The organism is Vibrio sp. SALL6 (genome assembly GCF_002002385.1).
GTDB lineage: Bacteria > Pseudomonadota > Gammaproteobacteria > Enterobacterales > Vibrionaceae > Vibrio > Vibrio parahaemolyticus.
In genome coordinates this window covers 1-57,491 of record NZ_MQVK01000040.1, presented here as the reverse complement: position 1 = coordinate 57,491, position 57,491 = coordinate 1, and the positions used below count along the sequence as shown (strand labels likewise).

At 44.8% G+C, this 57,491-nt stretch carries 55 protein-coding genes and 3 pseudogenes (1 of these 58 running past the window's edge); 41 read left to right on the top strand and 17 right to left on the bottom strand.

What is annotated here, in order from left to right; genetic code table 11:
• The 4 genes from BIW15_RS22025 to BIW15_RS22010 form a co-directional block, all read left to right on the top strand.
• On the top strand, positions 1–656 hold the 3' portion of the coding sequence (locus BIW15_RS22025) for an EAL domain-containing protein (RefSeq protein WP_005454249.1). It extends 511 nt beyond the left edge of the window; the window shows 656 of its 1,167 coding nt (coding positions 512–1,167); its start codon lies beyond the left edge, outside the window; its stop codon occupies positions 654–656.
• Complete coding sequence (locus tag BIW15_RS22020) at positions 649–1,245, top strand: response regulator transcription factor (RefSeq protein ID WP_005481323.1); 597 nt, start codon at positions 649–651, stop codon at positions 1,243–1,245. Before BIW15_RS22025 ends, BIW15_RS22020 begins: the two co-directional genes overlap by 8 nt.
• Before the next feature lie 9 nt (positions 1,246–1,254).
• Positions 1,255–2,625 (top strand): GGDEF domain-containing protein, encoded by a 1,371-nt coding sequence (locus BIW15_RS22015; RefSeq protein ID WP_005486479.1) that lies wholly within the window; start codon positions 1,255–1,257, stop codon positions 2,623–2,625.
• Between the two features lie 159 nt (positions 2,626–2,784).
• Complete coding sequence (locus tag BIW15_RS22010) at positions 2,785–3,672, top strand: LysR family transcriptional regulator (RefSeq protein WP_005486496.1); 888 nt, start codon at positions 2,785–2,787, stop codon at positions 3,670–3,672.
• A gap of 10 nt (positions 3,673–3,682) precedes the next feature.
• Here the strand turns inward: BIW15_RS22010 and BIW15_RS22005 are convergent, their stop codons facing one another.
• The 4 genes from BIW15_RS22005 to BIW15_RS21990 form a co-directional block, all read right to left on the bottom strand.
• The gene (locus BIW15_RS22005) at positions 3,683–4,291 is read right to left on the bottom strand and encodes a response regulator transcription factor (RefSeq protein ID WP_005454317.1); all 609 of its coding nucleotides are present in this window, start codon (positions 4,289–4,291) and stop codon (positions 3,683–3,685) included.
• Positions 4,284–4,448, bottom strand: a complete 165-nt coding sequence (locus BIW15_RS22000; RefSeq protein WP_005454149.1) for a hypothetical protein — start codon at positions 4,446–4,448, stop codon at positions 4,284–4,286. The genes BIW15_RS22005 and BIW15_RS22000 overlap by 8 nt, the downstream gene beginning before the upstream one ends.
• A 73-nt stretch (positions 4,449–4,521) precedes the next feature.
• Complete coding sequence (locus BIW15_RS21995; protein ID WP_077281617.1) at positions 4,522–6,153, bottom strand: response regulator; 1,632 nt, start codon at positions 6,151–6,153, stop codon at positions 4,522–4,524.
• Between the two features lie 96 nt (positions 6,154–6,249).
• Positions 6,250–6,585, bottom strand: coding sequence for an Hpt domain-containing protein (locus BIW15_RS21990; protein WP_225868831.1), 336 nt, complete (start codon positions 6,583–6,585; stop codon positions 6,250–6,252).
• Positions 6,586–7,133: 548 nt separating this feature from the next.
• Between BIW15_RS21990 and BIW15_RS21985 the strand changes: the two genes are divergently transcribed.
• Positions 7,134–8,108: a chemotaxis protein CheV gene (locus BIW15_RS21985; protein ID WP_005481272.1), complete on the top strand. Its 975-nt coding sequence runs from the start codon at positions 7,134–7,136 to the stop codon at positions 8,106–8,108.
• A gap of 66 nt (positions 8,109–8,174) precedes the next feature.
• Here BIW15_RS21985 and BIW15_RS21980 read toward each other — a convergent pair.
• Positions 8,175–8,702 (bottom strand): annotated as a pseudogene (locus tag BIW15_RS21980) (type II secretion system protein).
• Between the two features lie 377 nt (positions 8,703–9,079).
• On the opposite strand from BIW15_RS21980, the gene BIW15_RS21975 reads away from it, so the two are divergent.
• The 4 genes from BIW15_RS21975 (at position 9,080) to BIW15_RS21960 (ending at position 12,316) form a co-directional block, all read left to right on the top strand.
• Complete coding sequence (locus tag BIW15_RS21975) at positions 9,080–9,802, top strand: sulfite exporter TauE/SafE family protein (RefSeq protein ID WP_005486597.1); 723 nt, start codon at positions 9,080–9,082, stop codon at positions 9,800–9,802.
• Positions 9,803–9,890: 88 nt separating this feature from the next.
• On the top strand, positions 9,891–10,796 hold the full coding sequence (rarD, locus tag BIW15_RS21970) for an EamA family transporter RarD (protein WP_005454324.1): 906 nt from the start codon (positions 9,891–9,893) through the stop codon (positions 10,794–10,796).
• A 206-nt stretch (positions 10,797–11,002) separates the two neighbouring features.
• Entirely contained in the window at positions 11,003–11,389 is a 387-nt protein-coding gene (locus tag BIW15_RS21965; RefSeq protein WP_005454090.1) for an MAPEG family protein, read from the top strand.
• 387 nt (positions 11,390–11,776) lie between these two features.
• Positions 11,777–12,316 carry a phosphatase PAP2 family protein gene (locus BIW15_RS21960; protein ID WP_025628663.1) on the top strand — a complete coding sequence of 180 codons (540 nt, stop codon included), beginning with the start codon at positions 11,777–11,779 and terminating at the stop codon, positions 12,314–12,316.
• A gap of 75 nt (positions 12,317–12,391) precedes the next feature.
• Here BIW15_RS21960 and BIW15_RS21955 read toward each other — a convergent pair whose 3' ends face one another.
• On the bottom strand, positions 12,392–13,759 hold the full coding sequence (locus BIW15_RS21955; RefSeq protein WP_025518808.1) for an endonuclease/exonuclease/phosphatase family protein: 1,368 nt from the start codon (positions 13,757–13,759) through the stop codon (positions 12,392–12,394).
• Positions 13,760–14,109: 350 nt separating this feature from the next.
• On the opposite strand from BIW15_RS21955, the gene BIW15_RS21950 reads away from it, so the two are divergent.
• Together BIW15_RS21950 and BIW15_RS21945 are read left to right on the top strand one after the other, a co-directional pair.
• Entirely contained in the window at positions 14,110–16,215 is a 2,106-nt protein-coding gene (locus BIW15_RS21950) for a M4 family metallopeptidase (RefSeq protein WP_077281613.1), read from the top strand.
• Positions 16,216–16,369: 154 nt separating this feature from the next.
• The gene (locus BIW15_RS21945; RefSeq protein WP_005498670.1) at positions 16,370–16,684 is read left to right on the top strand and encodes a multidrug efflux SMR transporter; all 315 of its coding nucleotides are present in this window, start codon (positions 16,370–16,372) and stop codon (positions 16,682–16,684) included.
• Between the two features lie 83 nt (positions 16,685–16,767).
• On the opposite strand, the gene BIW15_RS21940 is transcribed toward BIW15_RS21945, so the two are convergent.
• Positions 16,768–17,673 (bottom strand): DMT family transporter, encoded by a 906-nt coding sequence (locus BIW15_RS21940; protein ID WP_029805084.1) that lies wholly within the window; start codon positions 17,671–17,673, stop codon positions 16,768–16,770.
• Between the two features lie 183 nt (positions 17,674–17,856).
• On the opposite strand from BIW15_RS21940, the gene BIW15_RS21935 reads away from it, so the two are divergent.
• From BIW15_RS21935 to BIW15_RS21920, 4 genes are all read left to right on the top strand, one after another.
• A complete protein-coding gene (locus BIW15_RS21935) occupies positions 17,857–18,315 on the top strand; it encodes an NUDIX pyrophosphatase (protein WP_015313152.1) in 459 nt (152 codons plus the stop codon).
• A gap of 17 nt (positions 18,316–18,332) precedes the next feature.
• The gene (locus BIW15_RS21930; protein ID WP_005454093.1) at positions 18,333–18,818 is read left to right on the top strand and encodes a GNAT family N-acetyltransferase; all 486 of its coding nucleotides are present in this window, start codon (positions 18,333–18,335) and stop codon (positions 18,816–18,818) included.
• A 5-nt stretch (positions 18,819–18,823) separates the two neighbouring features.
• Positions 18,824–19,396 (top strand): GNAT family N-acetyltransferase, encoded by a 573-nt coding sequence (locus BIW15_RS21925; RefSeq protein ID WP_015313154.1) that lies wholly within the window; start codon positions 18,824–18,826, stop codon positions 19,394–19,396.
• Between the two features lie 125 nt (positions 19,397–19,521).
• Positions 19,522–20,934: a coniferyl aldehyde dehydrogenase gene (locus tag BIW15_RS21920; protein ID WP_077281612.1), complete on the top strand. Its 1,413-nt coding sequence runs from the start codon at positions 19,522–19,524 to the stop codon at positions 20,932–20,934.
• A 67-nt stretch (positions 20,935–21,001) separates the two neighbouring features.
• On the opposite strand, the gene BIW15_RS21915 is transcribed toward BIW15_RS21920, so the two are convergent.
• Complete coding sequence (locus BIW15_RS21915) at positions 21,002–22,405, bottom strand: anion permease (protein WP_077281611.1); 1,404 nt, start codon at positions 22,403–22,405, stop codon at positions 21,002–21,004.
• Positions 22,406–22,678: 273 nt separating this feature from the next.
• Between BIW15_RS21915 and BIW15_RS21910 the strand changes: the two genes are divergently transcribed.
• Together BIW15_RS21910 and BIW15_RS21905 are read left to right on the top strand one after the other, a co-directional pair.
• Positions 22,679–24,253 (top strand): sensor histidine kinase, encoded by a 1,575-nt coding sequence (locus BIW15_RS21910; protein WP_077281610.1) that lies wholly within the window; start codon positions 22,679–22,681, stop codon positions 24,251–24,253.
• Entirely contained in the window at positions 24,250–24,927 is a 678-nt protein-coding gene (locus BIW15_RS21905) for a response regulator (RefSeq protein ID WP_005395226.1), read from the top strand. Before BIW15_RS21910 ends, BIW15_RS21905 begins: the two co-directional genes overlap by 4 nt.
• A gap of 77 nt (positions 24,928–25,004) precedes the next feature.
• Here the strand turns inward: BIW15_RS21905 and BIW15_RS21900 are convergent, their stop codons facing one another.
• Positions 25,005–25,484, bottom strand: coding sequence for an aminoacyl-tRNA deacylase (locus tag BIW15_RS21900; protein ID WP_020842041.1), 480 nt, complete (start codon positions 25,482–25,484; stop codon positions 25,005–25,007).
• A 157-nt stretch (positions 25,485–25,641) separates the two neighbouring features.
• Here BIW15_RS21900 and BIW15_RS21895 point away from each other — a divergent pair, with 157 nt between their 5' ends.
• The 4 genes from BIW15_RS21895 (at position 25,642) to BIW15_RS21875 (ending at position 30,638) form a co-directional block, all read left to right on the top strand.
• A complete protein-coding gene (locus tag BIW15_RS21895; RefSeq protein ID WP_025498840.1) occupies positions 25,642–27,183 on the top strand; it encodes a glutamate synthase-related protein in 1,542 nt (513 codons plus the stop codon).
• Positions 27,184–27,376: 193 nt separating this feature from the next.
• Positions 27,377–29,551: a catalase/peroxidase HPI gene (gene katG, locus BIW15_RS21885; RefSeq protein ID WP_024701306.1), complete on the top strand. Its 2,175-nt coding sequence runs from the start codon at positions 27,377–27,379 to the stop codon at positions 29,549–29,551.
• A gap of 162 nt (positions 29,552–29,713) precedes the next feature.
• A complete protein-coding gene (locus BIW15_RS21880; protein ID WP_077281608.1) occupies positions 29,714–30,166 on the top strand; it encodes an antitoxin Xre/MbcA/ParS toxin-binding domain-containing protein in 453 nt (150 codons plus the stop codon).
• 1 nt (position 30,167) lies between these two features.
• The gene (locus BIW15_RS21875; RefSeq protein ID WP_005376497.1) at positions 30,168–30,638 is read left to right on the top strand and encodes an RES family NAD+ phosphorylase; all 471 of its coding nucleotides are present in this window, start codon (positions 30,168–30,170) and stop codon (positions 30,636–30,638) included.
• Between the two features lie 79 nt (positions 30,639–30,717).
• On the opposite strand, the gene BIW15_RS21870 is transcribed toward BIW15_RS21875, so the two are convergent.
• Positions 30,718–32,568, bottom strand: coding sequence for an acyltransferase family protein (locus BIW15_RS21870; RefSeq protein WP_077281607.1), 1,851 nt, complete (start codon positions 32,566–32,568; stop codon positions 30,718–30,720).
• Positions 32,569–32,809: 241 nt separating this feature from the next.
• Between BIW15_RS21870 and BIW15_RS21865 the strand changes: the two genes are divergently transcribed.
• Positions 32,810–33,085: a nitrogenase-stabilizing/protective protein NifW gene (locus BIW15_RS21865; RefSeq protein WP_021448454.1), complete on the top strand. Its 276-nt coding sequence runs from the start codon at positions 32,810–32,812 to the stop codon at positions 33,083–33,085.
• Between the two features lie 119 nt (positions 33,086–33,204).
• Here the strand turns inward: BIW15_RS21865 and BIW15_RS21860 are convergent, their stop codons facing one another.
• Positions 33,205–34,305 carry an alkene reductase gene (locus BIW15_RS21860; protein WP_077281606.1) on the bottom strand — a complete coding sequence of 367 codons (1,101 nt, stop codon included), beginning with the start codon at positions 34,303–34,305 and terminating at the stop codon, positions 33,205–33,207.
• An 11-nt stretch (positions 34,306–34,316) separates the two neighbouring features.
• Positions 34,317–34,703, bottom strand: coding sequence for a lactoylglutathione lyase (gene gloA, locus BIW15_RS21855; RefSeq protein WP_077281605.1), 387 nt, complete (start codon positions 34,701–34,703; stop codon positions 34,317–34,319).
• A 210-nt stretch (positions 34,704–34,913) separates the two neighbouring features.
• Here gloA and BIW15_RS21845 point away from each other — a divergent pair, with 210 nt between their 5' ends.
• Together BIW15_RS21845 and BIW15_RS21840 are read left to right on the top strand one after the other, a co-directional pair.
• Positions 34,914–35,342: a PaaI family thioesterase gene (locus tag BIW15_RS21845; RefSeq protein WP_029799265.1), complete on the top strand. Its 429-nt coding sequence runs from the start codon at positions 34,914–34,916 to the stop codon at positions 35,340–35,342.
• 26 nt (positions 35,343–35,368) lie between these two features.
• Complete coding sequence (locus tag BIW15_RS21840; RefSeq protein ID WP_005395204.1) at positions 35,369–35,758, top strand: MazG nucleotide pyrophosphohydrolase domain-containing protein; 390 nt, start codon at positions 35,369–35,371, stop codon at positions 35,756–35,758.
• Positions 35,759–35,803: 45 nt separating this feature from the next.
• Here the strand turns inward: BIW15_RS21840 and BIW15_RS21835 are convergent, their stop codons facing one another.
• Positions 35,804–36,679, bottom strand: coding sequence for a universal stress protein (locus BIW15_RS21835; RefSeq protein WP_005395202.1), 876 nt, complete (start codon positions 36,677–36,679; stop codon positions 35,804–35,806).
• Between the two features lie 212 nt (positions 36,680–36,891).
• On the opposite strand from BIW15_RS21835, the gene BIW15_RS21830 reads away from it, so the two are divergent.
• The 7 genes from BIW15_RS21830 to def all read left to right on the top strand — a co-directional run bounded on the left by BIW15_RS21830 (position 36,892) and on the right by def (position 42,843).
• Entirely contained in the window at positions 36,892–38,238 is a 1,347-nt protein-coding gene (locus tag BIW15_RS21830; protein ID WP_024701301.1) for a magnesium transporter, read from the top strand.
• A 294-nt stretch (positions 38,239–38,532) separates the two neighbouring features.
• Positions 38,533–39,069: an AAA family ATPase gene (locus BIW15_RS21825; protein ID WP_179115327.1), complete on the top strand. Its 537-nt coding sequence runs from the start codon at positions 38,533–38,535 to the stop codon at positions 39,067–39,069.
• A gap of 113 nt (positions 39,070–39,182) precedes the next feature.
• Positions 39,183–40,628 (top strand): AGE family epimerase/isomerase, encoded by a 1,446-nt coding sequence (locus BIW15_RS21820; RefSeq protein WP_179115326.1) that lies wholly within the window; start codon positions 39,183–39,185, stop codon positions 40,626–40,628.
• Positions 40,629–40,728: 100 nt separating this feature from the next.
• Positions 40,729–40,980 (top strand): DUF2999 family protein, encoded by a 252-nt coding sequence (locus BIW15_RS21815; protein ID WP_005395194.1) that lies wholly within the window; start codon positions 40,729–40,731, stop codon positions 40,978–40,980.
• A gap of 315 nt (positions 40,981–41,295) precedes the next feature.
• Entirely contained in the window at positions 41,296–41,625 is a 330-nt protein-coding gene (locus BIW15_RS21810; RefSeq protein WP_053313711.1) for a YceK/YidQ family lipoprotein, read from the top strand.
• 32 nt (positions 41,626–41,657) lie between these two features.
• On the top strand, positions 41,658–42,116 hold the full coding sequence (locus tag BIW15_RS21805) for an ABZJ_00895 family protein (protein ID WP_053313710.1): 459 nt from the start codon (positions 41,658–41,660) through the stop codon (positions 42,114–42,116).
• 220 nt (positions 42,117–42,336) lie between these two features.
• Entirely contained in the window at positions 42,337–42,843 is a 507-nt protein-coding gene (gene def, locus BIW15_RS21800; protein WP_005395192.1) for a peptide deformylase, read from the top strand.
• A 63-nt stretch (positions 42,844–42,906) separates the two neighbouring features.
• Here the strand turns inward: def and BIW15_RS21795 are convergent, their stop codons facing one another.
• A complete protein-coding gene (locus BIW15_RS21795; protein ID WP_025535241.1) occupies positions 42,907–43,314 on the bottom strand; it encodes a helix-turn-helix domain-containing protein in 408 nt (135 codons plus the stop codon).
• Between the two features lie 84 nt (positions 43,315–43,398).
• Here BIW15_RS21795 and BIW15_RS21790 point away from each other — a divergent pair, with 84 nt between their 5' ends.
• The 4 genes from BIW15_RS21790 (at position 43,399) to BIW15_RS21770 (ending at position 47,056) form a co-directional block, all read left to right on the top strand.
• Positions 43,399–43,902 carry a DUF2938 domain-containing protein gene (locus BIW15_RS21790; protein ID WP_069501917.1) on the top strand — a complete coding sequence of 168 codons (504 nt, stop codon included), beginning with the start codon at positions 43,399–43,401 and terminating at the stop codon, positions 43,900–43,902.
• 234 nt (positions 43,903–44,136) lie between these two features.
• Complete coding sequence (locus BIW15_RS21780; RefSeq protein WP_179115325.1) at positions 44,137–45,165, top strand: phospholipase A; 1,029 nt, start codon at positions 44,137–44,139, stop codon at positions 45,163–45,165.
• A 94-nt stretch (positions 45,166–45,259) separates the two neighbouring features.
• Positions 45,260–45,727 carry a hypothetical protein gene (locus BIW15_RS21775; protein ID WP_047707498.1) on the top strand — a complete coding sequence of 156 codons (468 nt, stop codon included), beginning with the start codon at positions 45,260–45,262 and terminating at the stop codon, positions 45,725–45,727.
• Positions 45,728–46,051: 324 nt separating this feature from the next.
• The gene (locus tag BIW15_RS21770) at positions 46,052–47,056 is read left to right on the top strand and encodes a metal-dependent hydrolase (protein WP_077281602.1); all 1,005 of its coding nucleotides are present in this window, start codon (positions 46,052–46,054) and stop codon (positions 47,054–47,056) included.
• Between the two features lie 39 nt (positions 47,057–47,095).
• Here BIW15_RS21770 and BIW15_RS21765 read toward each other — a convergent pair whose 3' ends face one another.
• Together BIW15_RS21765 and BIW15_RS21760 are read right to left on the bottom strand one after the other, a co-directional pair.
• The gene (locus tag BIW15_RS21765) at positions 47,096–47,488 is read right to left on the bottom strand and encodes a hypothetical protein (protein WP_077281601.1); all 393 of its coding nucleotides are present in this window, start codon (positions 47,486–47,488) and stop codon (positions 47,096–47,098) included.
• Positions 47,489–47,781: 293 nt separating this feature from the next.
• Positions 47,782–49,542, bottom strand: a complete 1,761-nt coding sequence (locus BIW15_RS21760; RefSeq protein ID WP_077281600.1) for an ABC transporter ATP-binding protein/permease — start codon at positions 49,540–49,542, stop codon at positions 47,782–47,784.
• 309 nt (positions 49,543–49,851) lie between these two features.
• On the opposite strand from BIW15_RS21760, the gene BIW15_RS21755 reads away from it, so the two are divergent.
• Positions 49,852–52,494 carry a hypothetical protein gene (locus tag BIW15_RS21755; RefSeq protein WP_077281599.1) on the top strand — a complete coding sequence of 881 codons (2,643 nt, stop codon included), beginning with the start codon at positions 49,852–49,854 and terminating at the stop codon, positions 52,492–52,494.
• A 204-nt stretch (positions 52,495–52,698) separates the two neighbouring features.
• Here the strand turns inward: BIW15_RS21755 and BIW15_RS21750 are convergent, their stop codons facing one another.
• Complete coding sequence (locus BIW15_RS21750; protein WP_041170573.1) at positions 52,699–53,604, bottom strand: LysR family transcriptional regulator; 906 nt, start codon at positions 53,602–53,604, stop codon at positions 52,699–52,701.
• A gap of 109 nt (positions 53,605–53,713) precedes the next feature.
• Between BIW15_RS21750 and accD the strand changes: the two genes are divergently transcribed.
• From accD to BIW15_RS21725, 5 genes and pseudogenes are all read left to right on the top strand, one after another.
• Positions 53,714–54,583, top strand: a complete 870-nt coding sequence (gene accD / locus BIW15_RS21745) for an acetyl-CoA carboxylase, carboxyltransferase subunit beta (protein ID WP_053806047.1) — start codon at positions 53,714–53,716, stop codon at positions 54,581–54,583.
• Between the two features lie 240 nt (positions 54,584–54,823).
• A complete protein-coding gene (locus BIW15_RS21740; protein ID WP_077281598.1) occupies positions 54,824–55,684 on the top strand; it encodes an immunity 49 family protein in 861 nt (286 codons plus the stop codon).
• A gap of 9 nt (positions 55,685–55,693) precedes the next feature.
• Positions 55,694–56,053, top strand: a pseudogene (locus BIW15_RS21735) (threonine aldolase); the annotation flags it as partial.
• An 82-nt stretch (positions 56,054–56,135) separates the two neighbouring features.
• A complete protein-coding gene (locus BIW15_RS21730) occupies positions 56,136–56,396 on the top strand; it encodes a DUF5062 family protein (RefSeq protein ID WP_005376453.1) in 261 nt (86 codons plus the stop codon).
• A gap of 223 nt (positions 56,397–56,619) precedes the next feature.
• A pseudogene (locus tag BIW15_RS21725) lies at positions 56,620–57,115 on the top strand (YcxB family protein).
• Positions 57,116–57,491 lie beyond the last annotated feature (376 nt).

Here is a 57,491-nt window from a genome sequence, read left to right as displayed (position 1 = left end):
GGTATGAAGCGCTCGCGCGTTGGAGTCATCCGATTTATGGCGTGTTGTCACCTTACCACTTTCTGCCGATTGTTGAACGTTGTCATCTCTCTGCCGAGTTGTTCCAAGCCGTCTTGAATAACGCGATTTATGACATCAAGCATCGGGGTTTGACGCAAAAAGTATCCATCAATGTTGATCATGAAAACTTGGAAGATCCGGAATTTTCACATCGCTTTTTGCAGCAATGCCTTGAGAACGAGATTGAACCCTCTCAAATCACCATTGAAATTACAGAGCGCGACACGTTCCAAACCAGTGCATCTCTGTACAAGAACTTACTCAAGCTAAGAATGAACGGCGTCACTGTCTCAATTGATGACTTTGGCACTGGCTCATCGACGTTTGAAAAACTGGCTCAACTGCCGTTCAACGAGCTAAAAATAGATCGCTCGTTTGTGCAAGGCGTCGAGTGCGATATGAAAAAACGCAACATCGTTGTCGCCATCTGTGCGCTGGCGAAAAGTTTGAACATACGGCTCGTCGCGGAAGGAATTGAAGATGAAGTCACGCTTCAAGTGATGCGTGAATACGGAATTGATCTTTGCCAAGGTTTCTACATCGACAAACCCATGCCTTTAGAAGCAATAACCATACTGAATGAAAGATATGAATAAAATGAATTGTTTGATCTTTGATGATCACCCTCTAGTTTGCGTTGCAATCAAATCCTTACTGAAAGAGCTGGGGATGACCAATGAAGTGTTTACCGCAACGTCTGCTAAGTCTGCATTTAAGACATTAAAAGAGAGCAACATTGAACTGCTGATTTTGGATGTGAACTTGGCCGATTGCGACGGCTTTGATTTCTACAAACGCATCAAATCCCACGGTTATGAAGGCAAGGTCATTTTCTTCTCGGCGGAAACTAGCCAAATGTACAGTCAAATGGCGTTTCGATCTGGCGCAGATGGTTATGTGTGCAAATCGGAAAATCACGACATTCTGAAAGACGCTATCGAAGCGGTGGTGAAGGGCTATACCTTCTTTAAATTTAAGCAAGTCGCGAACGAAGTAAGAGAAATGCCGCAACTTTCGAGCAGAGAAAGTGCCGTGATGAAGTATTTGCTGCAAGGCAAGTCCAATCGAGATATCGCGTCTGTGTTGTCGATTAGCGATAAAACCGTCAGCACTTATAAACGCCGCGTACTGGATAAATTTAACGTAAAGAACATTGTCGAGCTAACAAGAGTAGCGGGGACCTAAGGAGACACCATGACATTTAAAAGCATCGCGCTGTCTTTCTTTGTGGCGACGTTACTGTTTGCGACTTCAACAATGATGATAGGCGCTGTGTTGATTTCTTATGAAGTAAAGCAGTTCAACACCTACGCAAATAACCTAGCCAAAATAAAGCAAAAAGTCATTTTAATGGGGCTGCTGACGGAAGCGAAGCTCGAACAATACAAAGGCTTGAGCGTGGATGAAGTGGAAGCTCAAACTGAGTTCAGCTTCCAAGACGCGATTTACTCGCTGTCACCGTACGAAAAGCTGAATTACGTTGAAGCCGTCGCGCGCAAATCGCTGCATCAAGCCGAAGCGTATTTATCGAATGCGTTTAATCGACAAAATGCCATTATGTACTTTCGCTCTTATACTGGGAGCAAGTTGATTTTAGAGCGACCAATCAAAGCGTTAGAAGGTGTGAAGGCCACATTCGATGTCGATTGGTGCAAGAGCAACTACTCTTGCGTTCTGGCTGCGTGGAAAGAACAACTGACTGATCGCGTGTTGTTTTCTCTGCCGTTTAAAACCACCTACTCGGATGACATGGCAATAAGCATCATGAGCCCGGTTTATTTCCAAGGTGAGTTAGTCGGCGAGTTTTCGGAACAGCTCTATCTTTCATCACTTTATAACGAAGGGAAAGCCGTCGACGTACAGATCTCCAATGGCAACAAGCAAATGGTGATCTATTTTTCGGGTTATCCGTGGCCATCGTTCGCGTACACCCAATCTTTTGTGGCAGACAACAACAACTTGATTGTCTACATGTACCCGTTCAGTAAAGTGATGGTGGATTACAGCTTTCTGTTTGTTATTTTCTTTTTGGCAACCTTGGCGTATTACAACAAAGCGCATGAATCCAAAGAGAGCAAACTTCGTCTGGCGACGGCACTGACGAATGTGACAAAAGACGATTTAACTGGGTTACTTAACCGCAGGGTCTTTAAAGATAGCGAATTCAAACGCCGCTTGAAAACGGCCCCTTATTCCGTCATTGCCATTGATGGCGACAGGATCAAGCGAATCAATGATCGCTATGGTCATCACGTTGGGGATGAGGTTATCGAGATCATTGCCGATGCGATGCGTAAAGTGTTCAGAACCAGCGATTATCTCGTCCGAACAGGGGGCGATGAGTTTATCGCAATCTTGCCGGGGTGCAGCATCAGTCAGTCTTCGATGTTGGCGAAAAAGTTACGTAGCGTTGTCAAAGACAACCGACTTAAAACGTTAGACATTGAAGTCAGCGTAAGCACTGGCGTTGCGGCAAACGAATCACACGAATCACTGCAAGATGTTATCGTTCGAGCGGATGAAGATCTCTATGAGATGAAAAAACGCAGACAACAATCACAGTAAGTAATAGTTTTATTGATAAAAATGCCAAGTGATTGGACATAACCATGACATAACTGTTTGATTAATTTGACCAAACAGAAAGAGTGGTCTTTTATATTAGAGCAGCCAGCAAACAATGGCTGCTCTAATTATTTTCTGACCTTACATCTGGTGTCGCGTGTGAACAAAGATCTCGACTTAAACCTACTCAAAATTCTTGTCTTATTGGATAAGCATCGCCAACTCAAGCCCGTTGCAAAAGCGATGGGGAAAAGTGAAGCGTCCATCAGTAAATACCTTGCCCGATTACGACTTCAGCTTAACGATGAGCTGTTTATCCGACATCCTCACCACATGGAGCCGACGGACTATTTAAAGCGTCAACTGCCTAAAATTGCCGACGCGTTGGAAAAGCTTGAAACCTGCTTAATTAGTGGCGAGTTTGAGCCAGAAAACTACGAAAAAGACATCACAGTCTGTTTACCGCAAACCGCTCAATACTCATTCGGTCACTTGCTCGCAATGGATTTGATGGAGCTGTTCCCTAAAGCACACATTTCAGTGGCCACCATTACTGAGTACACGGTTGAAGAGATCATCCTAGGCAAGGTGGATGCGCAGCTTCATTACTTTAACGATGACTTACCGAAATCTGTCCATCAGAAATTCATTGGTTATGCACCCGCAGTGGTTGTGGTTCCGGAAGAGTTGGGGATTACAACTCTTGAAGAAGCTGCGCAATTACCATTCATCATGTTAGAAATCATCGGCTGGAAAGAGAAAGAGCAGCTTGCCAAGCGCGCAATGGAGAGTCACGGTATGGTGATCAACCGAATTGCAGCGTTAGATAATGTCAGCAGCGTGTTGAAGCTAATTAAGCAAAAGAGTGCGGCAACGGTGTTACTTGAGTATCAAGCGCCAATAGAAGGGTACAACTTTATACGAGTACCGGAATCTTACTACCCGAATGGTTGGCCCAAGATTGTGGTGCAAATGAAGCAAAGTCACCGGCATGATGCAATGCACCAGCTGTTAACTGGCGCTATTGCAAAATACATGAGTGCTTAATTCTCAGTGCTTAGCGGCAAAACTGAATGTTTTCTGACTGAGGGATAGTATGCAGCAGCTCAATCAATGAGTCTGCGTGGTACTTCTTCAAGATACGTGTTTTGTAAGTACTGATCGTTTTAGCGCTCAGTGAAAGCTGCTCAGAAATCTTCTTATTTGAGTAGCCTTGCGCTAAGTAATGGAACACCATAGCTTCGCGGTTTGATAGCGTCACATCACCCGATGATGGCGTGTGAGTCGACTTAAACATCGAGTAACCGCGAGACACACTCACAATCGCATCGGCGATAGTTTCTCTTGCTTCATTCTTGTTTAAGAAGCCGTTAGCGCCCATTTCGTAAGCGGCTTTAGAAAGGCTAGAGTAGTCACGTGAAGAGACAAACAACAGTCGTCCACGATAGCCCGTCGCTAAAATGTTTTTGGCTAAACGCATACCATCTCGGTCGCCAAGCACTACGTCTAATATAATCAAATCAATCCTTTGACTTCGAACGAGCTCCATTACTTCCGCACTGTCAGTGGTTTGGATTACTTCAGCTGTGTTGATTGCATTTTCAACAAGAGAAGCAAGCGCTTCGCTGTACAATGGCTGGTCGTCGATAATAAGAACGTTATTCAAAGTGAACCTCATCTAATATTTCAACTAGTACGCTGTCAGGCAACAGCTCGATTGGATGAGTAGGATTGTAGGAAAAACCTTGCTGAGAGGAAGGAAAATGACTCTTTCCAAAAATGAAAATCAGTGTCTTATTTTTTGGAATGTTGGCAGCAGCCATTGAAACACTTAACGATGAGAAAATTGTGTAAAAACACGCTCTGACAGAAAACTAACAAACAGAAAACGTTAATTCATCCATTGCTGACCGTGATGTTCTGTTTCGCATATTGATACATGTTGTTGTATTTAATGGATTGTAATTCTCGGTTATCACACAAGTTTCGTATTACGCGGTCACAATGCTCGAGCTTACGATAAATTGCGTATTCGCCGCGATACTCAAATGGGCGAAGTGAGGCTAACCTCACAATCGCTAAACAGATTTTCTTGGAGTGAGGAAGAAGGTCGTGCAGTTGAAAGTAGCGATCAAAGTGCGGCGTGATTGAGGAGGTTGAAATCGACTTCTGAGCGGTAATTTGTCTTCGGATTTGCTCGATTTTGGTCTGCGATTCTTGTAAGCGCACTTCCAGGCTTTTGAGCATGTGCACTTGACTTCGGAAAATACTTGGATGTTGCGCCTCGGCAATGGCTCGGCGAGCACGTGGCAACATCGATTTCATTTCACTTAAAAATGAACAACGTTCGAGCAGTACGCACAGATGGTAAAGATCATAGAAGTGCGACAGTTGATTGCTGGCTAGTACCGCTCTGACTTGAGAAATAGCGGCTTTTAAATCACCACGAATCAGCGAGATGTGCGCGTCAATCAATGCAAATTGGGCTTTGAATTGCGAGTTCTTCTCTATTTCACCAATCAGTGGGTTTAATCCAAACAGAAGGTTTTCAAAGCATTGATTTGAAGGTGCATTGAGCGCTCGGTATAAGTGGCAGCGCACAAAATTCAGTTTGGTGAAGATGCCACCTCGGAAGGTATTTTCGTTCTTTTCGTAGTAGCGCTTAATGTAAGTGACCGCGTCATCGTAAGATTCGCTGGCTAAAGAGAGGTTGGTGATCACCAGTTCACGCTCAGAACCAGCATCCAACAACATGGCCGATTGCTTAAGGTGTTTGATCGCTTTAGGAATGTCTTCACTCAGCACCGCCATGTTAGACATTTCATCGTGATAGTAGGGGTTCTCTTTTTTACTGCTCAAGCTTTCCAGAACTTCTTGTGCTTTCTCTAAGTCATCGGTCTCGATTAGCGTGTTGGCGAGTGCAGTTTTAATCCAGTCAAAATTGTCTTCTTTGAGTAACTTTTCGTATTCGCTACGGGCGCTAGAAAACTGTTTGTTTTGCACCATTGCATGCGCACGGTAACGTCTGATCAGTTTTGAATATTCGGGATGAAAGGGAAGAAGGGTATCGGTGGCTTCAATCACGCCTTCAAAGTTCATCTCACGCAGTTTTTCGTAAATCGGTAGTAGCACGCTTCTGCGCTTCATGGCTGACAGCAGTCGGTTGCGAAAAAATGTGTGATTAAACGGTTTTAGCAAGTAGTCATCAGGGTCGCAGTCCACTATTGAACGTACGATCTTGTGATCATTTTCTCCGGTCAAAAAAACGAAAGTTGTATGTGCAGGCAGAATTTGCGCGTGCTTTAACTCTTCTAACAACTGAAAGCCATTGAGCTGGGTTTGAAAGTTGTAGTCACAAATCACCAAATCAAAATGCATTTGCTTACAAAGATTGATGACCTCAAAAGGTTTATAAGCGTAATAGATGTCACTTAAATCGAGTTGTCGAAGTATCGCGGTCACGCTACTCGTAACCAGTCTGGAATCGTCAGCGACCAGAACTTTACACAGATTACGGTCAAAACTCATGGGTCAATCCTTGTGCAGTCAAAGCGTGTAATAAAATTCAATGCAGCGGAAGCTTAAATGTTTCTCTTGAGGTTTTTTTGAGGGAAGAGAATCGCTTTATGTATGTTGAGTAACCCAATGATGGACGTCATTCACGCTTAGCTCTAGATCGGTGATGAGTTTCTCTAACGCCGTTTGATAAAGGGGGGAATCAGATCGGCCCAATTGTTCGGTCAATAAAGCGGATTGATGAATATGCTCCAAGCCTATTTGTGCGAGCCCGCCTTTAATCTTGTGCACGGTCTGGAGTAAATGTTTTGGTTCGTGTAGATGCGCTTTTAACGCTTCGAGATCTTCTGTCATGGTTTCCAGATACACCTTTGCCATGTGGTGTTGCATATCGGCTGGAAAGTGAGTTAACCATTGAGTATGTAGAGAAGAGTCTGAATTCATATAAGTAGAGCATCGTTTGTTATTGATTAAGAACAGATAAATAGTTATTAATTTTAAGAAACGGGTCAAGTATAGGACTGTTTTTAAACTAATTCTAAATTATTGATATATAATGTTTTGTTGTAGTTGTGAGGCTTTTCCTACATCAAAATAGGAAGCCAATAAGGGAGAGGTTGCTGCACTACACTCGATAGCTACGTTTCAAATTTCTTCATGTTAGAAATGAGTGGCATTTTATTGCTATCTTCTGAGTTGTAACTTCGCTTGTGGCATAAAGCATTCGCTCAAATTATTCCTAAACTTTTCAGTGTTATGGCCGCTATAGAACCTAACGAAGGCGGGAGAGTGTAATCTCTACCGAAGTCTTGTTCAAAATTGAGACATATTTTCACTGTTTGAGATGGAAGTGTGCAGTAATCGTCCTTTTGAAGGTTTACAAACACAGTCGTAAAGACTAAAAAGGACGCTTGGATTTTTTGCCGTAGGAAGAAGTTCTTTACGGTATTGCATCAAGCCTTTTCTTGACGCGTTTTTTGGATATTGGGTCTATGAGTAACGTAACCAGCACCATTTTGACTGAAAGTGGTACCAATGAGCTCGAAATTATTGAGTTTCACCTAGAAAAACAATTGCCAGACGGCAGCACCAAAACCTGTTATTACGGTATTAACGTTGCCAAAGTACGTGAAGTGATTCGCGTGCCAGAGACGACAGATTATCCGAACGCGCAACCTCATATGATTGGTGTGTTCTCATCTCGCGATGTCCTAACGCCTTTAGTCGATTTGGCTGGTTGGTTAGGTGTCCCTACGCGACAAGACCTTGAGCGCAAGTTTGTTATCGTTACCGATTTCAACAAGATGACCAATGGCTTCCTAATCGACAGCATTTCACGTATTCACCGTATTTCATGGAATGATGTGGAATCGCCAAGTCAGTTTTTAGAAGCCGGTGAGCAGGATTGTGTTGTGGCGGTCGTTCGCAAAGATGGCAACCTGATTATGATCCTCGACTTTGAAAAGATCATTGCAGACATTAACCCTGAGCTGAGTATGGAAAAATACGACGTGAAAGTGGATAAATCTGTTGATTTGAACCAGCGCATGGTTGGTAAGCGTAACGCGAAAACCATCATGGTTGTGGACGATTCCGCGTTCATCCGTTCTCTGATTCAAGATACCTTGGCGTCGTCAGGTTACAACGTTATCACCTGTAAAGATGGTGGTGAAGCGCATGAGAAATTGATGAGCTTGATTGAGGTTGCGAAAGAAGAACAGCTACCAGTGCGAGAACTGCTGGATGCGGTTGTGACGGACGTAGAAATGCCTCGAATGGATGGCATGCACTTAGTGAAAAGGTTGCGTGAAACCGAAGCATTCCGCCAAATGCCAATCATCATGTTCTCGTCACTAATGAGTGAAGATAACCGAGCAAAAGCACTGTCGCTTGGCGCTAATGACACCATTACCAAGCCAGAAATTGGTCGTATGGTGAATATGATGGATAAATACGTATTCGCTTAATTTGCGTATCGCTCATCAAGCACAGAGTTAAAAGTAATAAGGCTGCCGATTGGCAGCCTTATTTGGTTATGGGCAAGGAAGAATTTCTAATTTATAGCTTTCGTTTGGTGACATTGGTGGCCCATACAAGATGCCACATTGGGTCAGACTCGCACGGGTTTCATCTGCAGCAGCGATAACCATTTCTCGTGTTGTCGACCCCTCAGGGTGATGAAATGTTTTCTAGTCTGAGCCTTCTTCATTTAACCCTTGTACGAGCAGCTTTAGTGATTCGGAATCTGAATCAGGGTAACCATATAAGAACACACAACGCTTTGAACCACCGATATTACAGCCGTCAAATGGCAAATCTGCCATCAAGCCACTGTCTACGAAGTTTGAAACGTACGACTTGCTCTCTAATCCGGCGATGGCCATTTTTCCATATCCAATCCCCAACGCCGACTCAATGGCACCTTTCATACCTTCTAAGCGGGCTTCGCGAGCATCGTTTTGTAAGTTTAAAAAACGTGGTGCGGCGGTGACAGCAAGAATGCCGAGTATCACAATCACCACTACTAACTCAATTAGAGTAAATCCAGTCTGTTTTTTCATATTATTTTCACAGCAAGTTAAAGGTAAAAAAGTAAATAACTGTACGCTTTTTTGTTGTGGAAATAAGTACAGTATTGATAAAAGGGTCAGCATTATAGAGCGATGCAAAATAAAGCGCTAGAGCTCGACATCAATCATTTTGATGATTTTATCAACGGCATATGTGTTGGTTTGGTGTACAGTGTATTCAGTTTTCTGTAAGAAAAGCCTTACGTTGGTAGTGAGGTTAGCGAAAATGAATGTTGTCTAAAAACAGACAAATAGATTGTCTTTTCATGGTCATTGAGGAATGCTACGCAAGGTGGGGTTAGGCAACTATCTCGAAATGCGATAAGTCTAGCGCCCTTATTGATCATCTGAATATAAGAACAATCTAGATGGAATTTGATTCGGTTAACTTGCTTGCGATGGGACTGATTTTTCTCGGTTCTTTTGTCCAAACTGCGATTGGTTTTGGCTTAGCCATTGTGGCCGCGCCATTGCTCATTCTATGGGCGCCCGAATATGTGCCTGCACCTATCTGTTTGGTCGCGTTGTTTATTTCGATCATGAATGCGCTGAAACACCGCAGTAGCGTCGAAATCGGTGGTTTAAAAATGGCATTGATTGGCCGAGTTCCCGGCTCTATTGCTGGTGGCTTCATGCTGTTCTTTGTCTCCACTCAAGCACTGACGTTGTGGATTGGTTTACTCGTTCTGTTCGCGGTTATCGTCAGTGTGCTTCCGTTTCGTATTGAACCAACACCTCAGCGTATGACGTTAGCTGGATTTTTCTCCGGTTTGTTTGGTACCAGCTCGGCAATCGGTGGCCCTCCGATGGCATTGCTATTGCAGCATCAAGAAGCGAATCAGTTACGCGGTAACTTATCGGCATTTTTCGTATTCAGTTCTATCATCTCTTTGGTGGTTCAAATCCCAGCGGGCTTCTTTACGTTGCATCATCTTGTGATTACGATTCCGTTACTACCAGCTGCCGGGCTTGGGTATTGGCTTGCGATGAAAACGACGCAATCGCTGCCGAAAGAAAAGATTCGTTTTGGTGCGTTACTGCTGTGTTTTGTGAGTGGCTTTACGGCAGTCGTACAAGGGCTGAACCTGTAACAATTAGGCGCGATGATAATCACTTTACAAACGCCTTTTGCGCTATAAAATCGCGTCACTTTTTCTTCATCTCAATGAGCAATAGCCTATGAATCATCGTCACTACGGCAATTTTATGGCTGCGTTATCCTTCGTTATTTGGGGATTACTGCCGGTTTACTACCGTTTTCTTCCTAATGCTGCAATGGATGAGTTGCTGGCATGGCGCATTATTGGCTCGGTACCCGTAGGGATTCTTATCGTCTACGCGGTGACTCGCCATTGGCCAAATTGGTCACAGGTGTGGCGAGATAAAAAGTCTCTTTGGTATACCTTTGTGGCAAGTAGCCTAATGTGTATTTCTTGGAGTGCATTTACGTGGGCGTTGACTCACCATCGAGTGATTGATGCAAGCTTGGGCTTTTTCATCGGGCCACTTGTGTCTGTCGCTTTAGGTGTATTTGTTTTGGGAGACAAGCTTTCTAAGGGGCAATTAATTGCAATATTACTCGCAACTTGTGGCGTGTTATACCAAGTGTTTCAATACGGGCAGCTACCGTTTGTTGCCTTAACAATGGGGCTTTTCTTTGCGCTTTATGGACTCTACAAAAAGAAAATCAACTATGATTGGAGCACAACATTGTTTATTGAAGCGCTTGTTCTTGCGCCTTTTGCGTTGGGATATTTGCTGTTCAAACAATGGACGACAGGCGAGCTTGCTTCTTCCGTTGATACGACAACCTTATTGCTTTACTTCGGCAGCGCGCCAATCACGATTCTGCCTTTGATCTTCTACTCAATCGCGATTCGTATTACAAACTTATCGACGGTTGGTTTGATGCAATACATAGAGCCGAGCTTGCAGTTTATTCTTGCTGTCGTGTTCTTTGGGGAGCTATTCGATGACGTTAAAGCGGTTACGTTTGCCTTTATCTGGGTGGGTTTGTTGCTCACGATCTTCGAAGGCGTTGCGAAAGGAATAAAGCGCAAAAAGTTGGCTAATCATTCGGTGTAGGTTGAATCCGGTTTAAACCAAGTTTGGGCCAAACCACGTTCGTTTTAGTTCATCGTGCATCCAAGTAAAACCAAACATAAAAGCGCTCAGTCGAGCGCTTTTTTTATCACTGAAATTCAAGTTATGAATAGCGATGTTTTTCATTATTCGGCATCTTGAAGTTACTTAGGTATAGTGAATAGGTATCTGAATAGAAAGGACTCAACATGATCACTGCACTTTATGCCAGTATTCTGGCTCTACTTTTAGTTTGGTTAGCGTTTCAAGTCATCAAACAAAGGCGCCTTAACAAGGTTGCGTACGCAGATGGCGGCGTAGAAGCACTGCAAATTGCCCGCAGCGCACAAAGTAACGCAAGCGAATACATACCCATTACGCTAATTCTTATGGCGTTGTTAGAGTTTAACGGCGCAGCACCCATTTGGATTCATCTTACCGGTATTATCTTTGTAATTGGCCGCATCATTCATGCCAGAGGTATCCTACAAGAGAGTTTTAAAGGAAGAGTGAAGGGCATGCAGCTGACGTTTCTCGTGATTGTGTCTCTTGTGGTTTTGAATATGTTCTACTTCCCTTACGGAAAATTGTGGTAAGTCTAATAAGTTCCTACAGCGCGAATCTATTTGCGAATTGCTAAATCGAGTTTGCAAATTGCAATGAAAACTGTGAGCAAATAGTCGCTATTGATGAAGTTTTAATGAAATTGATTAAATATCAGCCTGTTTCTGTGCGCTTTAAAGTTGGCACGCCTCATGCTTTAGTACTATTGACCCTTTCTAAGCCGAGGGTCACCTAGCCAACTGACGTTGTTAGTGAACCCAATTGTTCACAAGTATATACAGCCAATCACACACCTTGTGGTTGGCTTTTTTTTATCTTCAGGTTTCCTATCTCTACACGCTATTAGGGTGTTTGCCTTATCGAATAAAACCAACAAGTGTGATAACTTGCGCGCGGTTTAAATGTAATTGGTTGTATTAATGAAGAAAACAATACGTGTAGTAGGTGTGGCATCTTTACTGTGCTGTCAGTCGGTTAATGCGATGAGCGAAAAAGACTGGGACGTTCTAACGGATATTGGCACTTACGGTTTAGTGGCAACCGCTGCAGCTGTGCCAGCTTATAAAGGCGATTGGGAAGGGTTCTGGCAAGCAGGATTGAGCATTGGCACTGCTTCTGGTGTTGGTTTGATTGGTAAAAAGACCATCGATGCAGAACGCCCAGATAAAAGTGACAACGACAGCTTTCCATCCAACCACACTGCAAACGCATTTGCTTCTGCTACCAACCTTTACTTGCGTTATGGATGGGAAGCCGGACTTCCTGCATACAGCATGGCAGCGTTAGTGGGTGTCGGCCGTGTTGAAGCCAAGAAACACTACTGGCGAGACGTGTTGGCAGGCGCGGCTTTAGGCACGTTGAGTGCTTATATTTTTACTGATGCGTATGACGAAAATGTACTGCTTGTACCTTGGGTGACCAGCGAGGATGCGGGTATCTCTATCACTTATCGTTGGTAAGGATATGAGTTAGATATATGAATCGAATGAAAAAAGCCTCGGAAATGTCCGAGGCTTTGTTGTTTATGAAGTTACTTAGAACTGCGCTTTAATCCAGATCATGCGGTGGTCAGATGAAACATCTTTACCATTACCGTATTTGCCGATGCGCGAATCGTTAAACAGTTTACGACCTTCTTCATAAGATGCAGACCAGTAAACGCCGGAATCAACCACGTTTAAGTTTGCAGAAGGCAAGGCGTAGTCTACACCTAAACCAAATGTTGAAGTTATACGGTTCGGGTATGGGTGAGTTGAGCTCTTTTCAACGGCGTGTTCAGCTGCGCCAAAGCTTGTTGGGTACAGGTTGCCGTTCATCACGTCTTGGTTAACCAGCGGATCACTATGCAGATCTTGCATGACAGAGCTAATACCATCGCCAGCAACTGGATCGAGGTTTTGATCGCCCATCATGACGAATTTAGCACCGCTCGCCAAGCCACCTTGTTTACCTGCATCGTCGTAGAAAAATTCTTTTCCTTGGATGTAATGGTGCCAAAATTCCACTTCCGCTGCGTTTTGCGCTTGGTTTTTACCTGGATCGAAAACTGGTGGTGTAGGGTGCGACATCAGAAGATGAACAACCTCATTACCATTGCTGGTCGGGATGATAATTGGTGCATCTACGTGGTTTTTAGAAGAGAGGCGTACTTGAGCCCATTCCTCTGCAGAGTACCACTCATCGCCACACTTCATGTTGTCTGGAATTTTTTGTGAGCCGTCACAGATAGTAATGGTTGGGATTTTCGCGCCTTCTAAATCTTTCCATTTAAACTCTTGGAAGGTTCGTGTATTTGCCGTATCAATTTTGTACTTAGACATTAGGGCAAAGGCGTATTGGCCGTGGTACATGCCAAAGCCCCATGCATCCCCCGGCATTTGGCCGGCAGTGCCGTTGTTGTCGAGGTCAAAATCGCTCAACAAACCTGTGTTGGTAGAGTAAGACTCTGCATAAGGGTATTCGATAGGTTCGAGGTTTGCTTCTCCGCCCGCGCCATCGAGACTTTGTGCAACAGACAGGTAGTTCTTTTGGAAGCCTTCAAGGGCTGCTTTGTCTTCGCCTGTTCCGTCGTTGTTGTATTCCGCCATCATCAGTACATCAGGGCGATTCTTTTGAATGATCGCAGCAACGTTGCGAATTTGAATGACCTTTTCCGCAGTGGTTTTATCTTCAGCTGCGATGGATCCGTCTAAATAGGCTGTAACCAATGCAGCTTGCTGCGCTGGTTCAATTTGCATTTCATTTACTAAAGCTTCGAAGGTCGCGCGGTCAAAAGAGAGGTTGTAGGTGGCAATCTTTACTTCAGTTGGCTGAACGTTTACGTATTTCGTGTCGTCGTCATTGCAGCCAGTCAGTAAAGCGGCACCGATAAGGAGAGCGAGAGAAGTTTTAATTGTTTTCATGGGTACGTCATACCTTATAATTGATTCGGGCAAATATTAATAACATCAGTAATATTTGTAAGCGATATGAGTCACACAAACGTTTGCATAATTACATATACAATCAATTTTTGTGTGATTTGTGCAATAAATGCGACAGTTTCAACATCAAAAGGTTATATGCAAATTGTTAAAGGCATGTGTCGAAAGCGTTGAATCGCCATAAACTCATCCATAAGGTCTATAAATTCCTATGCTAGACTCAATGAACAGAATAAGATCAATAAGCCTAACGTCCTGTTAAGGGATTATTCGGCGCATAAAATCTGTCAGTTTGGCTTTGCTATTTGTGCAAAATAGGGGACTTACCGATGGATCTAGGATCAAAATATCAGCGCAAGCTCGCAGTTGGCTTGGTGTTGGCGTCACCACTTCTTGTTTCACCTTCTCTCTCTGCCGCTCAGTTGGAGCGATTAGAGCCAAATCATGGACGTGTGGTTTCTCTCGAAAAGCAAAACCTTGCCGCGACCCAAAATGTCGCCAAAGCGCTTGGATTAAAGCCGGGCAATAATGTTCAAAAGCTTAAAGCCAACCAAGACAAAAATGGTGATGTCCACGTTCGGTATCAACAAACCTACAAAGGAATTCCGATCTGGGGGAAACAGATCGTTTTACACCGGGATAAACAAGGGAAAATCAAACGCTTTGGTGGTACGTTAGTTCATGATATCGGGCAAGACATTTCTAACACGACTCCTCAGCTCAACCTTGAAAGAATAAGAAGCAAAGTACAAAAGCCGTATTTGGATGTTGGCTATCACATCGAAGATCAACAACAGGGATTGCGTATTTATATCGATGACAAAGACGTTGCGCATTTAGCCTATGAGATCCAGTTTTTTGCCGATTCTGAACAAGCGGTAAACCCCACTAGACCAACTTATCTCGTGGATGCTAAATCCGGTGAAGTGCTGTTGCAGTATGAAGGATTAGCTCATGCAGAAGCGGATGGCCCGGGAGGCAATCAAAAGATTGGTTTCTATGAGTATGGTAAGGAATACGACCCGCTACTTGTTCAGCAGTCGGGGAGCACTTGTATCATGGATACGCCTAATATCGTCCAAACCATCAACCTAGATGGCCGAACCTCAGGCAGTGTTCACACCTTTAATTGTCCAACGAATACGGTCAAAGAGATTAACGGCGCGTACAGTCCGTTAAACGATGCGCACTACTTTGGCAAAGTGGTATACGACATGTACAAAGATTGGTTGAATACTGCTCCCTTGACGTTTCAGCTGCAAATGCGAGTCCATTACCGCAAGCGATATGAAAATGCCTTCTGGAATGGATCGAGTATGACATTCGGCGACGGAGCGAGTTACTTCTATCCGTTAGTGAGTTTGGATGTCTCCGCGCATGAGGTCAGCCACGGGTTTACAGAGCAAAATTCTAACCTGATTTATTCAGGTCAATCTGGCGGTATTAATGAAGCGTTTTCGGATATGGCTGGCGAAGCAGCGGAGTTCTATTCCCGAGGTTCAAACGATTGGAAAGTCGGATTTGATATTCGTAAGTCTCCAACTGGCGCATTACGTTACATGGACAACCCTCCGTTAGACGGACGCTCGATTGACCACGCGTCTCAATATGTCAGTGGTATGGATGTTCATTACTCTAGTGGTGTGTTTAATAAGGCGTTTTATCTGTTAGCCGTCGATTATGATTGGGGCACCGAAAATACCTTCAAGGCATTTGCCCACGCGAACCAAAACTATTGGACACCAAGTGCGACGTTTGATTCAGCTGCCGCTGGCGTATTGGCGGCGGCGCAAGACTTAAGCTTACCTGCGAGTGATGTGACGGTGGCTTTTGCCCAAGTTGGCGTGTCGACGGATGGTGGTGTCGTTGAACCACCTTCAAGCGCTTGTGATGCTGTGTCGTTGAGTAATGGGACATCAAGCAATATCGAATCTGCTTCGACAGGGCAGTGGCACTGCTTCACTATTGATGTGCCAGCAAACGGTTCAGACTTAACCATCACGACCGCAGGTTCAAATGGGGATGCCGACCTCTACGTTAAGTTGGGCAGTGCGCCAAGTTTGTCAAACTACGATTGTCGCTCTATCAGCTCGAATAGTAACGAAGTGTGCAGTTTTGCTACGCCAAGTGAAGGGACGTGGCATATTGGGGTTTACGCGTATAGCGGTATCAGTAACGTGAGTGTAACCGCGAGTTATACAGAACAAGAAGCCCCACCACCTTCTGGCGGAGTGACAACACAATCCATCAACAATGGCAAAACGTGGACGGCGATTGTCACGGGCTCAGGATTGCTTGGTGGCGTGTGGAACAACAACCCTAGTGATTCATGTGGCAATGATAGCGAGTGTAGCAAATCGGGTATTGATAAAAAAACTGGTTCGGTAAGCTTCACGCTGAGTGATGGGCAAACTTTTGTCATTCTCAAACCATAGCGACAAAGCATATTTCCTAAGGCTCTGAAATTCTCAGAGCCTTATTTTTCTCTTACGAATTTTTGATTATACTCGAGGGCCACACAGAAGTGAGGACGACCTCACCGCTCTATCTTTTCTCGGGGACGACCCCAATCTCGTTGGGAAATATGACATGGCTTGGGGAATTCTCTTCATTGCGGGCTTGTGTGAAATCGCATGGGCTGTCGGTCTTAAATATTCACAAGGGTTTACCAAATTTGGCGCTTCGGCGTTCACCATCGTTTTTATGTTGTTGAGCTTTTGGCTGCTTGGTATCGCGCTAAGAACCTTACCTTTAGGCATCGCTTATGGCGTCTGGGTTGGCATTGGCGCAATAGGCACTGCAATCGTCAGTATTTACTTGTTCAATGAGCCAGCAACGCTAATTAAAGCACTGAGTTTATTGATGATTGTGGCAGGTATTGCAGGGTTAAAAATCTCTGCTTAACGCCGGGTTAAACATAAAAGAAAAGCCAGAGTCCGACTCTGGCTTTTTTGCATTTAAATATCATGCCCGATTGGGATGGGGAGTTAAGCGCTGCGCTTAATAAAAGGCAACCGTAAATGATGGCCGAACACATTGATCAATGCGCCCGCTACAATTAACGCGCCGCCAATGTATGTCCATAGTGATGGAAGCTCGCCAAAGAACACAATACCTAACAGTACCGAAAAGACAATCTGCACGTAAGAGTAGGCTGATGCTTTACCTGCTTGTTGAGTTTGCATCGCCTTAGTCAGCCCAAGTTGACCAATTTGAGTGAACACGCCGACCAATACCAACATACACGTCAGGTAAAGATCTGGCATGACAAAGTTATCCCCCATAAACAGGATGGACGTTGGTAGCGCCACAAGCGGGAAGTAGAAAATGATCACCGAGCTGTCTTCGGTTTGGCTGAGTTTTCTTACAATGACATAAGCGATAGAGCTACCAAAAGCACCTAAAATAGCAATCATCACACTGAACATTGGAAGTGTTTGTGCAGATTCTACGCCGGTTTCTGGCCGAACCATGACGTAGACGCCGAGCAAACATAGCGCAATACAAATGAAGGTTGTGGGCTGAATTCGCTCTTTCAAAAAAATGACAGCGAGCAGCGCCGTAAATACTGGATGAATGTATTGGAAGATGGTTGCCTCTGCCAAAGGTAACGTGGTCACCGAATAGTAAACACACATCAGCGCGAAGGTGCCCACAGCGCCACGCGCTAAAAGTAGTGTTTTGTTGTTGCCCCAAACAGAGATTCGTTTTCGTTTCACATCTAAATAACTGATCACTAAAGAAACGAGTGCTCTTGCTGCAACGATTTCAAAGACAGGGATACCATGAAGACTGACATGCTTTACCGTGGCCGACATTAGCGCGAACCCGAAAGCGGAGAGCACCATAAAGCGCACACCAATGGGAACCATAGTGTTGAGTGAATTAGACATTTTACTGCTCATTTGTTGCGACAGATCGCACTTTAGCATACTCAACAGACAAAATGATCGGCGGCATTCAAACATCTCTGCCGAGAGAAAGAATAAGCGGTAGACTGTGGGTTCTCAATCAACCTATCTTTCTTTCGCGCATGGAGCGCATCTAGGAAATATCTAGATATTTAAGGAGCATACATGATCCCAATACAAGCGACGCATGTCTCTGGCGTTGTCATCTCTCGAATTGATGGCGTAGATAAAATTCTGTTACTCAAACGCGTTAAAGGCGGGTATTGGTGCCATGTGGCTGGTGGTGTAGAGGCTGGTGAAACAGGATGGCAAACCATTCTGAGAGAGCTAAAAGAAGAGACGCAGATTGACGATGTTGAGTTACATAAGGCGGACTTTTTAGAACAGTTCTACGAAGCGAAGGAGAACCGAATCTTGGTCATCCCATGCTTTGTGTTATTTTGTCCGCCAAACCAACCTGTGGTGCTTAATGAAGAACACACGGAATATCGCTGGTGTTCGCTGGAAGAAGCAAAGCAGCTTACGCCGTTTGCCAATCAACATCATCTCTATGATCATGTTTGGCAATACTATGTTGATGTGGAGTCGCTGACACCGTATACATTGATCGAGCAAAACAGCTAGGAAAGGGCTACAAGGACGTGACTCATAAAATTTCTGTGCGAGCAGCACAAAAGCAGGATTCTGCAACCATCTTAAGATTTGTTAAAGAGTTAGCTCGTTACGAGCATTTAGAACATGAAGTTAAAGCCAGCGTCGAAGACGTTGATCGAGCGATTTTCGGCGAAGATTCGACGACACACGCAGTGATTTGTTATGTGAACGAAGAACCGATAGGATTCGCCGTCTACTTTTTTAACTACTCAACATGGCTTGGCAAGAACGGACTCTACTTGGAAGATCTATATGTTTCTTCTGAGTACCGAAATGTTGGTGCTGGGAAAGCGTTGTTAAAGCATTTGGCGAATATTGCCGTTGATCGTGGTTGTGGCCGTTTTGAATGGGCTGTATTGGATTGGAACCAACCCGCGATTGATTTCTATCAGTCAATCGGTGCAGAGCCTCAAGATGAATGGAAGATCTATCGACTGGCGGGAGATGCATTGCAGCGCTTTGCTAAAGGATGATGTGAATGGGAGATTCGATGTATCCACACGACTATCAAGGGAATGGCTCGCAAGTGCGCTTTTCCATCTCGGAAAGGGTCTCAATTGAGCCTCTAACCACCAAACATGCGACGGTTTTACTGGAAGTGGTGAACACGTATCGAAACAGCCTATCTGGCTATTTACCTTGGACGGACTTTGTGACCAACCGCAGAGAAGCAGTGAACTACATTTCTCAGCGCGTGAACAGCAAAGCGTTAGATGCCCACTGGTGCGCGATTTATTTTGATGAGCAGTTTACGGGCGTTATTGGTATCAAGGGTGTGGATTCGCACACACACGTCACTGAGATTGGCTATTGGTTGGCGAACAATGGGCGAGGACACCGAGTGATTGACCAAGTGCTTGCGGTTCTGATTCCTTTTTTAAAGCAGAAAGGGCATGCGCAGTTCATCCAATTCCACTGTATGGAAGATAACATTGCCAGTATCAATATTGCTGAGCGTGCTGGTGCCACATTAAAAGAATACGTTGATCACGAGTTCGAGACGCTTGACCGCTCTCAACGATTAGGCATTTATGAATTGCGTCTGACTTAGCTCCAAACCCACCGATATTTTAATCAGAGTTCGAACTCTAATTTCGCGAGCGCTACAATAGTAACATTGTTGCGCTCGTGTTAATTTGGAGCGTCATTGATCGAAACTAGGCTAGGAGAAGCATCATGAACGCAATCGCAGAGGTTGAAGTGGACAACTCGTTACAACAAAGCCTCGACCGCTTAAAAGCGGCGTATGCCGCCGAACCTTATCCTAGTTTGGATGAACGTAAGCAGCGCCTTATTATGCTAAAACAAGCGCTTATCGCGAACAAACAAACGTTGGTGGAAGCGCTGAGTGATGATTTTGGTTATCGTTCAGAATTTGATACCGCAATGACCGACGTTTTGCCGACGGTCTCGCACATCAATTACACCCTCAAACGGCTCAAAAAATGGTGCAAACCTAGTAAACGTGAATCAGGTCTGTTGCTTGCTCCGTCGAAAGTGACCGTTCAATATCAGCCACTTGGCGTTGTCGGGATCATTTCGCCGTGGAACTTTCCTGTCATTTTGAGCCTGGCGCCTTTAGTGACTGCTTTGGCCGCAGGCAATCGTGTGATGATGAAGCTCAGCGAATTTACGCCCAAAACCAATAAAGTCATCGTCAATATTTGTCACGAGCTGTCGGAATATGTCGAAGTATTTGAAGGTGAAGCGGACGTTGCACAAGCATTCAGTCAACTGCCATTCGATCATCTTTTGTTTACTGGCTCGACAAATGTTGGCCGCGCTGTGGCAAAAGCAGCGGCAGAAAATTTGACTCCAGTGACGTTAGAACTGGGTGGGAAATCTCCGGTGATCATCGCAGAAGATGCAGACATGAAGAAAACCGTTGATGCAATTTTGTTTGGTAAATGCATCAATGCGGGCCAGATTTGTGTGGCGCCTGATTACGCGTTTGTACCGCAAGAACGCGTCGAAGAGTTCATCACGCTGTTCTTAAAACGTTTTGAAAAACTCTATTTGAAATCCAACAAGAATCAAAAGCTGACCCATATTATCAACCAACGACAGTATGAGCGTTTGACTGCGCTGCTTGAGGATGCCAAAACCCAAGGCGCAAGCGTCCATACCGTTGAAGCGTCACCTCAAGAGGAACGGCTTTTGTACCCTCATTTGGTCACAAACGTGTCAACGGATATGCGAATCATGCAAGAGGAAATCTTTGGGCCACTTCTACCCATCAAGCCATACAAAAGCTTAGAAGAAGCGATTGACTACATTAATCAGCACCAGCGACCGCTTGCGCTGTATGTTATGTCGGACGACAAATCGACCATCAAACATATCGTGCGCAACACACACAGTGGCGGCGTCGGCATTAACGACACGATATTACACGTTGGCGCTGAAGATGCGCCTTTCGGTGGCATTGGGCAATCGGGCATTGGTCATTATCACGGAGTGGAAGGATTCAGAACCTTTAGCCATGCGAAAACCGTACTCCACACGCCGAAATGGCTGCCAAGAACGGGGGCTTTAATGCGTCGCAGAGCAATGGCGATAAAAGCGATTCAAAAGATTTTTGTTCGATAGTGATTGGATTGATAAAAAACCGCCCAAACGGGCGGTTTTTTGGTTTCTATGCGTTCTAAATTGCGGATTACCAAAGGCCGAGAAGCTTCCACCACGCACCGCCAATAAAAACAAAGATTGGAATGACGATGAGTGAGAAGATAAACCCGATTTTCCACCAGTTTTGCAGAGTGTGGAAACCAGCACCAAACAAGATTGGCGCAGGGCCAGACGAGTAATGCGTGGTCGACATATACAAGTTGCTGAAAATACCAAGAACAATCGCAGCAAGCATCGGAGGCGCGCCAGCAGAGATCGCAATAGCCAGGAACGCGGAGTACATCGCACTGATGTGTGCCATTGCACTCGCCATCAAATAGTGGCTGTAGTAGTAAACCAAAAGAAGCACGACGATGGTTGTCACCCAGCCGAAGCCGGACAGTGACTCGGCCATAGACTCGCTGAACCAGCTGATGAATCCGAGTTTGTTAAGTTGCGCAGCCATCATTACCAATACAGCGAACCAAGTTATGGTGTGCCATGCTTCTTTTTCGCCAAGAACGGCGTCCCATGTGATGGTGTGAGTGAGAAGCAAGAAAACTAACCCAAGTAAAGCCGTAACCGTTGCATGAATGCCTAATGTTGGGCCCAATACCCAAAGTGAAACCATACCGATAAAAGTGATACAAACCATCAGCTCGTCACGCGTCATTTTGCCCATTTCAGCCAGCTTTTGACGCGCAATTTCACGCATTTCTGGCGTCTTCTTTAGCTCTGGTGGAAACACCATGTACATCACGAGTGGGATGAGGAACAAACACAACAAACCAGGGACGATCGCCGCGGTTGCCCAGCCCGCCCATGTGATTTCAACGCCTTGTTCTTTTGCGAAGTTAGCGGCGAGTGGGTTACCTGCCATAGAGGTTAGGAACATCGCACAAGTAATCGCGTTACATTGGAAGATACATTGCACCAAAAATGCGCCGATTCGGTTCTCAGTACCTTTTTCTGGGTCGGAATCATAAGCACTCGCAACCGAGCGAAATAGCGGAGAAATAATACCGCCACAACGTGCTGTGGTACTTGGGGTTGCAGGTGCAAACAGCAAATCAGTCAACACTAAGCCGTAAGCAAGGCCTAATGAGTTGTGACCAAGTTTAGAGATAAACAAGTATCCGACGCGTCGACCAAAGCCGGTGGTAATAAAACCGCGAGAGATAAAGAACGCAGCTGCAATCATCCAAATCGTTGGGTGCGCGAAGCCAGTCAGTGCGGTTTTGATTGGCAGTACGCCAAGCAGTGTCGCGAGCGTCAAACCCATCAAGGCCATCGCGCCAAGAGGAAGTGGGGCGAGGATCAAGCTTAGTACGGTGGTGACGAAAATCGCCATCATTTGCCAAGCTTGATCGGTGAGTCCTTCCGGGGTTGGGATAAACCATAAGATGCAGCCTATCGCGACCAGTAGGAGCATTTTCATTTGGGAACTATTCATACATCCATCTCCAAGTTATTTTTCTTCATCATAGGGTTTGGAAATGGCAAAAAACTGAGAGAAATCAATTTCATCAACGACGTACTTGAGTGCTTTATCAATTTGCATGTCACGACAAAATCTGTTTGAAAAATAATTGAGAATAAACGCATTAAATTAATAAAAGTCATAAAAATCACCACTGAGATCCGCGTCAAAATTCATGGTGAGAGCCCCTAAGTCGAATAAGGAATTGCGGTAAGCTTAGGGCAAGTCATCTCTTGGAATCCTATCGTGCCGTTTGCTTCCTTTTCTTTTACTAAACAACTGGCCGTATTGCTTAGTGGTGTAATGCTATTGGGCATGTTGAGTTGGTGGAGTTACAGTGCTCATCAGTTGGACGACATCCTCACTCATCAAATCAGCCTGCGTGCTCAAGTTCAGTCGCAGCAGCTCTCGCAATTGTCCAGCCTTATTGCCGCTGTTGGGTCTGGTAGCGCAAGCAAAACGTCAGAAATCATCAATGCGGTTCAGGCGGTGAGTGATGCGGACTTTATCACTGTGAGTGATCGCGCAGGAATTCGGCTGGCACATCCTGTCGCTGAACGCGTTGGTCTGCCTGTATTGGGAGGTGACATTGAAAGAGCGCTGGAAAACGGCGAGTCCTATCTTTCTTATGGCGTGGGATCTTTAGGGCCATCGGTTCGTTACATATCTCCCATTTTTTCCAATGAAGGCGATGTGATTGGCATGATCAAAGTTGGTTATTTGATTGATACTTTGGATCTCTGGACAAGCGAACGGTTGTTGCCTTTGATATCGTTCGGAATCATTGCCGTCGGTATTTGTATTTGGTTGTCTTGGAAGTTTTCTCGCTATGTTCGAACTCAAATGCAAGAGTTAGAACCTTGGCAGCTTAAGCAGGCATTAAAAACGCATCAAGGCGTGCTGCAAGCGACGTATGAAGGATTGGTCGCGATAAACTCCGAGGGAAGTTTGTACCTTATTAATGATTCCGCTCGCGCTATGCTCAACTATCATCAAGAGCTTGGCAACGTATTTACCGACGGGATAGATAACCCTGAAAGTTTTTCGCTGAAAGGTGACGATTACATTAATGGATTGATTCGCGTGAATGGCAAAAACTTGGTGATGAACCGAGTTACGCTTCGTACGTCGACAGGTGAGCCTTATGGCGCAGTGTTTAGCTTGCGTGACCAAAATGAGATGCACGTACTCTCGGAGAAAATCAGTCAGGTGACGCAGTACATGGAGAACATGCGCGTTGCGCGTCACGAGTATCAAAATAAGCTTTCTACTATCTCGGGCCTCTTACAAATGGGGGCTTACGATAAAGCGCTTTCAGTTTGTTTGTCGCAAGCGAAAGCCAGTCAATCACAACTGGATTCGCTACATGCGCTGAATAGCAGACCGGCCTTGTCAGCCTTGATTTTGGCAAAGGCGAGCAAAGCCAACGAACTGGGTGTGGCGCTGAGCATTGACTGCCAAAGTGATTTGAGCGTGCTGTCTCGCCGTTTGTCAGAAGAACAATTGTGTGGGTTGATTGGCAATTTGGCTCAAAACGCTTTGGAAGCGGTGAAAGGACAAGAGAACGGTCACGTACACATCGGTATTTCAGAATCGGCTTGTGAGTACACTATTCAGGTTTCGAACAATGGCCCGCTGATCGAGAGTGAGTTTGATGTGTTGTGCGAATTGGGCTTTACCACTAAGCAAAACAAAGCCGATCATGGAGTAGGCATGTACCTTGTACGTTCCATCGTTGAGCAAGGCAATGGGCATATGGAGTTGGACAGTGACGAGCAAGAAACCGCGTTTACGATCTATTTCCCCAAGGAGTTAGGATGATAAAAGTAGTCATAGTGGAAGATGATCCCAACATTGCAGAGCTTCATCACCATTTCATTGAGCAAGTGGAACAATATCAAGTCGTCGGTATTGCCGGCAGTATTCACATTGCCCAGCAGCTAGTTACGCATACTAAGCCGGATTTGGTCATCGTCGACAACTACTTGCCAGACGGGCAAGGTGTCGAGCTGGTTTATCAATGGTTAGAGAGCGACCAGAAACCAGAATGCATTTTGGTCACGGCGGCCAATGACGCATCTACGGTTCAAAAAGCCCATCGTTTCGGTGCATTTGATTACCTCGTCAAGCCCGTTGATTACTCAAGACTAACCGAAAGCTTGCTTCGTTTCGCAAAGGTTAAAAACCATATGCGTAGCCAAGAGAGTTTTCGACAGTCGCAGCTTGATGATTTGTTCCATCTTGGAAAAGGCACGCCAACGGATTTGGCTGGTTTAGATCCTTTTATGTTCCGTCAAGTGGTGGATCTGTTTACGCATGTGCATGTCGAGCACACCGCATTGAGTGTGTCGGAAAGCTTAACCATCAGTAAGAGCACGGCGCGTCGTTATTTGGATAAAGCCGTTGAACAAGGTGAGTTGGTGGCCTTTTTAGAACACGGGAAAGTAGGGCGACCGACTCGGGTTTATCGCAATAAGTTAGTCTCAGAAAGCTAAGTGTTTGAGATAAAGAATAAAGAAAGGCTCTTGTTGAAAGAGCCTTTTTCACGAAATGTCGACATATTTTGGCAAGTTTAATGCAGAACTTCACTGCTGAATCTCAAGTATTTGCAGTCGTTCATCAAATCTTTAAATGCCTTTCTATCCAGCTTAATCAGAGTTTCATGATCGCCGGCTTCGAGATAGACATGTTCCAAATTTGCTAACCTTTCATCGCAAACTGTCGACATGTGGTAAGGGCTACCAATCGGCGGAATAGCGCCGTGTTCACAATCGGTAAAGAGTCGATAAACCATGCGCTCTTTCACCAAGTGGAAGGTGGCGTTAAATTCGTCGTTTAATCTCGACAAACTGATTTTGTTGTTGGCAGGTAAGACCGCCATTATATGACGCCCTTCATGATCCTCAAGAATCACACCTTTTGCGATATTCATTAAAGGCACACCTGCGGCAACACCACTTTGTAGCGAGCTATGACTGTGGCTGTGATTCACGGTTTGAAAGTGAATGTTATGCTCAGTCAAATATTCATCTAATCGGGTTGCAATTGTCATATAGCCTCCACGTGTATGAGCCCCATAAAGAGTATAGGAGAGGACGGTCGCAATCGCGCATTTTACTCCGCTTGCACTGACGCTCTTTGGCTCCTGTTCTACGCTTATTTGAAAGCCAGCGACAAAGCATGGTGAAAAACAATAACTAGGGGGCAACATGAGCAAGCCAATAATCGCCGATAACAAGCCGATCAAGGTCGAATTGAAGGCCGGGCAAGAATACTATTTTTGCCGTTGCGGGCGATCAAAAAAGCAACCTTATTGTGACGGCTCACATTCTGGAACTGGGATGAAGCCAATGAGCTTTACTGCGGAAAAAGATGAAGATGCTTATCTCTGCCAGTGCAAGCACACCGCCAATGCGCCTTTTTGCGACGGTACGCATAAACGATTTACCGCCGAGCAAGTGGGCAAAGAAGGCCCCGATCAAAAACGAGAGAAAAGTGAAAAGCTCGCCGCTGCTAATACTCAAGAGGAGCCAACTCTAGAGTTTATTCACCAACTTGCCAGAGAAGGGCTCTCTAAGCTCGGTCATCATGGGCCGATGGCTGCAATGGGCGTGCCTAGGCACTTGTTACCACATTGGGATGCAATACAAATCATGGTGGCGCAAATGGCGACACAACCGCTGTTGGAAGACGTTCCCGTGTCTACCGAGTTGATTGTGGGGCCAAACGCACGTAAGCCGCTCAAGCTCGCTATTCCTTTATTGGTGTCGGACATGAGTTTTGGTGCGCTTTCGGAAGAAGCGAAAATCGCGCTGGCAAAAGGTGCGGAGTTAGCCGGAACTGGGATTTGCTCCGGGGAAGGCGGCATGTTGCCAGAAGAGCAAGCTGCTAATTCGCGGTATTTTTATGAGCTAGCCAGTGCGAAGTTTGGCTACGACGAATCCAAGCTCTTAAAGGTTCAAGCCTTTCACTTTAAAGGTGGACAAGGTGCGAAAACAGGGACAGGAGGCCATCTTCCTGCCAACAAAAACATTGGTAAGATCTCTCAGGTGAGGGGCATTCCTGAAGGGCAACCTGCAATATCGCCACCAACCTTTACCGATCTTCATACTACTCACGATTTCAGAAAGTTTGCCGACAGAGTTCGCGGCATTACTGGCGGTATTCCGATTGGCTTTAAATTAAGTGCTAACCATATTGAGCAAGACATCCAGTTTGCGCTCGATGCGAGTGCCGATTACATCATTCTCGATGGCCGTGGTGGTGGCACGGGCGCGGCACCAACCATGTTCCGTGATCACATTAGTGTACCGACCATTCCTGCGTTAGCTCGTGCACGTAAATACTTAGATGAAAAAGGTGCAAGTGACCGTGTCACGTTAATCATCACTGGTGGACTTCGCGTTCCTATGGATTTTGTCAAAGCGTTAGCGCTCGGTGCAGACGGCGTGGCGATAGCGAATAGCGCGATGCAATCAATCGGTTGTGTCGCAGCTCGTATCTGCAACACCAATAACTGTCCGGCAGGCATTGCGACACAAAATGCCGATTTGAGGCAGCGTCTCGATATTGAAAAATCGTCTCAACAACTGAAAAACTTCTTCGAATCATCGGTTGAGCTCATGCAAGTGATGGCAAGGGCGTGCGGTCATCATTCACTCAGCCAATTCAATGTTCGGGATTTAGCGACGTGGGATCAAAACATGGCGAGATTGTCTGGCGTTAAGTATTCAGGGGTAAATCCAATCTGATCTGAATCCATATAAAACGCATATATGTACATGTTTGGTAACAGTAAAAGCTTGTAAACAGCGTGCAAATTTTGAAGAAAAAGACTTCTTTCTTGCGTCAAGTGGACTACGCTGTTTTGGTCAGGTATTCAATGTTTTTCGCATTGAGTAGAGAATGAGTAGCCAAGGAGGCTACAAAATAAAGGAGTACAATATGAGCAATACAAACGGCGGTTCAGTAGGTAAATGTCCAGTTATGCATGGTGGACAAACATCTACAGACAAGTCGGTGATGGATTGGTGGCCGAATGCCTTAAACTTAGACATCCTGCATCAGCACGACTCCAAAACGAATCCATTTGGTCCAGATTTTAATTACAAAGAAGAACTTAAAAAACTGGACGTCGACGCACTCAAGCAAGACTTAAAAGACCTAATGACAAACAGCCAAGATTGGTGGCCAGCAGACTGGGGACACTACGGCGGTTTGATGATTCGTATGGCATGGCACGCGGCTGGTAGCTATCGTATCGCAGACGGACGTGGTGGTGCCGCAACCGGTAACCAACGCTTTGCCCCTCTCAACTCTTGGCCAGATAACGCCAACCTAGACAAAGCACGCCGACTTCTTTGGCCGATCAAGAGAAAGTACGGCAACAAATTAAGCTGGGCCGACCTGATTATTCTCGCAGGTAACATGGCTTATGAATCGATGGGCTTTAAAACCTTTGGTTTTGGTTTTGGTCGCGAAGATATTTGGCATCCAGAAAAAGACACCTATTGGGGTTCTGAGCAAGAGTGGCTTGCGCCAAGTGGCGCGAAAAACAGCCGTTACTCCGGAGAGCGTGATTTAGAGAACCCACTTGCAGCAGTAATGATGGGCTTGATCTATGTGAACCCAGAAGGGGTGGATGGCAATCCAGATCCACTGAAAACGGCGCAAGACATGCGAGTGACATTTGCGCGCATGGCAATGAACGATGAGGAAACTGTTGCACTAACGGCTGGTGGTCATACCGTGGGTAAATGTCACGGTAACGGTGATGCTGCCAACCTTGGTCCAGATCCAGAAGGCGCTGACGTGCATGAACAAGGCCTTGGTTGGATGAACCACAAGACTCGTGGTATTGGTCGTGACACGGTAACAAGTGGTTTGGAAGGGGCTTGGACAACGCATCCGACTCAATGGGATAACGGTTATTTCTATTTGCTCTTCAAATACGATTGGGAACTGAAGAAGAGCCCAGCCGGTGCTTGGCAATGGGAGCCTATCGACATTGAAGAACAAGACAAACCTGTTGATGTAGAAGATGGCTCTAAGCGCTACAATCCAATCATGACCGATGCCGATATGGCACTCAAAATGGACCCTGAATATCGCAAGATTTCAGAGCGTTTCCAACAAGACCCTGCATACTTTGAAGATATGTTTGCTCGTGCGTGGTTCAAACTGACTCACCGTGATATGGGACCAAAATCGTGCTACCTAGGCCCAGATGTACCTAGCGAAGATCTGATTTGGCAAGACCCAACGCCAGCAGGTAAAACGGACTACAACGTCGATCTTGTGAAAGGCAAAATCGAAGCGAGCGGCTTGTCTATCGCTGATTTGGTCGCCACCGCTTGGGACAGTGCCCGTACTTATCGTGGCTCTGACCGACGTGGCGGCGCAAATGGCGCGAGAATTCGTTTGGCTCCGCAAAAAGATTGGCAAGGTAACGAGCCTGAGCGTCTAAGTCGTGTTCTTGCTGTACTAGAAAGCATCGCAGCAGAAGAGGGCTGTAGCGTTGCTGATGCTATCGTGCTTGCTGGTAACGTAGGTATTGAACTGGCTGCGCGAGCGGCGGGTCATGATGTATCTGTGCCTTTCGCACCAGGTAGAGGCGATGCTTCTCAAGATATGACGGATGTGGAATCGTTCGAAGTGCTTGAACCTGTGGCTGACGGTTTCCGAAATTGGTTGAAGAAAGACTATGTGGTGAAGCCGGAAGAGTTGTTGCTCGACCGAGCGCAGCTTATGGGTTTGACAGCACCAGAAATGACGGTACTGATTGGTGGTTTACGCGTTCTAGGCAGCAACTACGGTGGCAGCAAAGATGGCGTCTTTACTGACCGCGTGGGTACGTTATCGAACGATTTCTTCGTAAACCTCACCGATATGGCTTACACATGGAAGCCAACGGGTGAGAACCAATACGAAATTCGTGATCGTAAAACAGACCAAGTGAAATGGACGGCGACTCGAGTGGATCTTGTCTTTGGTTCAAACTCGATTCTACGTTCGTACGCGGAAGTGTATGCGCAAGATGATAATCAGGAAAAATTCATCCATGATTTCGTCGCTGCATGGGCGAAAGTCATGAACGCGGATCGTTTTGACTTGCAATAAGTGAAACGATGTTCATCGATAGATGCGTAGATAAAGTTGATGAATAAGTAAGAGAGGCGGGCGCAATGCTCGCCTTTTTCTTTACGTGGCTGTTTACTTTGTTTGAAAATTAAGCTCATTTGAACCATAATCACTAGACCATATGAACCAAAGGAGCTTGATATGGCAACTGCAGCATTAAAAAGCTTCAAACCGAAACAACCTCATAAAGCCAATTTCTGGTTTATGTTGGGTATTGAAGACGCCGAGACAGGTCACACTGATGCGGTTCACAAAGGTTTTGAGCCTAAGGTGTATCGCAATATTGTTGAGCGTGTGAAGCTATCTCAAAATGAGTTTCAAAACGTCACATTGATACCTGTCAGCACAATCAAGCGTCGTCTAAAAAACGATGAACGCTTCAATACGCAAGAAAGTGATGCGATTTATCGATTAGCGATGTTATTAAAACTCGCGACAGAGCTGTTTAACGACGAAGAACGCGCGCTTGAATGGATGAAAGAGAATGTTTACGGCTTAGGTGGAAAAAGGCCGCTAGACATGGTCTCGACCACGGTGGATTTTGAAATCGTGAAAGATTTGATCGGCCGTTTAGAGCACGGGGTATTCTCGTAATATGAAGCTCTATCGTCTCACACAAAAGAAATTTGCTGACACGCCATTTAGCCCCGTTGGCGCAAAGTTATTTGGAGGGCGATGGAACTCAAAAGGAACCGAAGCCCTCTACTTCTCTGAATCGGAATCCCTTTGCTCGTTGGAAGTGTTTGTTCACGTAAACAACGACCCTGCCATCACCAAGTTGTACGATTTATATCGTATTGAAATGCCAGAATACCTCATCGCCACCTTAGATGAAGAAGATCTCCCAGTGACGTGGCGAGCAATACCGGCGAGCGAGTCTACGCAATACATTGGTGACCAGTTTCTCAATGATCCTCATCCTGAGTTTGCCGCGCTGCAAGTGCCTTCAACGATTTCACCTCGTGATAAAAACTACGTGGTGAACCCAAATCATCCCAAAATGAAAGAGATCATCAAGAAAGCTGAAAAGCTTGATTTCGCGTTTGACCCGCGCATCTTCAAATAGAGGCGTTGGTTTTGTCTTGCTTGAAAATATTCAGCGCTTACCTCAGATAAGCGCTGAAGCATAAAAGCTTATTCCTTGGTTATTGTCGGTCGTAAGTGAACTGTTGAGTTTCATTCGTACTGCTGTGGTAATGCCCAAGCACCAACTCAGCACCTTTGTAAGATAAATGGCTGTCATCGGTATACATGGCGTTGTTCGCACCAACTTTCATTCGACATACACCATTTCTGCAAATGGCATCGGTCAAGTCGACAAACTCAACGTGCTCAAATCGATCAAAGTAGTTCACTAACTTCGCCACGTTTTGAGGGTGATGTCGTTTGGGAGAAAAATCGCATGCGGACTCTTCCGGCTCGCCAAACAAACGCGCTTTCCAAAGGCATTCTCCTACCGCAAACGGTGCGGAAGGGGTTGGGCCGAAAACGACCACTTCTTTCCCTTCCAGTTCATTTAACAAACCAGTCAATGATGCCTCGTAATCGGCTTGTGAAAGCTCTTTATTGAAGTTGGAAGAGATAACGACGCGACGAATAGAAGGGGTACGCAAAATGGTATCGACTGCCTGTTTGAAGAACTGTCGGCAAGAAATTGAGCCAGCAGCTTCGAGGATGTCGACATAACCGACCGCACAGGAATCTTGAGTAAGTTGCACCACGCCAGTTGGTGTGACTTCGGACAGACGCTTTACGTAAACCATGCTGTGACTATTACCTAACACAGCGATGGTAGGCTGCGGTGCAGACGAGCACACATCGTTAACGTCGGTGTTGCCGTTGCAATCTAAACCGTAACCGTTGTTAACGCGCATGGCCTCGAAAAATGCACTTCTTTCTGGAAAACCACCGTTTTGATGACCAATAACGCCGAACGTCAGCAAGGGCAGCGTCAACAACACAACAACCGCAGACACAGTGCGCATGCTCATGGCTTTTCGGCTGCGGAACGGCTTTTCCACAAAGCGCCAAGTGAAGTAAGACAGTACAAAAAGAGCGGCAATGTAAAGCGAGATATTGACGTCTTGAGTTGCGTCCAGCATGTAGCGGTAAAACACAAATAGCGGAATATGCCACAAGTACAAGCTGTAGCTGATTAAGCCGACGAACACGACCCATTTTAGGCTCAGCAATTTACCGCAGACATTGTCTTTAGAGGCAAACAAAATCACTAACGCGCTACCGATGACCGGCACCAACAAAGTGATACCCGCGCCATCTTGCGATTTTTCAAACAAAAGTGCAGAGGCCAATATCAAAACGATGCCAATGGTTGCCAGCGTATCGTTGGATTGAACTTGGGCTTTTCTCATTACCAATGCGAGTAATGAACCGGTTGCCAGCTCCCAAGCACGAGAGAAGATCATGTAGAAGGCGAAATCAGGATCGTTGCTCGCATAAACAATAGTCATCAAACTCAGCGCAAATACTGCGATGAAAAAAGTCAGGTAAAACGCGTTTTTGCCACGAGCGAGTAGCATGAGTAGCAAAGGAATGACAATGTAGTATTGTTCTTCAACGCCCAAGCTCCAGGTGTGAAATAGCGGATTGGCTTGATCTTCTAAACCGAAGTAATTGTGGCCTTTTAAATACAGAAGAATGTTGGATGAAGAAAGTATAGAAGACACTGCGAACTGACCAACGTCTTTGTGTGCTTGTGGCAAAAACAGCCACCAAGACATCAAATAGCTGACGGCAATCACCACCAGTAGCAGGGGAAGTATGCGGCGAATGCGTCGCTCATAAAAATCACCGAGGCTGAACTTCTGGTTTTCCAAATCGTTAATCACGATGGTGGTGATCAAATAGCCGCTGATAACAAAAAATACGTCGACGCCAATAAAGCCACCAGCGAATTGCTCAGCTCCTGCATGAAACAAAATCACCAACGTGACAGCAATCGCCCTTAATCCGTCCACTTCCGCTCTGTAAGTCATATTGTGTCCCTCCAACATTCCGTTTAACGAAGTAGAGCAAAATATGAACCAGAAATAATGTTGCTTTAAATCAGCACCTTAAATTGATTGTCAAAATGAAAAGGCTGGGGGAAATAACGAATTCCCAAATTGAATTTCAATATGGAAATCCCAGAAAGAGTGATGTTAAGAAGCGCTAAATCAAAGAACGTAAAGCGCGAGGCTCTTAGACTTCATTGAAAATGATAACGCTAAAGAAACAATGACAAAGAATACGATTCAGGAAAAAATTGCCAGCTTTACTTGTATCGAAGAAGCGTTGGATTACTTCGAAATCGAGTTTGATAGCCGATTTATCGAAAACAATCGAACCGAGTTGGTTAAGAGATTTAACGGCTACTTAATCCTCACTAAACCGGATGATTGGTTTTCAGGCCGCCGCGCACTCAAAAACGCCTACTGTAAAGTACAACGCAGTTTACTAAGTAAAACGACGCGCTCTGCGTGCCGAGGTTGTACATCTTGTCAAAGACGTTAACTCTGGTGGCTTAGCCTAAAAAAGAACCCTGCATCTTGGCGTTACAGGGGGAAGAGCAAGGTTCTTTTGGGTTAGCTATTGGTTTGTCGCGAGTTGCGAATCGGCTTTACGTAGATGAGTTAACCCGCGTGATAAGCAGGGTAGTCCACTAAGCCTTTTTCACCGCCGCCGAACAATGTGGCAGGGTCATGTTCTGCCAGTGGATAGCCATGCTTGATGCGGCTTGGTAAGTCTGGGTTTGCAACAAACGGACGACCAAAACCGATCATGTCGGCTAAACCACTCTCAATCGCGTGTTGCGCCTTTTCTGCGTTGTAACGACCGGCATAGATCAGTGTGCCTTTATACGCCTCACGAACTGCGGTTTTAAAGTCCTGCGGAGTGTCTGGCGCGTCGTCCCAATCCACTTCTGCAATGTGAATGTAAACCACATTGAGTTTATCAAGCAGCGCAGCAGCAGCGGTGTAGGTGTCGACTGGTGTGCTATCAACGGTGCCGTTTAACGAAGTGAATGGTGCAAGGCGAACACCAACACGCTCTGCGCCAATGGCTTGCGTCATCGCTTCGACCACTTCACCAAGAAAACGCAGACGGTTTTCAATTGAGCCGCCGTATTCATCGGTGCGGTTGTTCGCTTCAGAATCGATAAACTGGTTAACCAAGTAGCCATTTGCTGCATGAAGTTCGACACCATCAAACCCAGCTTTTATCGCGTTTAATGCGGCTTGGCGGTATTCTTCAATAACATTCTTGATGTCTTGTTTGGTCATTTCACGCGGCTCAACCACGTCGACAAAGCCAGGTTCGTCTGTGCCATTGTCGATAAATACTTTCACGTTTTCTGCTTTAAGCGCAGAAGAAGAAATAGGTTGCTCGCCGCCGATGTTGTCAGGATGAGTCACACGACCAACGTGCCATAATTGCGCGAAGATAACGCCGCCTTTCTCGTGCACTGCATCAGTTACTTTTTTCCAGCCAGCAATTTGCTCTGGGCTATAAATACCCGGTGTCCACGCGTAGCCTTGACCCATTGGTGAAATTTGTGTGCCTTCAGCAACAATTAATCCCGCTTCGGCGCGTTGAGCGTAGTAGGTGGCCATCATGTCGTTGGCAACATTACCCGGTTGAGAGGCTCGAGAGCGCGTCATCGGAGGCATAACGATGCGGTTTTTTAATGAAAGAGAGCCAAGTTGAATCGGTTGAAATAATGCATCTGTCATAGGAAACCTTGTTATTGTTTAGTTTGAATCAGTTCGATTGGGTAGCCGTCGGGATCTTTAATGAAGGCGATGTGCGTTTCTCCTCCTTTAATTGGACCGGGTTCGCGAGTGACGTTACCACCAAGCGCTTTGATTTTTTCGCAAGCTGCGTAAATGTCTTCACACCCAAGCGCTATGTGTCCGAATGCGTTACCTAAGTCGTAACTGCCGGTATCCCAGTTATAAGTTAGCTCGATGGTCGCGCCATCTGGTTGATCAGGGCTACCAACAAACACCAGTGAGTAACGGTATTCTTGGTTTTCAAAACGATCCAAAACGCTCATTCCCAGAACTTTTGTATAAAATTCGATAGATTTGTCTAGGTCAACAACACGGATCATCGTGTGGAGAAACTTCATAAGTCGCCTTTCATAACGTTGCGTAATCACGATGCAAACCTTATCGCCACTCTAAACAAACTGGAAATTATCGTTAATTATGAAAATGATTATTTAACGTTATGGATAATGAGGTTGTTGGCCCTACAACGTGCAAACAAAGATTACTCGCCGTTTCTTTTTGATAATTGGCATATGCTAATTACTCTTTTTACAAGCTGAGTACTTAACATGTCCGCAAACAGTCACTTTCATTCCACTCACGAATCTCATTATCAATGTGCGGTTTGTTCTTCAATCGATGTGAATCCGAACTCTTTGGCTGTGAACTACCAGTGCCTAGCCGATGGTTCTGTTGTCGGAGAGTTTCACGTTTTACCGCGTCATCAGGGTTACACCGACCTGTTGCATGGTGGCATTGCGAGTTCGCTGCTCGATGGTGCAATGACGCACTGTTTGTTGTTTAGAGACATTCAAGCCCTTACCGCGCAGTTGGATGTGCGCTACCATGCACCTATTGAGCTAGATGATCACGTCACGATTACTGCACACTGTGAAGGTGAACGCCGCGGTATATATCAACTGGTGGCTCAATTACTGGTCAATAATGAAGTTAGAGTGACGGCAAAAGGGAAGTTTATTCGTCCTAAAGAGGCGTAAATAAAAACTCGTTCTACGGAGAGATAATGAAGAAATTTGATGAGCTGTACGCAATTGCGACGAGAAAATCTCAATATGACCAAACCAACACTTGGTTTAAAGGCGTAGAGACTTATCTGGAGGCCATTGGCAAAGAAGTCGATGAAGTCCGAGAAGAGATTCGTGAGGACCGCCTTTGTCATTTGGAAGACGAGTTAGGCGATGTGTTGTGGAACTATCTTAACGTATTAAAAGCGTTGGAAAGAGAAAAGGGCATAGATCCTGAGAAAGTACTCGAAAGAGCCTGCACTAAATACGAGCAGCGTGTATCTGCGATTGAATCGGGACGCAGTTGGGATGAGGTTAAACAGCAGCAGAAACAAGCCTTGAACGCGGAACATGAAGCCGCGCAGTTAGAGACCATGAAGAGCCAATAACTGCGCGTGATATTATTTAAGATGCGGCGGAATGGAGAAGCCTGATCAATCCTTCGTGCTATTGACCAACAGCAGGTCACAAGGCGGTTGATCAAGTAACGTGTCTACAGTGCTGCCAGACCAAAATTGGGATGACATGCTTCGTTTACACGCGCCCATAATCAGAATTGCCGCTTGTGATTGCTTAACTGCTTTTGGTAACGCTGTTTCAGGGTTTCCTTCTGGCAGCAGTAGTGGTACTCGTGTTAACTTTTGCGCAGTAATAAAGTCCGTAATGCCTGCTTTTTGGTTGCTCAAAATCTCTGCACGATAGCGAGACAGATAAGGCGCAACGTAGCGGCAGTAAACCAATGTCATTTTTCCGCTCAAGGTTTTTTCTAGCTTTGAGCCTCGCGATACGATGGCTTTATCTACCACCGACTTTGCATCTCCGCGATGAAGCGGATCTATCGCGCAAAGCATGTTGGCGTGAGAAGGCCATGAACGCTCACTTAATAGCAATAAATCACAATCGTTTTTTGCTAGCTCGGTGAGTAATGTTTGAATGTCATGCTTGTTAAAATGCCCCACGAGCAGTAAATCTGTGTGGTCGACAAGCCGTTTCGCGACTTGAGCAATCCAATGACTCCCTTTGAAATGCTCATAAGAGAGGGTTGGCGTTTCAACTTCCTCTTCTTCACAAAGCTCGATAACGAAGTCTTTAAATTTTGATGTCCAAGCTTCAAACTCAGCTTGTCTCTTTTCTATATGGTCAGAGTTGAAACTAAGGAAATGCGCGAACGCGTGATCTTCACTCCGGCGGTGGTCTTCCACCAATACCACGATGGGTTGAGCCAGCGCTGTCGCAAACTGAATCACTTTACGAAGCACCTTACGACTTGGTAAGGCTGCTTGCTGAGTCAGAAAAAATACTGGTGCCATTGATTACTCCATTATCAAACGAGGCAAATGCGCCTAATGCACACTAAAAGTTTATACCATCCCCTTATGCAAAGACGTTCTGTTTCTGCGAGCAAAATATAAATTCCGCAATTGTGCGCGCCATTGCCTAGAATTTTAACATCAGGATCTCATGCCTTTAGGTAATAGACATCGTGTTGACACTAACGTGATGCCCAAGGAAATCGGTGACAATGATGATAGATTCCAGCCAATTACAAATTAATCGCAAAGTGCCTCATTTGCTTGCCGAGATCATTAAAGCGATAGAGTCGACCGAAGACCTCGGTTTTTTGAAAGACTATCAGGAAGCGCAAATCGCGAACATTTTGGAGTCGGTCAACATTGCTTATCGTAAACGCGTGATAGAAGCGGTGCCGCCAGAGAAGTACTGGACGGTATTAAATTTGCTGCGATATGACACCGCCAAGCACATTCATCAATCACTCAACAAAGAGCTGCAACATGAACGCTTAGCGTACATCACGGATTCGGAACTGATCATCTTTGCAGACTTTCTACCGACCGAGTTTGTGGATGAGTACCTTATCGACCAAAGTGAAGAGTCGGTCGCGCACATTCAACAAGCGCTGTCGTATGAAGATAACAAAGTGGGGAGATATGCCGAGCCGCATTTTTTAGTCGCAAATCCTAAAAACAGCGTAGGAGGCATCAAAACCGAGTTGTTAAAACGTGGACAAAGCCCGGTGCGATTGATCATTGTGCGCGATGTCGGAGGCGTTATTGGGACGATAGAACCTCAAATCCTGTTGCTGCATGAGAATCATACAAAACTCACAGACTTGACCGTAGTCACGCCAATTCTTGAAGATATCCAAACGATTCAAAGCGTCAGTAAACAGGTCTCGATTGATGGTGGAGCGCATTGGTTTCCTATCATGGCTGGTGGCAAAATTATGGGCGTTTTGTCGATGGCGACCATCGCGATTACCTTGCGTGAACTCAGCCTACAAGCTGTAGTGGCAGAAAACGTACGAAGTGAAGAAGATTTGTTCACACCATTAACTGTGGCGACAAGGCTAAGAGCACTTTGGTTGGTGATTAACTTGCTGACCGCTTTTGTTGCCTCTGCCATCATTGGTATTTTTGATAATGTGGTCGAGCAAGTCGTTGCGCTTGCTATCTTAATGCCTGTTGTGGCGAGTATGGGCGGTATCGCAGGTAGCCAAACCTTAGCGGTGGCCATTCGGGGTATCGCATTGAACCACTTGCACCAAAGTAACTTGAAGCTATTGGTGAATAAGGAATTAAAAATCGCTACCATTAATGGCTTGATCATGGGATTAGTCATCGCGGGGGTCGTCTACATGGTGTTTGACTCTTGGCCATTGGCGCTTATTATCTGTTGCGCAATTTTCCTCAATAGTTTGGCGGCCGCGGCATCGGGTACGTTGATACCATTCACGTTGAAGAAGTTTAACATTGACCCCGCCGTGGCTGGCTCGGTAGTATTGACAACCGTTACCGATGTCGTCGGTTTCTTTGCGTTCTTAGGCTTAGGTGCCATCTTCTTGATATAGAAAGCCAATTGACGCGTTAACCTGATGATCCAATCTCTCCATTTTCCAACCCAATTTTTTGGGTAAGTTTGTTTCGCTCAAAATTCCTCCGTTTTTCATAAACGCTGAACACGCCATTTAAGCTTTCATTTCATCAATATTTTTCACTGCTCATTTCTATCCTAAAACTTTCCACTGCCGATCTCGCTTAACGCTGGCGTGCCAAATGCCATGCCAATTTCAAACGCCAAATGATGCCAATTTTCTTGGCTGTACACGTATTACTTCACTCAAACAAAAAATAAGGAAAAGATTTTGAACAAACTCATCGTATTCACTGGTGGTCCCGGTGCAGGAAAAACCTCGGTTATCGAACAACTAAAAATACAAGGCTTTATCTGCGCGCCAGAAACTGGTCGTCACGTGATACAAACGCAGGTTGCGAATCACGGTTCAGCATTACCTTGGAATGACAAACAAGCCTTTAGAGACGAAATGACAAAAGAAGAAGTGGGCAATTACCGAGCTTTCAATGTGCACCAGGCGGAGGTGTTTTTTGATCGCAGTATTGTGGATGTATATGGCTACAGCAAGTTGGAACAACTGCCAATCTCGGATGAGCTCATCACGCATTGCCAAACGCTTCGTTATCATTCTCAAGTATTCATTTTTCCACCGTGGGCATCGATATTCAGTAACGATGAAGAGCGAAAACAAGATTTTTCTGAAGCGGTCGCCACGTATCAACAGATGGTCGATGCATACCACAAGTTCGGTTATCAATTGATCGAAGTGCCCCAAATGTCAGTCGAAGACAGAGTGGCGTTTATTCTCGACTCAGTCATCGAATAAGGCAGACAGATGAATAATGCAAACAAATGCGTAAGGCGATTGTGACCACGACGACAATATGTGTAAAGGGAGTTATTTATACTGGATAAAATTCAATAACTTAATTGAGTATTATGTCTTTTAAATATCTTACCTTATTGCTCGCAACGACGAGCATGAACAGCTTTGCTGATGTGGACCTGCCTTCGGGGGATGATTGGTTAAACCATGTGACAAATGGCCTAGCGCCATATTGGATGATGGAAAGTGCGCATGGGCAACCTGCGGGGAATTTTCCGACATTTCGTTGTGATAACGGTGTCATTCTCGACCCACAAAAGCCGTGTGAAGAATTAAACAAAGGGTGGATTAGCCCGCACTTCGATCGCGAATACACACGCATGAAATCGCGTCAAACTTACGCTTATGGCGTGCTTTTTCATCTTACGGGTGACAAACAAGCATTAGAGCTAGCCAAGAAAGGGGTTTATTACCTGATTGATCATCTACAAGATGAGAAAAACGGTGGCTTCGTGAGCTTTACGCGTAGTGGAAAACCGGGGATGGAGTGGCAACAGCGAACTTCTCAAGACCAAGCTTACGCCTTGGTGGGCTTGGCGATGTACTACTACTTGACGCAAGATCCAAAGGTTGAACAAGCACTTATCGACCAGCAAGCGTTTATATTTAAACAATACCGACGAAGCGATGATCGCGGTTTGGCGTGGGTTTTGAAAGATGGTGATGGGGAAAGTGAGAAGCAGCAAGAGTTAGTCGCTCAACTTGACCAGATCAATGGCTATCTGTTGTTAACGGCACCACTCTTACCAGAGCCAGCGCAAGCCAAGTGGAAACAAGATCTGGAGTGGCTGACGCAAGTGATGCTGGATAACTACCACTCCGACAAAGAGCAGCGCTTTTATGGCGCGATACACCACAAAGCGGTAATGATGCCAGATGCGAAACACAATGATTTTGGACACACCATCAAAGCGTATTGGATGACGTATCTCACTGGTCAGTTGTTGGAGAATTCCAATTGGACAGAGTTTGGTTTCAAAGGAATGAAACACACGCTTAAACAAGCGCAATACCAGCAAAACTTTGAGCAAGTCAAAGCGCTCTTCTCTCCAGAATGGCAGGGTAAATGGACGCAAGAGAGCATTCTTGCTTGGCAATCAAGACCGCACAAGCATTACAGCTCGTCTTGGGAATGGGCAGAACTCGATCAAGCGGCGATGACGGTTTCTCTTGTCGATGGTTCGATGAAAGAAACGCTTCAATACACGTTACCCACCTTTATGGACGTGTGGGTGGATCATCAGTACGGAGGTGTTGGTCTGAATCCTAAATCAACCAAAGCGTTCCATTGGGGAAATGGTTACCACCAGTTTGAACATGCGTTGGTCGGGTATTTGTACGCGCAACAAATGGCAAAACAGCCTGCCAAGCTTTACTACGCGCGACCAGCCGAGAGTAAAATGCCACTTAATCCATATTACTTTAACGCGGATATAAAAGCGCTTTCGTCGCAAAGTGATGGAGTCACTACCGCAACCTTCACCAATATTCGACCATAACTTGGTCGATGGTGGTGTGGTGGTTAAAGTCTGCGTGCAAACTAACAAAACCCAATGGTAAACTGCGGGTCTGTTTTAAATAGTATTTAAAGGTAATTTGATGAACCCGATTCTTGCGATGTTGAAAGAAAACAATATTAGCGACGAGCAAATCAACGAGCTATTTCAGGCGTTAACTCAAAACCCTCTGGCTGCAATGGCAACTATCAGCCAACTAGGTCTGCCACAAGATCAGCTTCAAGCGTTAATGGCGCAGGTAATGCAAAACCCTGTACTGATTAAAGAAGCAGTGGAAGAGCTGGGCCTAGACTTCTCCAAAGTAGTAGAAGCCAAAGCGAAGCTACAGCAGTAATCGAGTTTTCGATAAAAACAAAAGCCGCCAGAGCCAAATGGTTCTGGCGGCTTTTTTACATCAGATGAAAGGTACGCGACTCCAACGGGAAAGCGAATAGGTTGAGCTTAACTTGGTGCTTGCATAAAAAAATTAAGTGCGATTCTAGTCACGTCGCATGAACTCACGGGTGCTATTGGAAATAAATGAATTGTTTCTAATACATAGAACGTATTAACATGGTTGCACTAGGCCCATATGAGTAAATTCATTGAATATACAATTTGAGAGAGGGTTTAGTTTTAAAAAATAATAGTTAGTTGGAATCTAGGTTAAATGAAAATAAATATATTTAAAAAGCTACAAGTTGTATTTCTTGTGGTGTCAGCATCTTTAATGGTGGGGTGTTCGTCTATAGATGCGCATGCTGGTGGCGGATATGGAAGGCCGTTTTCAGGCACCGCGTTATCAGTCGCACGACAACCTTGCTATTTAAGAGCTGATATTACTTCCATCGCGTTATACCCACTTTCATTGATTGACATTCCTTTGTCGTTAGCAACGGACGTTGTGTTTCTTCCTGTTGATTTAATCATGGTAGCTACACCCACAACGAGTTATGGCGGTGTTGTTTCTCTAGGTTGTCCAAGCGGCAGCATGATCTAACACGCTTATTTTATTCAAATAAATGGAAGGAAATGAAAGTGGAATCGAAAAATAATTACTCAATAAAAAACAACGCTCCCTCGGTGCTCTTTGTAACGTCGCTTTTGTGTTTGGCATCAGTTTGTTTGGCCATACTGCTATTTATTATTGAGTACATTTCTGGCATGGAAATGAACGGTGTCGGCTTTCTTGGGACGTTAATACCAGCGATGAGTGTAGGATATTATTTTGGCTATAAAACAGGGAATATAATGCCTTCGAGAACGAGGTGGTATTCAGTGCTGCTTTGGAATTTATCGAGCTTAGTGGTGTTTTCTCTCATCTTAATGTTTTTGGGCATCTCTATATTTGAATTGATAGCGGAACTAGGTTGGTTCAGTATTATTATCGTTGTATTAACCTTAATAACCGTTTGTCTCGCGTACTTTATTTTTAAGAGTGGTGAAAAAATGGCGATTAAGGTTTTGCTAAAAGCGCAAAAGGGTGCGTAACTCACATATAACGGACGCTTAAAGATTGATATGTAAAAAAGACGCCAGCCATATCGTGCTGGCGTTATAGTTTTCTTCTCCTTTGTGCCTCTTTGGTCTCTAGCAAAATCGAATGTTTTAGACGAAACGCTCTTTCCACGAAAACTCAACATGTTTATGTCTGCCCAAACGTGTGTATAATTCGCCGGAAATTACGATTTACAGATAACGAAAGGTAAGTATGGCAGTCCTCGAAATTCTCTCCATTCCAGACCCAAGGCTTAAAGTAAAAGCAGAAAAAGTTACTGACGTATCGACAATACAAACGTTGATCGACGATATGCTAGAAACACTTTACGCAACGGGCAATGGCATCGGTTTAGCTTCAACCCAAGTGGGCAGAAAAGAGGCGGTTGTTGTCATCGATATCTCTGACGAACGCAATGATCCTTTAATCTTAGTCAACCCAGAAGTGGTGAGCGGAGAAAACAAAGCGCTTGGTCAAGAAGGGTGCCTATCTGTTCCCGAATACTACGCCGATGTAGAGCGTTACACATCAGTTGTTGTGTCTGCATTGGACCGTGATGGCAACCCGATTACAATCGAGAGCGATGAGTTCTTGGCGATTGTGATGCAGCATGAAATCGATCACCTATCTGGTAACTTGTTCATTGATTACCTTTCACCGCTAAAGCAAAAAATGGCGATGAAAAAAGTGAAGAAGTACGTAAAAGCGCAAGCTAAGTAAGATGGAGGAAGTAACTCACAACCGCGAGTTGCTTCCTTTTAAATCAAGAATAAGTAGAGTGGTTTATCTCGGTTTTTTGGGGACATAACGCTTTACGACCTTCATAAGCCTCTGAAATGAAGAGCAGTCCATATGTGACTCATGAGGGCAGGAGGCAACATGGTTTAGGCTGTCTCGCACCGCTTTCAAACGTGTTATTTGTTCATCAATCTCAAGCGCCTTTTTCGCCAGTAAGTCACGATCAATGTATGGTTTTGAACCTTCTGAGTGATTCAACATTTCCGCCATTTCGTTAAGTGATATTCCAGCGATACGCCCTAAACTAATTAAGTTGAGTTTATTGAGTACATCTGGCGAATATTGACGTCTCAATCCATTCCTTCCTATTGAACGAATTAACCCCAATTGTTCGTAGTATCTGAGCGTTGAGGTCGGCAATCCTGATTTTATAACCACTTCTGCAATATCCATACTATTCCTCATTGACTTCAAGTTGGCTTTAAGTTGTAGCATGCAACTAAGACCTTAACAAATCAAAAACTTGAGGAGCGAAAAATGCTGTTTTTAATAGGATTACAAGCGGCGCTAATAGGGATTGGTGCGACTGTGATAATGGATTTATGGGCTTGGCTACAAAGGAGAGTGTTTGGTATTCCCTCATTAAATTATGCATTGGTTGCGCGCTGGGTTTTGTGCATGCCAAAAGGGAAGCTTGTGCATGCGCCAATTATGTCAACAGACCCGATGCCGGGAGAAAAAGCACTCGGTTGGTTTTTGCATTATGCCATTGGCGTTGTTTTCGCTTTGGCTCACATTGCTGTTTTTGGTCATCATTGGTTGGTAGAGCCTAGCCTAACACCTGGCTTAATTACAGGTGCGGTAACGTTGGTGTTCCCATTTTTGGTCATTCAACCTTGTTTAGGATTTGGTTTTGCTGCCAGTAAAACCCCAACACCTTGGAAAGCTCGTTTTCTTAGCACATTGGCGCATTTGGCTTATGGATTGGGCTTATTCATTACCGCATTCGCTATCAGAGGTGTGAGTCAGTATTTTATGTAGTGAGCATGAGCATCATAAAAACGTGCTGTTTTCGGTTTGGATTTATGATGCTCAACTCTTGGTTGTTTTTTGGCGCTCTGTTCATAGTGAGCAGATATCTTTTAAATCTGTCGTATCAATCCAAGACGTAAAGTCGGCCAACATTTAACATTACCTTAACTCCGTTATGGCAAGTGATTTACCGATAAAAATTAGAATTGTCTGGTTTGACATCAAGATTATTGAGGATTTCAGATGGCTTCAAAAGCGACAGGGATATCGATACTGAGTTTATTAGTAGCTCCGGTGGCGATGGGAGAGACCGCAAGCGCATACGATTTATGTTTGCTAGAAACAATCAAAAAAAGCAATGGCGAAGAAACGATCGAGAGCATTCGCAAGCAGTGTGAGTTAGATACCGTCACGAGCACTGCGTCTGTCGAGTCAACAACGAAAGAAGCAGAAGAACCGCAGGAAAGCTTGATCGATAAACGTTTGGAATCAGAAAAGCAAACCGCGTTCGAGCCTTTTAGCTTGGTTGCACATCGAATTAACTACATTCTGCCGTTTACTTATAGTGATCGCGTAAATAAACGTGCGTATGCCGACACCAAATACGGCGATGAACTGCGTAAGGAAGAGGCAGAGTTTCAAATCAGCTTTAAAGTACCAATGAACTACGACGATTTGTTGTTTGACGGCGATGGCCTGTTTTTTGGTATGACGCTCAAATCGTTCTGGCAGGTATACACGGGGGATGCGTCGCGTCCGTTTCGCGAAACCAATTATCGTCCTGAGCTGTTTTACTTCACTCCTACAAGTTGGCAGCCGCTTGGTGGCTCAACTTGGCTGGGTTTCGGTATTGAGCATGAATCAAATGGCCAAAGACAAGAGCTATCGCGCAGTTGGAACCGCGTTTATACCAACTTAACCTTTGCGAAAGACAATTTTGTCGCCTCTATCCAGCCTTGGTGGCGCATACCTGAGGACGAAAAAACCTTTCCGAATGATCCTAAAGGCGATGATAACCCAGATATCGAAGATTACATGGGGCATTTTGAGCTAACAAGCGCCTATAAATGGGACGATTACGAGTTGACGTTCTTGGGGCGCGAGAATTTTAAAACGCATAAAGGCTATGCTGAGATCGGTTTGTTGTTTCCAATTTGGGGAAAAGTTAGGGGATATGCTCAATACTCGACTGGATACGGCAAAAGCCTAATTGACTACGACCATAATCAGCAGCGCATTGGTGTTGGTATCGCGATCAACGGTGTTCTGTAGTTTTTCGATAGCCCAATAGAATAAACGCTGGCAATTGAGATTTCAGTATTTAGAATGCGTGGCTGAAATTGATTTCCAACCTAGAGTGATTTTTATGCTTCGTGATTACACCTTCGATTGTCTTGTAACCATGCCTCGCCATGAACTGGAAGAGTTTAGTGCTCGCATGATCAGTAAAATGGTGCCAGAAGACGTGATGAATGAGCTGTTTACTTTTGATCAAGAAGAAGTGGATAGCGAAGACCGTATGTTGTCTGCACGTCTTGATGCAATGCTACGCATGACAGCAATCGCACTGAGTGAAATTCAACAAGCGTTTGATGACTCAGACAATGCAAAGCAAAATAGCGAGCGAATGACGCGACTGGTGCTTTGGCATTTCTATGCGATTTCATTCCATTTGGAAGAGGCAATCACGCTAGAAACACACTGTGAACTAGTGGAAAAACTACTCGAAAATACCCCTTCGGATGTTTTTGCTTGGGTGAAAACTCTGACAGAGCTTCTGCACACTTACGCTGAAATCAACGCGAAAGAAAACCCTCAAGACTTAGGTGTTTAGTCGTTAATCGTTCAGTAAACAAGGCGAGCTATCTGGTTCGCCTTATTTTATTTTACGTCTGTAAAATCCGCCGTTTTGGACTTCTGACGTACACCTCGATCCTCGCTTCAGGTTTGCTTCTCACTAGCGAATAGGGCGATTCCTTCTTACACTAAAATCAAAGCATTTGTTTTCGAACACTTTAATGCATCATTAAGCCGTGATTTCCAATCCATTTAAATACGGATAATTTATGTCGGAGAACGTTCTGGTTTTTAAATTTGAACCGATTTTGAAGCGCACATGCCTTCTCTCTCGCCTACGTTATCGTGGTGGGCGTAAATAATGGAACCGTTAACGCAAGGTTTACTAGGCGCTGCTTTGCCACAGTCTGCAAGTAACAAGAGGCATATTGTGGCTGCTGGCGTGTTAGGCGTGGCCTCTGGGATGGCTCCGGATTTGGACGTACTTATCCGTTCATCAAGTGACCCATTACTGTTTTTGGAATATCACCGACACTTTACCCATTCATTATTGTTTATCCCTTTTGGCAGTTTTCTCTGTGCTTTAGTGTTGTATCCGTTGTTTGCAAAAAGACGAGAGCTAAACTTTCAACAGAGTTGGTTTTATTGTGCTCTTGGTTATAGCACCCATGCGCTGTTAGATGCTTGCACCAGCTATGGGACTCAGCTTTTTTGGCCGATAAGCAACACACGCTATGCCTGGAACACGATCTCGGTTATCGACCCCGCTTTCTCTCTTCCTATTTTGATCCTGCTTTTGTTTGCCGCACTGAATCGAAATCGAAATTACGCGCGTGTCGCATTTCTATGGTCTCTGGCTTATCTGACTCTTGGGGTTATTCAACGAGATAGAGCAGAAGCGGCCGGATGGAAAATTGCCCAAGAGCGACAGCACAGCGCTGTGCAGCTAAAAGCAAAACCAACCTTCGGCAATCTTTTGGTCTGGAAAGTGATTTATGAAACGGAAGATAACTACTATGTGGATGCGGTAAGAGTGGGGCGCTCAATAAAAATCTATCCTGGCGAATCCACACCAAAGCTCAATGTGAAAACACAATTTCCATGGCTCGACCCACAATCTCAGCAAGCGAAAGATATTGAACGTTTCCGTTGGTTTTCAAATGGTTTTGTAGTGCAAGACCCGGATGACGAAATGCGAATTGTTGATGTGCGTTACTCCATCGTGCCAAACCAAATTAATGCGCTGTGGGGCATCAATCTATCCCCAAAAGCCAGCGCGGATGAACACGTCGAATACACTGCTCATCGAGGTAGTACAGCGGAAGGCCGCCAAACTTTTCTCAATATGCTTACGGACTTTGATTGAGCTCTTACTTGGGTTACATGGGGAGTGACTCAGTGACTATCAAGCCGATTGAAAGTCCTTCACCAGCGTCGGCTTATTAGCAAAGAAGAACTTGCTAAACAGAGATTTGTACTTCCATCCAAGAGACAACAGTCGTTTTGCTAAGCTTTTGTTTTCAATGATAGCGACTTCAACGCCTTGGTAATGATATGGATGGCTTTTAATGTAGTCGATAAATGCAGTAAGCACACCTTGCCCGCGAACGGAGGGCGAAAAGTTGACTGCAACAATGGAAAAGCGCTGACTGCCTACAGGGCAACGGACAAAGCAGTGTCCAAGCGGATGAGTGATGGTCTCGGAAAACTCAGGAAATGCGCGAGACTCTAGATCTTGAGAGAGCGCGTCGTATTGCTGACATAAATGATAAAAAAGTTGTTTCGCTTCGCTGTTCATATCGGTGCCACTTACTTTTAATTTGGTTTAAAGGCATTGATTTCACAAATATTGTAACCATAGTCAGCAAGACAAAACGCGGTGAACTTTTACAGTGGTGATTTCCTATTTTGAAAACAGATTTGTTACGAATGAAATTGTTCGTCTTCTAAGTGGAGTGGTGAAATAGTGGAGTGAGGTTTTTTAGATGAGCGAAAGGATGTTTGGATTGCACAAAGTTCACGGAAGTGAATGAACAGAAAAAGGCGAACCGTTTGGTTCGCCTTTGCTTGTTTTGGGGTCTTAACTAGGCGTTACTCTAAGTGCTTAAATTGCAACGCCACAAGTCGCTGATACAACTCACAGCTTTGCATTAATGATTGGTGGTTACCAACATCGACTAACTCACCATTGTCCAGCACCGCGATTTTATCCGCATGTTGGATAGTCGAAAGGCGATGAGCAATGATCAGCGTTGTGCGTCCTTTCATTAGTGCTTCAAGTGCTTGCTGAACGTGATGTTCACTTTCACTATCAAGGGCGCTGGTGGCTTCATCCAGCAGTAAGATTTTTGGATCTTTTAGAATCGCGCGAGCAATCGCAATGCGCTGCTTTTGACCGCCTGATAGCCTAACGCCGCGCTCGCCTAGAAAGCTGTGATAGCCTTCGGGAAGCTTCTCAATAAACTCATGGGCATGGGCTTTTTTGGCGGCTTCGATGACTTGTTCATCTGTAGCTTCTGGATTGCCGTAACGAATATTGTGAAACACATCATGGCTAAACAGCGCTGGTTGTTGAGGTACGAGTGCCATTTGGCGTCGAAGCTCGTTTGGGTCGAACTGTCGAATATCTTCGCCACCAAACAACACTTGCCCCTGTTGTGGGTTATAAAAGCGTTGCAGCAGTTCGAATAGCGTTGTTTTACCTGCACCAGAAGGGCCAACCAACGCCAATACTTTGCCTTGTTCAGCGGTTAAATTTAATCCTTTGACAGCAGGTTGATTTGGGCGAGAAGGGTAGTTGAAATTCACCGACTTAAAGCTAACTTCAGCAGACATGTCTGAACGGACAGGCAAATGGTTGCTTGGTGCTTTAATATCGCTTTCTACTTGAAGGATCTCAATCAGTCGCTCGGTAGCGCCTGCGGCTCTTTGCAATTCGCCCATGACTTCGGAAATGGTTGCAGTCGATGAGGCAACCATAATGGCGTAAAACACAAACGCTGCTAGGTCACCCGCAGACATCTTTCCGTGAATCACATCGCTGCCGCCAACCCAAAGCATGCCCGCAATTGCGCTGAATACAATCACAATAACGCCAGAGATCAGGATCGCGCGTTGTTTTACTCTCTGTCTGCCCACTTCATAAGCCTTTTCCACTTCGACGGCGAAAGCCGCTCGCTCATGCGACTCTGAGCTAAAACTTTGCACGGTTTTAATATGTTCTATTGCTTCCCCAGCGTAGCTGCCGACATCGGCCATTGAGTCCTGACTTTGGCGAGAGAGCGCACGCACGCGTCGTCCATAAAACAAAATCGGAACCAGAACCAAAGGCACAGAAGCCAGCACAATCAGTGTGAGCTTAACGTTGGTGGCAAACAACATTATGATGGCCCCAAAGCACATCAAAGCGCTACGCATCGCCATCGAGAACGATGAACCAATAATGCTTTGCAGCAACGTGGTATCGGTAGTCAGGCGCGACATAATATCGCCGCTACTGTTGGTCTCAAAATAGCTCGGATGCAGCGTAATCACATGGTTAAACACCGCAAGGCGAATATCCGCACTGACGCGCTCACCCACCGAAGATACAAGGTAGAAGCGAAAGAATGTCCCAATGGCAATACACAGTGTGACACCAACAATAAACTGAATCGCATTGGTAAGCTCTTGCAATGATTGCTGTGCAAACCCTTGGTCGATAAGAATACGTACTCCATAACCAACGGATAACGTTAAACTTGCTGTTGCGACAAGTGCAACCAAAGCCGCTGCAACCCGCCATTTATAGGGTGCAATAAAGGTGTTGAGTTTAAGAAGAATGCTGAGATTTTTGTTATTTTTTCTGCTCATGAGTGACTCACAAAGCGTTTTAGGTAATTGGCATAGTAAGCGAGTTTGGTGGGGGAGACCAGCGGCGTTCTCGTTCGAGTAAAAGACGACTTTTTACTGAGGCTAGGGTAGGCTATTTGACTCCAAGGAATCAAAGAATTGTCAGGGGAGGTTACTCCAATTAGCTAACTCATGGTACACCCATTTTTCATTCGAATTTCTAGTGATAAAAAATAATGCTTTAGAATTAGTCTTTTTTGTTTTAAGTATTTGGTTTATAATAATTTTTTTCTTGGATTCTAACCTTTCAATAAGCAGGAGGCTGGCTTAATGCCACAAGTAATAAACTGGTACGATATTGCTGAAAAATTATTGTCTTCACAACCGGGTGAAGGATGTAGACCTTTCTTGGATGCCTACGATAAGCTCAAGCTCGGTGATGTTTGTGGTGCAGTATCGGCACTAGAAGAATTAAATGAACTGCAATACTACTTGAGCACCATAATGCTTGAAATTCAGTTGGTTGAATTGGAAGGAGATGTCACTCAGTTACCGTTATTCACACAGGGTTTACGTGAAAATGTACCTGTTGAGTCGCTGAAAACCTCGGAGATCTATCATGAGTTGAACCGAACTTGGACAGAAAAAGTTGGTGTCTTATTACCTTATGATGATGTCATGTATCGTAACCAATACTCCCGTAGTGATGGCGCATTGGAGGGCGTGATTCGCGCTCTCTGTGCCCAAGGCAAGCACGAAAAAGCGATACCTTATGCAAAGGCATCTAATACCTACAATCGCGAGTACGTAGCAGAGTCATGGGCTGAGATTATCCGAGGATTAGCCGATGGGAAGCTAAAAGATCAAGCAATTTGTAGCTTGAGTTCTCTTGGTGCACTTAGACCAATGATTCAAGACGGGGGGGATGAGGCGGCTGCCTATGGCACAGCTATTGAAACATTCGCAACCATCAACTTAGACAGCAATCACCTTGAAGTGCAGCGTTGTTATAAAGGATTGTTACGTCTTGCTCGTCATTATGCGCCAAGAGATTGTCGCTCTGGCGGTACATTTCGTGCAGTTGTCGCAGCGGCGAGGCTTGCAGGAAAACAAAATTGTGAGCGATGGTATGAAATTGCTGAGTCGCTAAGTAAGTATATCTGGAGTGCCGATCTCAATCAGAGAGCTAGCATCGCTTTAGAATTGGCATCCTATCAGATGGAAAAATGCTCAATTGAGGCTTTAAAGGAACATGTTGAACTGATTGGGTATGATTGGTCGGCTATTGATGACCCTGTATTTATCCTCAACCAATATGTAGACAGCAAAAGTCAGCACAAGCCAGATGCCGACACTGAACTGGCCAATGCAGTAAAAGCTGGCAAAGATGTTTCCGCGCTAGTTGAACAAAGGATGATTGATGAAGACAAAAAAAATCCATTCGGCGCAAAAGAAGAAAATCGGTTAAAACTAGGGTGTAAGCTTTGCCTACCCGATGATGAACTAGAAAGGCTATACTCGGAAATTGCTCCTCGCTGGCAGAAATCGGCTCTAATAAATGGTGTTGCGTGGGGTTTTGAAGGGCAACCAGAACGTATATTACCCTATCTAATTAAGGCGTATCCAGAAGGAGATGAATTTGGTAACTACACAAAGCGTCTTCTTCCCTATTTAACTACGGAGTTGTTAGATAAGGCAGAAAAATTCTATGTAGAGAGTGAACAAAATAAACCTCTAACGTTACTGGCTGCTTATTGGTTTACAAAGGGAGATTTGTTAAAAGCGACAAGAGTTATTGGTAAACTTGGTCAGGCGACGTCAGTTGAAGAGTGGACGCCGTATTATCGTAGAGGGTTCCGTGCAGATAAACCGTTCATCACTATTGGTGAAAGCGAAAATAGTAAGAATGAACGGCCTTATTCGGGAGAGGTTGCAGATATTCCTTCGGTCATTAAAACATGTAAAACTGCAACTGCTCTATTAGACGCTGTCAAGAAGCACTGGCAGGATGAAGCGTTTGTTCATGCAGCATTAAAAGCAGCTCAGTTGAAGAAATATCAAAAAAACTATGACGATCGCAGTGCTATCATTCAGCTGTTTATTGTCGCAGGTAGAGTGGATCAGGCTGTCGCATTGATACCTTCAGTGAACAAAGGGAAAAGTAAGCCAGGCGATGGTGATTATGCAGTGGAACCACTAAAGGTTGTTCTTGACTATTTAAATGACTGCCCTGAACAAATAACACCTGAATTATTGACTTCATTATTGAATGAGGTTGCTAAAGTATTCCCTCAATGGGTGTGGAAGCTATTTTTCCAGTTAAGTCGATTAAGTTGTCGGCTTTCTATGCCATCTCGTGCTGAGCTGATGACTGAAATATTGGCAGTGAAACAGAAGGGATATCGACGACGTTTTGATCATGTGACTTTCTACTTGGGAGTATTAAAAGGCACGTTAGAAGTAGAAGGGTATAACGAACGTAATAAGTCGGAAATAGAATCCTGGTTTATGACTTTGAGTGAGCTAGTTCGTGGAGACTCTATGTATGTCGATTCAATCTGGATTATCAGTCAGTATGCCAACCTGAAAACTCATTTGCCTGAAGATATTTGGCAGCAATGGAGTGCAGATGTGTTAAATGTCTTGTACAGCCGTCAAGGGTTCAGGGGAAAACTCCATCCATCGCAACTATTTGAAGGTGCTTACCGTCATTTATGGTCTGTGAATGATGACAGTATCATGGGGTTGTTTTTACAATCAGGACAATTACCTCAACATCTTCATGCGGAGATTTGTAGAAGTATCTGGAAAGACATTCACCTTGCACCCAATCCGTTTGCAGTATTAACAATGACGCAACCTGAGCAAGCATCGACTGATGTCATGAAGCGTGAATTCGTTGAAGCATTGAGTCGGGTACTTATTCAGGAAAATCATCCGGATGCGCATCGTCTTAAAAACTTAATGGCATGAAGCGAAGAAATTGCGCAAGGGTGAATCTTTGCGATCTGACTTAAATTTTGTGTCAAGCTAATAACGAGAATGAATGGTTTGATAAGTTTCTAATCATGGGGGCAAGTTTTGCGTTTTGCTAAATGCAAGACTTACCCTAAGTCAAAGAAGAGCGGATAAGGTTACTTGTGTTAATTTGGTACTAATTCAGACCTGATCTGACAGTTACCCACTTGTTTCGTTATTCGCTTGGCGTTTTAAGTGCTCGATAAACGCCGGGATCTTCTTGGCTAAGTGTTTTCTGGAAGCGTAAAAGGCATACAACACCAAATCTTTTGGTTCATATTCCAGTTCGATCACTTCCAGATCTCCTGATTCGATTTCTTCATGGCAAAACTCAATAGGTAGAATCGCAAAGCCGAATCCTGCTAACGCGCCGGCTTTAGCAAGTTGCCCACTGTTGACCTTAAATGCAGATTTTACTCGTTGAGTTATCTGTTCTCCTTCTGAGTTTTTGAAAACCCAAGGTGTACCTTTCAATGCAGTGAAGCTGCTAATACAAGGAACGTGCTTCAAATCGGTAATTTTGAAAGGCCTCTGACGTGTGTGCAGTAGCTTAGGTGACGCGACCACAACACTGGGCCAACGCTTGATCTCTTTTGCAATCCAATTGCTGTCTTCAAGCTTGCCGCGGTGAAAACTTACGATAACGTCAAACCCATCGAGCAAGTCCTCTTTAGGGCTGAGGTTCGTCTCGCAATTCAATGAAATAGCAGGGTACTGAGCACAAAAAGAGACGACGGCTTTAGCTAGTTCTGGTGAATCTGGCATGACAACGTTGAGCTGCCCCATGACTTCACGAGAGTGTCGCGTCACTTCTTCAAGCGCATCATTCAGCTTGTCTAACAAAGGCTGCGTACGTAAATAAAGCTGTTCTCCAGCGTCTGTTGCACAGATTCGTCGAGTCGTTCTGTCGAATAAACGCACATCAAGCTGTTCTTCAAGTAACGCAATGTGGCGACTGACATTTGATGTCGGCAGAGATAAAAACTCGGCGGCTCTTTTGAAGCTATTGTTCTCGTAGACACAATGGAAGCTTTTTAGCCATTGCTGATCAATTTTCTCAAGCATCTCCATTAATCCCATTTTGTTGAACTATAAAGCCAATAAGTTGCACTTTATTACTTAAAACAGGTTTATACAATGCAAGTTACTGTTGTTTGGGCATAAAGGTTTTCCAATGAGTTGGCTAGAAAAACTATTAGATAAAAAGAACATCATCAATACGCGTAAAGCGTCGATTCCGGAAGGCGTATGGACTAAGTGTCCGTCTTGTGACCAAGTGCTGTATCGCATCGCGCTCAAGGAAAACTTGGAAGTTTGTCCCAAGTGTCAACACCATTTGCGAATGTCTGCGCGACATCGTTTAGACAGCTTCTTGGACAAAGGTGAGCGTATAGAGCTTGCTAGCGAATATGAGCCGAAAGATCTGCTCAATTTTAAGGACAAGAAACGCTACAAAGAGCGTCTTGCTCTCTCTCAAAAAAGTACTGGCGAGAAAGATGCGTTGGTCGTGATGAAAGGCGAACTGTTGGGATTACCCATCGTGGCTTGCGCGTTCGAGTTCTCTTTCATGGCCGGCTCGATGGGATCCGTCGTGGGCGCTCGTTTTGTTGATGCCGTGGATGCGGCGATAGAGGCAAATTGCGGGTTAGTTTGCTTTTCTGCGTGCGGTGGCGCACGTATGCAAGAGTCGCTGATGGCTTTAATGCAAATGGCCAAAACCAGCGCTGCGTTAGAGCGTTTATCCAATGCACGTTTGCCTTATATCTCGGTATTGACCGATCAAACCTTTGGCGGCGTCTCGGCAAGCTTGGCAATGCTGGGGGACATCAATATTGGTGAGCCTGAGGCAAGAATCGGGTTTGCAGGGCGTCGTGTGATTGAACAAACCGTGCGAGAAAAGCTACCGGATGGCTTTCAACAAAGCGAGTTTCTGCTTGAGCATGGCGCTTTAGATATGATTGTGCAAAGGCACGATATGCGCGCGAGAATAGGTGGGTTGATAGCAAAGCTCACCAATACAAGCATCCGACTAGAAGTTAAGTAATTGCGGTTGGCTCATGCTTTATATGTTCTTTAAGATACTCACCGCTATGCAATCGATTGATTTGGTGGCGTAAAAGGCGGCTTTTCGGTTCATTTCAATTAAGTATTGCTTTTCGATATAAGATACTGATTATAAATTGATTTCATAAAACAACTTCGGCATCATTCACTGCTTGATTTTGAGGATGATTATCATCACGGCAAAAAATTAGAACAACTTATAATGCGAGGCTAGGGAACGATGGAACCAATGAAAAATCACTATTTAGATATACCTGAAGAAAGAAAATTGCGTATTTTTCGTGAAGAAGACGAACGTTTCTACAGTTTTTGGGAAAAAATGCTGGATGACAAACAATCTTTTTATCAGCAACCTCTCAAAAGAATGAGTAGCGACGCTTGGCATTCGCTCCACTCATTCTTCACTGCTTCAAAATATGGACAACATCAGGCCTCGCCAGCTTATATAAAAAGAGCGCTTGAGTTACTGAATAACGTGTACTTACTGGCCAATCATTCAGAGCAAGTTGTTGAATTCTCCGTTGGGCACCGACATTTTTCGGAAGTAGGTAACCGTTCTGTTGCAGGGGGAACGATGGATGCTTGGTTGGATGAAATCTGTTTAACGATGGCCGCGAGAGATTGGCGCTGCGTAGAGCTGATGACCATTATGGATGAGTCGTTAGTGCGTTTAAAAGATCCATTCGATGTTGCGCTAGTCGAGTTCGTTAACGGTGTATTTAGCAATTCATCAGCGTTACCTGAGTTATTGCAAACTGTGATGGAGAAATCTTCTCCGCAATACTTAGAATCAACCAGAGTGCCATATGTACATTCTTTGTTTGTTCCATTTGTGAATGTGTTTGTTGCCATTATCGATGGCGATGAGGCGCATTATCAACAAGCACTGAGAGATGCGTTAGAGGCGCATTACCAGTTCTACATGAATGAAGATGTTCGTTATTCGCCAAAAGGGAATGTTTCTTTGAAACTGATTGGTCTTGCTGCATTGGCATACGATAAGTATGGCTGGACAATTCCAGAAACCGCATATTTGCCGAAGTGGCTCGTTTACGGTGAACAGGATCTTTGTTCTAAATAAATCATTGATAGAACACCTTATGTAGTGTCTGCAGCAATGCCGTTCGATGAAAGGTTGGCGCAGCTGCGGGCTCTGTTTGAGCGAACAAAACAAATCTACAAGATCATTGATGAGTTCCCATCTTTGGCGGTAAGACTAACCCAACCGCAAGCAAACATGTTGCACCTTATCCTACCTTTCAGCTGTGAAAAGTTGAAAGAACTCCAACATACTTTTGCTACAGAGAAGGGCATTTGGTTTGGTAATCCGCAAGTCACGGCACATCCACATCAATCCATCGTTGAGTGGTATGTCGGTGACTACCTGCTCAACCTTGGTGACGAAGAATTAAGGTCATTTTTCAACCAGTTACTCGGTGGTAAGGCATAAACTTATCAATATGCGAGCTTACTAACACGCCATACGTGACACTTCATGTATTCTTAATTGAAGCGAAGAAGAGGATTTATCAATGTCAAAAAGCTCCAAGCTTCACAATGAAGACAAACTGGTTAAAAAGGCACTAGAGATTGGTGGGAAGATGGCGAAGCTACAAGGCTTTGATCTCCCACAGTCACCACAGCCTCTAAGAGTAAAAGCGATTTACCTATTCTTGGTCGATGCCAAACAGATCACGCCACTACCGGAAAGCAAGCTAGATGGCGCAAGCATCAAACACCGACTGGCAGTATGGATACACAGTGCGTTGCCAGACAACGACCCTCTAAAGTAAAAGCCTCAAGAAGTTACATAGGTCATTAATTCACAAGGCGAGCCAGATGGTTCGCCTTGTCTGATCTTGGCAAGTGCACCTAGGTCTTCTAATGTTTCGTTATCATTGATTTACAAATCAGCATCAAAAGGGCTAAAGATAAAGCCAGAGAAGCGCTACAATGCTCGCGTTGCAAGAGTGCAACCAAGAATACTCATTTACAGAAGCCTTGAAGTAACCATACATGTCTAAAGATTTCGAATTCACCACAGAATACACACTCGACAAGCCATTTTTTGCTGAGTGTTATGATCAAACTAGCCAGCCAACGAAGTTCCCACAAGCGTATTTGAAAGGATTACTCTTTCTCATTTTTGGTGTGGTCTTATTGGAGTTTGAACTGCTACCTAACGGTTACGTCGGTTGGTTCTTTATCGTATTGAGTGTGATTGAAGCGTGTAGCGTTTACTTCAAAAGAACCTGGTGGCTATGGCGTCAAACCATCAGTTCAAGCCGTGGCAACAAAGTGGTGTTTGAAGTGAATGCAGATGGCGTGCGCTATAAAAGCGGTAAAATCGATCGCAGCCTCGCTTGGAGTGAAATCGACCAACTCGAACAAACAGACCTAGGTTTTATCCTTCATCTTGGTAAACAACGCCAATACATCAAGCAAATCTTGCTTAAACGAAGAAGTCATTGCGTTTATGGTAGAGCAGCACGCCGGATCAAAAGCGAGCTAACAAATCCTTACTGACAAAAGAGGCGAGCCAATGGGTTCGCCTTTTTTGATCTAGGCACAGAGTTTTAAAAAGGTTGTTAGGAAGAAACTGCGACGCTGGCTAACTCGTTTTTGCCCCAAAGTGAGTTGCGACCAAAATCTAAGTGGACGAAACATACTAATTAACTTCCTGCTAACAAAAAGTCCGTCATTGCAAAAAAATTGTTCTGATTTGCTGTATCTCCAAGCTAAATTGAATATTAAAACAGGCCCAGATAGATGGCTCACTTTAAATTTTCTAGTCGTTATTCATGTCTTTGACGTTAAATATTGCGTTATCACTTCCGCCTTTTCTCAAAAGATTACCGTCCTTTAAGTATAAATTATAAGTAATAGAT

Bases quoted from the DNA above. Each gene is read 5' to 3' on its own strand.
- BIW15_RS22020 (WP_005481323.1), top strand. From the start codon at position 649: ATGAATAAAATGAATTGTTTGATCTTTGATGATCACCCTCTAGTTTGC.
- BIW15_RS22015 (WP_005486479.1), top strand. From the start codon at position 1,255: ATGACATTTAAAAGCATCGCGCTGTCTTTCTTTGTGGCGACGTTACTG.
- BIW15_RS22000 (WP_005454149.1), bottom strand. From the start codon at position 4,448: ATGGCTGCTGCCAACATTCCAAAAAATAAGACACTGATTTTCATTTTT.
- BIW15_RS21995 (WP_077281617.1), bottom strand. From the start codon at position 6,153: ATGAGTTTTGACCGTAATCTGTGTAAAGTTCTGGTCGCTGACGATTCC.
- BIW15_RS21990 (WP_225868831.1), bottom strand. From the start codon at position 6,585: ATGAATTCAGACTCTTCTCTACATACTCAATGGTTAACTCACTTTCCA.
- BIW15_RS21985 (WP_005481272.1), top strand. From the start codon at position 7,134: ATGAGTAACGTAACCAGCACCATTTTGACTGAAAGTGGTACCAATGAG.
- BIW15_RS21975 (WP_005486597.1), top strand. From the start codon at position 9,080: ATGGAATTTGATTCGGTTAACTTGCTTGCGATGGGACTGATTTTTCTC.
- rarD (WP_005454324.1), top strand. From the start codon at position 9,891: ATGAATCATCGTCACTACGGCAATTTTATGGCTGCGTTATCCTTCGTT.
- BIW15_RS21965 (WP_005454090.1), top strand. From the start codon at position 11,003: ATGATCACTGCACTTTATGCCAGTATTCTGGCTCTACTTTTAGTTTGG.
- BIW15_RS21960 (WP_025628663.1), top strand. From the start codon at position 11,777: ATGAAGAAAACAATACGTGTAGTAGGTGTGGCATCTTTACTGTGCTGT.
- BIW15_RS21955 (WP_025518808.1), bottom strand. From the start codon at position 13,759: ATGAAAACAATTAAAACTTCTCTCGCTCTCCTTATCGGTGCCGCTTTA.
- BIW15_RS21950 (WP_077281613.1), top strand. From the start codon at position 14,110: ATGGATCTAGGATCAAAATATCAGCGCAAGCTCGCAGTTGGCTTGGTG.
- BIW15_RS21945 (WP_005498670.1), top strand. From the start codon at position 16,370: ATGGCTTGGGGAATTCTCTTCATTGCGGGCTTGTGTGAAATCGCATGG.
- BIW15_RS21940 (WP_029805084.1), bottom strand. From the start codon at position 17,673: ATGTCTAATTCACTCAACACTATGGTTCCCATTGGTGTGCGCTTTATG.
- BIW15_RS21935 (WP_015313152.1), top strand. From the start codon at position 17,857: ATGATCCCAATACAAGCGACGCATGTCTCTGGCGTTGTCATCTCTCGA.
- BIW15_RS21925 (WP_015313154.1), top strand. From the start codon at position 18,824: ATGGGAGATTCGATGTATCCACACGACTATCAAGGGAATGGCTCGCAA.
- BIW15_RS21920 (WP_077281612.1), top strand. From the start codon at position 19,522: ATGAACGCAATCGCAGAGGTTGAAGTGGACAACTCGTTACAACAAAGC.
- BIW15_RS21915 (WP_077281611.1), bottom strand. From the start codon at position 22,405: ATGAATAGTTCCCAAATGAAAATGCTCCTACTGGTCGCGATAGGCTGC.
- BIW15_RS21905 (WP_005395226.1), top strand. From the start codon at position 24,250: ATGATAAAAGTAGTCATAGTGGAAGATGATCCCAACATTGCAGAGCTT.
- BIW15_RS21900 (WP_020842041.1), bottom strand. From the start codon at position 25,484: ATGACAATTGCAACCCGATTAGATGAATATTTGACTGAGCATAACATT.
- BIW15_RS21895 (WP_025498840.1), top strand. From the start codon at position 25,642: ATGAGCAAGCCAATAATCGCCGATAACAAGCCGATCAAGGTCGAATTG.
- katG (WP_024701306.1), top strand. From the start codon at position 27,377: ATGAGCAATACAAACGGCGGTTCAGTAGGTAAATGTCCAGTTATGCAT.
- BIW15_RS21880 (WP_077281608.1), top strand. From the start codon at position 29,714: ATGGCAACTGCAGCATTAAAAAGCTTCAAACCGAAACAACCTCATAAA.
- BIW15_RS21875 (WP_005376497.1), top strand. From the start codon at position 30,168: ATGAAGCTCTATCGTCTCACACAAAAGAAATTTGCTGACACGCCATTT.
- BIW15_RS21870 (WP_077281607.1), bottom strand. From the start codon at position 32,568: ATGACTTACAGAGCGGAAGTGGACGGATTAAGGGCGATTGCTGTCACG.
- BIW15_RS21865 (WP_021448454.1), top strand. From the start codon at position 32,810: ATGACAAAGAATACGATTCAGGAAAAAATTGCCAGCTTTACTTGTATC.
- BIW15_RS21860 (WP_077281606.1), bottom strand. From the start codon at position 34,305: ATGACAGATGCATTATTTCAACCGATTCAACTTGGCTCTCTTTCATTA.
- gloA (WP_077281605.1), bottom strand. From the start codon at position 34,703: ATGAAGTTTCTCCACACGATGATCCGTGTTGTTGACCTAGACAAATCT.
- BIW15_RS21845 (WP_029799265.1), top strand. From the start codon at position 34,914: ATGTCCGCAAACAGTCACTTTCATTCCACTCACGAATCTCATTATCAA.
- BIW15_RS21840 (WP_005395204.1), top strand. From the start codon at position 35,369: ATGAAGAAATTTGATGAGCTGTACGCAATTGCGACGAGAAAATCTCAA.
- BIW15_RS21835 (WP_005395202.1), bottom strand. From the start codon at position 36,679: ATGGCACCAGTATTTTTTCTGACTCAGCAAGCAGCCTTACCAAGTCGT.
- BIW15_RS21830 (WP_024701301.1), top strand. From the start codon at position 36,892: ATGATGATAGATTCCAGCCAATTACAAATTAATCGCAAAGTGCCTCAT.
- BIW15_RS21820 (WP_179115326.1), top strand. From the start codon at position 39,183: ATGTCTTTTAAATATCTTACCTTATTGCTCGCAACGACGAGCATGAAC.
- BIW15_RS21815 (WP_005395194.1), top strand. From the start codon at position 40,729: ATGAACCCGATTCTTGCGATGTTGAAAGAAAACAATATTAGCGACGAG.
- BIW15_RS21810 (WP_053313711.1), top strand. From the start codon at position 41,296: ATGAAAATAAATATATTTAAAAAGCTACAAGTTGTATTTCTTGTGGTG.
- BIW15_RS21805 (WP_053313710.1), top strand. From the start codon at position 41,658: ATGAAAGTGGAATCGAAAAATAATTACTCAATAAAAAACAACGCTCCC.
- def (WP_005395192.1), top strand. From the start codon at position 42,337: ATGGCAGTCCTCGAAATTCTCTCCATTCCAGACCCAAGGCTTAAAGTA.
- BIW15_RS21795 (WP_025535241.1), bottom strand. From the start codon at position 43,314: ATGGATATTGCAGAAGTGGTTATAAAATCAGGATTGCCGACCTCAACG.
- BIW15_RS21790 (WP_069501917.1), top strand. From the start codon at position 43,399: ATGCTGTTTTTAATAGGATTACAAGCGGCGCTAATAGGGATTGGTGCG.
- BIW15_RS21780 (WP_179115325.1), top strand. From the start codon at position 44,137: ATGGCTTCAAAAGCGACAGGGATATCGATACTGAGTTTATTAGTAGCT.
- BIW15_RS21775 (WP_047707498.1), top strand. From the start codon at position 45,260: ATGCTTCGTGATTACACCTTCGATTGTCTTGTAACCATGCCTCGCCAT.
- BIW15_RS21770 (WP_077281602.1), top strand. From the start codon at position 46,052: ATGGAACCGTTAACGCAAGGTTTACTAGGCGCTGCTTTGCCACAGTCT.
- BIW15_RS21765 (WP_077281601.1), bottom strand. From the start codon at position 47,488: ATGAACAGCGAAGCGAAACAACTTTTTTATCATTTATGTCAGCAATAC.
- BIW15_RS21760 (WP_077281600.1), bottom strand. From the start codon at position 49,542: ATGAGCAGAAAAAATAACAAAAATCTCAGCATTCTTCTTAAACTCAAC.
- BIW15_RS21755 (WP_077281599.1), top strand. From the start codon at position 49,852: ATGCCACAAGTAATAAACTGGTACGATATTGCTGAAAAATTATTGTCT.
- BIW15_RS21750 (WP_041170573.1), bottom strand. From the start codon at position 53,604: ATGCTTGAGAAAATTGATCAGCAATGGCTAAAAAGCTTCCATTGTGTC.
- accD (WP_053806047.1), top strand. From the start codon at position 53,714: ATGAGTTGGCTAGAAAAACTATTAGATAAAAAGAACATCATCAATACG.
- BIW15_RS21740 (WP_077281598.1), top strand. From the start codon at position 54,824: ATGGAACCAATGAAAAATCACTATTTAGATATACCTGAAGAAAGAAAA.
- BIW15_RS21730 (WP_005376453.1), top strand. From the start codon at position 56,136: ATGTCAAAAAGCTCCAAGCTTCACAATGAAGACAAACTGGTTAAAAAG.